Genomic DNA, 44,039 nt, shown 5'->3' on the forward strand with positions numbered 1-44,039 from the left:
TGTCGTCATCACGGCACCTCCCTCGCTGAGCATTCACTCAGCGTCTGGGGCCGAAACACCGATTAAGAAACAGTCCCTATGCGGGAGATATGGAACCTTCAGGACGGTACGCGTCGAACGTAGAGCAGCTTGTCGCCTTGCTGCACGGTGTCGATGTCAGGACCACCCACCCGGTGAAGGTGCCCACCGCGCACTACCCCGAGCACGATGTCGGACAAGTGACGTGGGGAGTCGCCGATTTCGGAGGGATGGACCTCGCGTTCGGTGATTGCCAACCCGGTTTCCGGGGTGAGGAGATCTTCGATCATCTCCACCACAGTCGGGGCTGTGGTGGACACACCGAGGAGTCGGCCCGCGGTCTCGGAGGAGACGACGACAGAGTTCGCGCCGGATTGGCGCAGCAGTTGGGTATTCTCCGATTCACGTACGGCGGCGACAATCCTGGCATCAGGGGCTATTTCCCGAGCGGTGAGCGTCACCAATACGGCGGTGTCGTCGCGGTTGGTGGCAACGACGATCGACGAGGCGCGATCGGCGCCGGCGAGTCGTAGTACATCGGATTTCGTTGCCGAACCGTGCACTGTCACCAATCCCTGCCCGATGGCTCGCTCGAGGACGACGGGGTCGGTGTCGACGACCACGATGTCGGAGGGGCGAACTCCGTCACCGAGTATCGCGGTTACCGCTGTGCGTCCTTTGGTGCCGTATCCGGCGACAATGGTGTGGTTTCGGGTGCTGCGCCTCCAGCGCTGAATCTTGAACGCTTGGCGCGAAGACTCCGTCAGTGCGGAGAGAGTAGTACCGACCAGGACGATGAGGAAGAACACCCGCAGCGGTGTGATGACGAGGACGTTGATCAGTCGTGCCTGCTCGGTGATTGGTGCGATGTCGCCGTAGCCGGTCGTCGACAGGGACACGGTGGCGTAATAGATGCAGTCGAGGAGCGACAGGTCGTCACCCTGGGTGTCGGAGTATCCGTCACGGTCGAGGTAGACCACCACGACAACCAGCGCCAGCGCGGTAAGTGCATATCCGATTCGGCGGAGGATGGCAGTGCCGGGACTGTTCTGTATTCCTGGCACGCGAAGCACACCGACCAGGGCGAAGTCGGGGCGGTCGGTGAGTGTCTCTGATCGGTTCAAACGTGACCGAAACCTGTTCCGAGAGACGCTTCCCACCTCGTTTCTATTCGGTCTGTGCGCGTAGCTTACTGGTCGCCTCAGTCTGAGCTGGGTTTTCCCACAAAGGGGGGCTTCAGCTTTCACTGACCGTGGGCAGGCCGCGGAGGGAGTAGTTCGTGCTCTCGGAGGACGCGCGCGAGGTGCGATGGATGTTCGACGGGTGCCAGGTGACCTGTCCCGCTTAGCTCGACCATCGAGACAGGGTGCTCACGGAAAACCCTGTTGACGGTCCGTCGGGGAGCGAGGGGATCATCGGTGCCCACTACGGTAGTTACCGGGGTGTGTCGGGTCCAGATGTCGATCCGGTCTCTCCCGAGTAGTGGACGTGATGGGGTGGGGTAGCAGTAGGCGCCGACGTTGCAGAACCACGTCACCAGGGCGGCGGAGGGCACGAAGTGTGGTCCGGTGATGTGTTCGAGGTAATGCTGCGCTGCATCGATGTCTGTGCTTCGGCGCCACAGGAAGCGCCGCGCCGCGCCCCAGGCGTTCCAGCCGGACCGGGAAAGCCTCTCCGGGTTCACCAGAACTGTTCCCGCAACACGTGAATGTGGTGTGGAGGAAAGGACTATGGCGGCGCCCAAGGCATGGCCTATCAGCACGATGGATCTCTCACCGAGTGCGTCGGTGACCTCGTCGAGCCAGTCGCCGTAGTGAGCCAGGTCCGCGGAGGCGGGGCGCCGAGCGGCACTCATTCCCGGTTCGCCGGGAACATCGACGACGAACACTTTGCGGGTAGAAGCGATTTCGGTGACCGCGGCTTCCATCGTTGCTGCGCTGAGCCCTGCGCCGGGGACGAGCACGACCGGTGGTAGGGGTGAGGCAGTGCCGGTTGTCAGGATCACGGTGTTACCGAGTGAGGTGTGTACTCGTCGAAGTTCCCACGGCAGTGACCATGTCAGCAGGAGTTTGCGGGCCGCTGTGTGCAGTTGCAGTTCGTCGCCGGGGCAACGAAAACCTGATTCGAGTTGCGGCGGTGTGGGTGTGCTGCTGGAGGTTTGGGGGGTGAGGTGGTTCATGGTTCTCCTGGCCGAAGGGGACAGCCTTGAGCTGTCGCCGACCAGACTTCCCGGCACACCGTGCGCCACAGTAACCGACGATCACCGAAAGTTGGGCATCCGCCACGGCAATCGAAACGCATCCGATCAACCAGCAGAACACCGAACGCAAAACGGAGGTCGCCTTCCGCCTCGATTCTAGACGGTGTGGCGTCCGAGATGCCCTCGGAGGCGTTATCTCGTGACGTCGGTGCTGTGCGTCGACCAGCGCCATCTCCGGTTTCCTTGTCTCCGCGTCCGACCCAGGCCGCGGCAGCGAGTGCAGCGACTTCGGTCGCGCCTACGTTTCGATCATCAAAGGTTTGTCCTTCGCATCGTCGGGGTTCGGTGTTGCTGCGGGGCTGTCACGGGTGGTGGTAGATGTCGGGGATCCCGTCGTTGTCGTCGTCGCGGGTCTCTCGTTCTTCGATGACCCGGTAGGTGCGGTTGCGCAGTCGGAGCACGATCGAAGCCAACACTGATGCGATGATGGTGCCGGTGAGGACCCCGATCTTCACGTGATCTCCGCGCGCGGCGTCGCTTGCGAACGCGAGTTCACCGATCAGCAACGAGACCGTGAATCCGATACCGCCGAGCATCGCGACTCCGAGTACGTCCCACCACGTCAGATCAGTGTCGAGTTCGGCTTTCGTGAACTTCGCGGTCAGGTAACTCATTCCTACGATGCCGATCACCTTCCCGATCACCAGACCGGCGACAATGCCGAGGGCGACGTGGTCGGCGAGAGTGTCGACGAATCCGGTGAGACCGCCGATGGTCACGCCTGCGGCGAAGAACGCGAACACCGGGACAGCCAGCCCGGCGGAAAGTGGCCGGATGCGGTGCTCGAAGTACTCCGCGAGCCCCGGCCCGGCATCCGGCCCGCCCGCTGCCTGGCTACGCAGTACCGGAACGGTGAATCCCAGGAGCACACCGGCGACAGTTGCATGCACTCCGGACTCGTGCACCAACCACCATGTCGCCAACGCGAGGGGAATGAGAAGCCACGGGCTGCGCACCCGCCGCTGTACTGCAAAAGCGAACGCCGCCAACGGAATCAACGCAAGTCCGAGGTAGGCGAAGCTGAGATCATCGGTGTAGAAGATCGCGATCACCGTCACTGCCAACAGATCGTCCACGACGGCCAGCGTTAGCAGGAACGTACGTAGCGCTGTCGGAAGGTGAGATCCGACGACGGCGAGGACCGCGACAGCGAACGCGATATCGGTTGCTGTCGGGATCGCCCATCCGTTCAACGCGCCGCCGCCGGCATTGATGTTGATCGCCACGAAGATGAGGGCAGGAACGATCATGCCGCCGATTGCGGCCATCACCGGAAGCGCCGCACGCCTCGGGTCGCGTAGATCACCGGCGACGAATTCGCGTTTGAGTTCGAGGCCGACGACGAAGAAGAAGATCGCCAACAATCCGTCCGCTGCCCACGCCCCTAGCGAAAGGTTCAGGTGCAGACTTGATGGGCCGACGGTGAAGTCACGCAACGAATCGTATGCATCCGACCAAGGAGTATTCGCCCAGATCAGAGCGGTGGCCGCAGCGATGAGCAGGAGGACACCACCCACGGTTTCCTTGCGGAGCACCGCGGTGACGCGTTGAGTTTCGGGCCAAGACCCGCGGGAGAACAACGGTAAACGGGAGAAAGGGGAGGTCATCACTGACTTTCCGGCCTTGCGCACCTCCCAACACATGAGGAGAGGAGATGCGCTTGGTGAACCACCCACGCAGGAGCAATTCCGGTCACAGAAGGCAAAGCGACAGCACCACGATGGACACTTCCCGCCCGAATTGCTGTGAAATCAGGTCAGGAAGGCGGGAGCTGTCAATGATGAGAAGGCGGGCAGCCGGCGAGTTTGCCGTGAGCATTCGTACCCCACCAGGTGGTGTAGCCGTTCGTCCCACCCGGGCGCAGATTTTCTTCGAAGAACATCATCGACGGCTCGTGAAACCGAGTAGATGCACCCGCTTCCTCCGTCGGGTCGCTACTCGTGATCATGGCACCGGACTCGCCACGAGGAGTCGCATACCGGATCTGCACAATGCCATTCTACCTGGCAATGGGGTGTCCACGCCCCACTGCCGCAGCTGGGCGAACGGAGGGTTCTCTGCCGACGAAGGCGAGCACTGACTTCAGACTTACGCCACCAATCGTTCGGCGGCGCCACGGCGAAAGCATCTTTTCGCATCGTCTTGGATGAACGAGCTGTTGCTACTCCTGACCCGAAACCTGTTGCTACTCCTGCCCCGAAACCCTGCGTGAACAGCGATCGGCAGCTCCTTGCGACTAGGTCATCTCTGCGAATCGTTCGACCTGAGATGTCCGGCCGGCAACGATGAGTTGATCACCTTCACGGACGATGGTGTCTTGCGTTGTGTGGGTGAATTCTCCCCCCTGATGTTTGATGGCGACGACGGTGATTCCGAACTTTGCCCGCAGGCGGCTGTCGGAGAGAGGTTGATTGATGGTCGAGGCTGGAGCGAGTGTCTTGACCATCGCGTAGTCCTCTTCGAATTCGACATAGTCGAGCATGCGGCCGGTGACAAGGTGAGCGACTCGCTCACCCATGTCGTGCTCGGGCAGCACTACATGGTGGGCTCCTACGCGTTCGAGGATCCGTCCGTGTTGTCGACTTGTCGCTTTCGCCCAGATCCTCGGAATTTCGAAGTCTGCGAGTAGCGAGGTGGTGAGAATGCTCGACTCCAGGTCGGTTCCGATGCTTACGACCGCGTGGCGGAAATCAGGTACACCGAGCTGTTCGAGCGCTTCCCGGTCGGTGGTGTCCGCGACGGCGGTGTGGGTGAGGCTTTCGGAGTAGCGCTGGACCCGACGCGGATCGGAGTCGATACCGAGTACTTCGGATCCGTGCAATACGAGTTCTCGCGCGAGCGAGCTGCCGAAGCGGCCAAGCCCGATCACGGTCACGCGCGTGCCGTGTCGTTTGTTTGTCCTAGCCGACAATGGGTCGCTCCTCCGGTAGTTCGTAACGTCGTTCGCGCTCGCGTAGGGCAAGTGCCGACGCCAGGGTTATCGGGCCGAGTCGCCCGAGGAACATCAGGGCAATCAGTACTACCTGTCCCGATGGTGGGAGATCGGCTGTGATTCCGGTGGACAGGCCGACCGTGCCGAAAGCCGAGACGACCTCGAACAAGACGGCGTCGAGATCGAAATCCGTCATGAGCAAAATGGTGAGAGTGCCGGACATTACCGCTCCGACTCCGAGCAGTGCCACCGTGATCGCCTGGCGTTGCACTGTCGCGGCGATACGGCGGCCCATGACGTGGACCGTCGGTTCGCCGCGGACCTCGGCGAAAATCACGAACGCCAACAGAGCGAATGTCGTGACCTTGATTCCGCCGGCGGTCCCTGCACTCCCACCTCCGACGAACATCAATACGTCGGTGACCAGTAGTGAAGACGGATGCATTGCTGCGACATCGACGGAGTTGAAACCGGCGGTACGCGGCGTGACCCCGTGAAAGACACCGGTCAATACCCGTCCTCCCACGCTCAGCGAACCCAGCGTGGCGGGGTTGCTCCATTCGATGGCCGTGACTGCAACGATTCCAGCGCCAGCGAGCGCCCCGTACGTGAGCAGAGTGATCTTCGTGTGAAGGGACCACCCCGGTCGTGCTCCGTTGGCGGCAATGGACCGCCGTATCGACCGAGTCACTTCGAAGATCACCGGGAAACCCAAACCGCCAAGGACGACAGCACCCATGATCGGCACCATGATCCACAGATCGGTGGCGAACCCGACAAGGCTGTCGGTGTACAGAGCGAACCCGGCATTGTTGTATGCCGAGATCGAATGGAACACACCCAAATATGTGGCTCGGGCTAACGGCTCGTCGTATCCGAACCTGAAGCGAGCGGTCAAGGCGATCGCCGTCACGAGCTCGACGAACAGGCTCAACCTGATCACCCCGATGACCACACGTCTGCTCTCGCCCAGCCGTAAGCTCTTTGTTTCTGTTTGTGCCACCAATTGCATCCGAAGGCCCATCCGGCGCGCAACGAGGAGCCCCAGCATCGACGCCAGCGTCATGATGCCCAGACCACCGACTTGGATCAGGCACAGCAGCACTACCTCACCGAAGGACGACCAGTGTGTGCCTGTGTCCACCACAATCAGTCCGGTCACACATACTGCGGACGTCGCAGTGAACAAAGCTGTAAGGGAATCGGTTCTTTCACCACTCTCGGATGCGACGGGCAGCATCAGCAGTAGAGCGCCGATCACGGTTGCGGTTCCGAATCCCGTCGCCACCAAACGCGTCGGATGGCGAGCACTGGGTATCAGACGCGAAACCCACGAAGCTGCGGCGGGCCGCATCACACTCGGCAGTCTCGTTGCGGCTGCGCTGTTCGATAAGGCGGTCGAGTAATCGGGCAGCTCGATGTCCGGATCGCGGTTTTCTCGAGGGGCTTTCGCACGCCGCTGACGATACAACAGCGACAGGACCAAGCCTCGACCTCGATTCGGCGCTGCCAGTTTTGACCACCATCGCCCCCACCGTGACCGTGCTGGGAAATCGACACGAGCCCCCCGCGTCATTCGACACAGCACTGCTCGGCGTGTTCTGGACCACGCTCGCAGCGTGGGCCCATGGCACCGCACTGGCAAGAGCTCACGGAATCGATGGCAAATCGATCGATGCCCAGCTGACAGCAATGGTGCAGCTCGCCGCAGACATCGGCCCTGGCTTCGCACGCGACGCCGACAACCGGACATATCCAGCCGATACCTCGACCATCATTTCCGCCCGTAACGACGATGCAGCACGTGACCACCGCATCGAAAGACGCCGGCGTGGACTCGTCTCTCCCCGCGGCCGTGACGGCGCTCTACGAACACGCGGCGAGCGGGCATGACACCGACTCGCCTTCTCGCGTGACCGAGGCAATGTCACCACATCATCGTTGAGCCCATCCACCAGTACCGATGGCATGTCCTTCGATACGGGGCGAGGACGTCCGCCAAGTCGGGCTCAGATATGTTGTAACGCGGCATACTGCCGGTTAAAATTCTTCGCCGATAACTTATATTGTGTCGTGCTGGAGTCCGCATATACTGCGCTGCAATGCATCTGGACTTCATGGGCGAATGCTGTCATAGGTCGGACCGCTATCATCTAAAGATTCCTCGGATCGCATTCTTGGACAGGACTATTCGTCTCCGAGTGCGGCTTGTCCAAACCTCCGGAGCCGCCGCTGTCCCGCTCCGCCTTCGATCGAGCCGAAGATGGTGAGCGTACGAACATGGCGGGTAATCGAACCAGTCGACGACCCAATGCTTCACGACATCCTCGCAGGTTGAATCCACGAGTGCGTGGCGCACAATGCCTGAGGGAAATCGTTAGGTGAGGTCGCCAGTTCTCTCGAGACTGTCGGGGTGAGTCTGGCAGGATAGGCGTTTGACCGCAGACAGGGTATGCGTCGATGCCCCGCTGACAGAAGTCGGCAGCCCTAGTGCGTCTGCGGTGATGGCTTCGTAGTCCGACTCCCGTGCTGGACCTGACAGACTGGCATCTGTGGCAGCGATACACGTGACGGTGAGCCGGTGGACGTGCAGAGGACAATGGTGGCGTGGATGGCGCCGACAGAATGGGCTCGAGCTCCACATTGAAGGTTACGGGTACACGCAGACATACGGAACGCGAGATCTCGACCGCGCTCGCATGATGGTCCTCGACTATCTCGTCACGATCGATGAACCAGCCCCGAGAGACGTGGCGATTTGTTGGACCGACAGCGGTCAGTAGTGCACCACCGGTAGTTCAGGGGATATGAGGCGCACCGCGACCGGGTGCCGGTCGTGAGTCGATGTCGGGGTCGGGCGGGTACCCGCCGGTGAAACGTGCAAGCGCCAGATCCAGAAGACCGAATTCGGCGTTACCCAACTCGCACCGGCTTTGACCTGTAGGGCACAGATCAGAGCCAGGTCGGTCTTGGGACGTCCTCATCATTGAGTCTCCCTTGCGGGCCGGGTGCAATGGGATGCGAAGACGGCCGAACTGTTTGTGATGTGTTGTTGATCGGTTGCGCTGAATCTGATCAACCCGCGTTCTGCGTTGTGAGGGCGATCGCCAACGCGGTGGGGCGGGGGATGCACGGTGATGAGAGCAGTCGCGGCGGTGGGGGAACGACTGCGTCGACGACGTTTGCCGCGATCGGCATGGTCAGGGTAGTGCTGCGAGTGCTTCGTGAAGTCCTGGGTAGGCGTTGGTGGCAGTTGGGAGACCGGCGTCGCTGTGGTGGTGGGAGTTCGGCGGCGGGGAGCGGATGTGCTAGCTGATATGCGGCCGAACGGATCACCATGCGATGCATCACTGTAGGGATCGCCGGCGCATGGTGATCCGTTCGGCGAGTTCGTTCACCGGCTCCTAGATCGGTGATTGGGGCACGTCCGGGGAGCTCTGCCACCGCATCCCACCGGAGATCCACTGATCGCGCTACTCTGCGCGCTTTGACGCTGCTGGTCGGCGCCGGAGACCGCGTCGAAAGTGAACGCGCACTGGACATCTCTCGCCGGAACCCGAACCATCTCGGGCATAAGGCCGCTCGCGTAATCCAGGGTAGCCGCCGACTTGGCACCGAAAAGTCCTGGTGGCGGAGGGGACAATGTCGACGACGACGCAGCGTTGCCCTGAGGGTTCTCCATTCCTCTTCTGAAGGATCGCGAGATATCGCCCCTCGTTCCTGCTCAGCCTTCGAATCGAGTATCCCTGGATACCAATGTATTTCGAAGGATACCAAGCTTTTCGACTTCGACTTCGACCTGATCGCCTGGTTGTAGTAGCCATTGGGGTGTGCGTGCGTAGCCGACTCCGGACGGTGTGCCCGTAGCGAGGAGGTCGCCGGGGTGCAGTGTGAAGGTTTGTGAGATGTGAGAGAGCGTGTCGCCGACTGTGTAGACCATTTCGTCGGTTCGGGCGTCCTGAACGATTTCGCCGTTGACGCGGGTTTGTATTCGCAGGCCGTCGCGCAGGTCGCCGACTTCGCTCGCAGGAACCATCGGTCCTAGTGGGCCGGATCGGTCACCGTTCTTTCCGAGTATCCACTGCGAGGTGAGTTTCTGTGCTCGCCTGCAGGTGAGATCGTTGAACGTCGAGTATCCGACGACAGCTGCAAGGGCCTGGTCGGGAGTGGCGTCGGCAAGCTTCTGCCCAACCCAGGCGACAACCTCTCCTTCCCAGTCGAGACCCTGCTCGTTGGCGGGAACGGGGACACCGGTGTCGCCGACAGTGAGGGAGTTGGGCCACCGGGCGAACAGAGTCGGATGGGCGGGTAGGGGCTCTGCGCGGTAGCTCCCCTCTGCGACGTGGGCAAGATAGTTCAGTCCGATGCAGACCACCCTCGCGCCCGGCAGGACCGGTGGAACGAACTCGATGTCGGCTACCGGCATGCACGGGCCGGTCGGAGGCGTTGCGAGCTTGCCAGCGGGATCCGACCAGAACTCTTCGAGAGTGCACACGACACTCACTTGGGCGCCGTCCTCGGACAGTTGAGCCACCTGAACTCCACGATCGGGTTGCTGAATCCCAACGATTTTCATCAGTAGCCTTTCAGGTTCGAATTAAATCTATAAACCTTCGAAGGTTTATGGTTTCATAGGACTATGCCCCACGAGACCCCAGATGGACAAGACGGACGCATGCTCCGGAGTTCTGTTGCGCCGACTGACCCGATTTCTGTGCTGTCCAAAGCAGTGGGGAGGGGGACCCGTGCCGAGCAGTTGGCGGCGGCGATCGACAGCCGGATTCGGGAGCAGAACCTGGAGCCCGGTGCACCGATCGGCACGCTGGCATCGTTTCGCGGCGAGACCGGATTTGCGTATTCGACTGTCAGCGAAGCGGTTCGACTGCTTCGTGATCGGGGAGTGCTGGAGATCCGCCAGGGGCGAGGTGGCGGCTTATTTGTCGCAGAGAGAAGCCCGGCGGTTCGCTTGCGCCATACGTTGCTGAGTGTCGCCGAGGAGGCCCCGGTCGTCGCGGATGCCATCGAGTTGCGTGATCACCTCGAAATCTTGATCGACACTGCTGCGGCTCGGCATCGAAGCAGGGCCGACATCGCCGACTTGGGGGCACACCTGAAGCGGATGGAATCCGCCCCCGACTGGGACACCTTCCTCCGAGCGAACTGGGCCTTGCACGAGCGAATCGCGACGATCGTTCCCAATGGCCTGGCGCGATCGGTCTATATCGGCACTCTGGGCCCGCTGCACGGCACGGCCACCGAGTTCGACAACGAGCGTGACGCAGCGGGCTACCGCACCGAGAGGTTTCACATTCACGTCGAACTTGTCGACGCAATCTCTGCCGGCGATGTGGCTGCAGTACATGCGGCCGTCGTGCGGCACAACACTCCAGCCTGAAAGGACGATTCATGTCCGGTGAGTTCCGCTCACATCTGTTCCCTCACGACCATCGCCGACTATCGAGTGTTCGAGGTTTGGATCCCTACGCCTATCGCGATGCGTCAAGGCGGCCTGGGACCTTTACCGGGGATCTCGTCGAGGGATGGAAGCCGCTATACCTCAACGACTTTCGAGGAGTCACCGAAAACGGCACGATCACGGACGGGCTTTACCCACTGACAGCCGTCACGCACGGTGAAGAGGCTCCGGTAGATGAAATGGTGGATGCTGCGAAAGATCTACTTGCGGAGTTGAGTGACGCCGATCGCTCCAGGATCAGTTATCCGATCGACGCTGTCGAGTGGCAGACGTGGGCGAACCCTGAGTTCATGCAGTTCGACACCGGAGTACGACTCGAGTTCCAACCGCAACGCGTTCGAGAGTTGGCCTTGCGATTGGTCGAGGCCTCGCTGAGCCCCGAAGGTTTTCGAATCGTCCGAAACATGATGCTGATTAATGGTTTTCTCGGCGAGGTTGTCGGATTGGAGACCATTCTCAACGAATTCAGTTACAACGTCGCCCTATACGGTGAACCCAGTGTCGTCTCGCCGTGGGGATGGCAATTGTACGGTCACCACTGCGCGGTCAACTGTCTGATCATCGGCGGGCGGATGGTTGTGAGTCCGGTCTTTCTCGGCGCGGAACCCAACGAGATAGACGACGGTCCCCACGCCGGCATCGAATCATTCACCGGTCGAATCGAACTCGGTATAGAACTGATGGCCGCACTCACTGACGACCAGCGGCGTGAGGCCACTGTATACGGGCTGATGAACGATCCGGCCATGCCTCCCGGGCGAGTACACCCCGGGGATGAGCGGCACCTCGCCGGAGCGTTTCAGGACAACCGAGTGATTCCCTTCGAAGGCATTCCCGTCGATCAGATGGACACGCGTGCCAGACAACTAGTGCTCGCGATCGCCGAACAGTTCGTGGCATTGTTGCCCGCGGGGCCTCGGACTGCTCGTCTGCGCGAGATCGAAGAGCACCTGGACCGGACATGGTTCTGCTGGATCGGCGGGCACCGCCCTGGGGACGTCTTCTACTACCGCATCCAATCCCCGGTCTTGATAGCCGAACTGGATCACCACTGCGGTGTCTTCCTCGACTACGACACTCCTCAGCCCTTCCATATTCACACGGTGATGCGCACTCCGCACGGCAACGATTACGGACGTTCCTACGTTCGACAGTGGCAAGAGCAGACAGAATCGTGACCTGCAGTCAGCTCCACGGAGTCGTCTCGGCCAGACACTGGATTTCGAACCTACTTCACACGTACGTCGACTTTGCCGACCGCAAAGACGTCGACGGTGCTGTGGGGCTCCTGGCTTCTACCCGGGTGAGCTTCCCCGGGATGGGTTTCGATCATCCGGACGATGCGGAGAAGTTCTTCGCAGAATTATGGAAATCATCTGTCGCACATCGCCATGACGTCAGCAACCTCGTGGTGCTCGCCGGGGCTGGCCCCCGAGTGTGGAAAGCTCACGCGCACTACACTCGGTGGGTGTTCGAACCCGACCCTCGCGTGCATACCCTCGGTGAATACACGATGGTTGTCGACGAACGAGACTGGAGCATCATCGAACTGACGGTGACCAGGACCTGGACGAGGAGTTAGTCGTGGCGAACATAGGCAGGGCCACGGTGATTCTGGATTCGATCGCCGAGAGTCGCTGGCCGATGACGCTGACAGACCTCGCCGCCCGCACCGGACTTCCACGTTCGACGGTGCACCGAGTTATTCAAGCCCTCGAACACGAGTTGTACGTCGTCCGAGTTCCGGACAGATCCGGATACATCTTGGGCCCAGGCTTACTCAAGTTCGGGATGAATGCTCACTTACGGCTACTCTCGGCCAATCGATCTCAGCTGGCAACGTTGGCTCGTACCGTCAACGAGAACGTGGAGTTGGCGATCTTCAGTGGTCGCGAGGTTGTCGTCGTCGATCAGATTGCTTCACCGGAGAGGCTCAGAGGCGTCACCAAGGTCGGCAAGAGCTTTTCGCTGCATGCGAGTTGTATCGGGAAGGCCATGCTTGCTCAGTTGCCGGAGGAGCAGGCAGTTGCGTTGTTGTCACCGGTTCTTCCGCGATTTACGGATAACACGATCACCGAACGGGCGGCGCTGCTGGCGGAACTGGCGGAGGTGCGTCGCTCCCACGTCTCCGTCGACATCGAGGAGCACGACGTAGGGATCTGCGCCGTGGCTACTGCAATGATCGGACCGACGGGCGCGCTTCAAGCGATCGCCATCGTCATTCCGTCCGGGCGGTTCAAAGCGAAGAAGGAACTCGCGGTCGAAGGTCTCAAAGTGGTGAACAGTCAGGTGGATCTGGGATTGTCGCGAGAGCAATTCTGAATGCGACTGCCTGAGAGCTTCTTCTGTGTGCTCCCGTGACTTCTGCAGATCGCGCGAATCAGTTCCCGGCTCCTACTGGGAGGTCGGGAACTGATTCGTGATCAGTGGTATCCCTACCGTCCGGTGCGTCTGTCTGCACAACAGAGTGCACAGACCGCGACCAAGCACACTGCCGCGGCACCCGCGAACGTACTGAACAATCCGACGGCTCCACCCGACGCAATGGAGGTACCGCCGATTACCGGGCCTAAGAACGCCCCGACGAATGATGTCCCGTTCGACCAACCGAGGGCAGTTGCTCGTGCCGGCAACGGGTAGATATCGGCTGTGGTTGTGTGCACCAGATTCATCGTGGAATGGCCGCCGATGCCCATCAGCGCCACACAAATCATGGTCCCCGTCAACGATGTCGGCAGATAGACCATTCCGAGAAGTCCGACGAGCGTGCACGCGCTGGTGGCTACCGCTACAACTGAGGCCCCGCGGCGGTCGGCCGCCCACGCACTGGCAAAGGAACCGACCACTGCGGCACCGGTCAGAGCAAAGGTGATCACAAGAGCAGTGTTCAGCGTGTACCCCAAGTCAATCATCGACTGCGCTGCCCACACGTTGAGTCCTTGCCACGCAACCATGTTGGCGATTGCGCATACCGCGACAACCAGTGCGATTGTGGACCCGCGGCCGGTGAACAGTGCGGCAATCTTTTGCCGACCAGACCATAAACGCCCCGCCACCTCCTGGGGAGTGTCGGTCGGGATGTCGATTATCGCGACGGCGGCGAGGATCACCAGAGCAGTGCATGCACCGATGAAGAACATCGGGCGCCATCCGAGCGCAGGAAGCACCGGAATCGCGAGCAGTGACGCGACGACGCCGCCGAGCGGGATACCTGCCATGGTGATCGTGACGACCAACGACGCCCGTGACGATGCCGCACTGTTGCGGGAGACTGTCATCGCGGTGGTGAGCGCGCCGCCCACGCCGAATCCAGTGACAAATCGACCCACGGCGAGCATGACGATGCTGATCGACGCTCCGGTGATCACGGCTCCGATCGCGAACAGTGCGATGGCAACAATGAGAACCCACTTTCGGCCGGAGCGCTCGGCAGCGAGAGGGGCCAGTACAGATCCGGCGATGGCTCCGATATAGACGAGCCCGCCGACCAGCCCGGCTTGTTGATCGGTTATGCGCAGGTACGAGTCTTCCAACAGCAACGGAATAACAGATCCGTAGACGATCAGGTTGAATCCCTCGATCACGGTGATAACCATGCACAACCCGATGACTGCGGGGTGGGATCGAGTCTCCCCACGTTCATCAGTTCGCGCGGGTGCATTGAGATGCATGTGTTGTCTCTCCAGACGGTGAGCCCGATTCGGGCGGTCGATGTGATGCGTGCCATCGTCCGATGTCGACTTCTCGGGCGTAACCGTTTAGTCCCGGAAACCGGGACAAATGGGGTGACGCGCAGCACACCTTGCCCATACCTTCAGCTCGTTGGAAAAACTCGATCCGAGGAGCTGAATCAATGGACCTGTCAGAAGTCGCCGCCCTACTAGATCCGAAGCCTTTGCAATTGGAGATGGGATACGAGCGACTGCCATCTGGAGGGCTGCACGTCGCAGTCCGTACGGATATGCACGGTTGCACCGGCGAGATGCTCGAATGGTGGGTCCGCTGGCGTTGCGACACACAGAAATACGTCTGGTGGCATCCCATCGACCACACGTACAGCAGTTGGCAGGGTAATCTCTCGGACGACACTCATATCGGCAGCGAGCACGTCGTCACCGAATACTTCTCGGGGCAGCCGGCCGATGATCTGGTCATCCAATTTCGGGATCCGTCCGAGTTCTTCGACGAAGACACCTATTCCAGAGCAAGAGAATCCGGCGCTGTGTCCGGAGTGGTTGTCGGACGATTGGGGGTCACCCACAATCCACCTCGTCTCCCGGATGGGCGCGTGCTCGGCGGCAGGCTACTGCACATCGCGCGCGATACCGAGTGGGGGATGGCCCTGCGAAGTCACTTCTTCATCGGACACGATCTCGAGGCACTTGGGCAAACCGCGGAACAGATTGCGGCGCAAGCAACTGTGGAGTTCGGTCAGGGACTCCTGCAGCACGCGTACGACGAGTTCACATTTTTGTCTCGTTTCCTGCCATCGCTCTACGTAGCCGAAAACAGGGACGTATCTCCGCCGCGAGCGCCGTGGTGACGGCAGTTGTCTCGGTGCCCGCCAGGGTCGTGCAGCCGTTTCCGGCGGCATCGAGGGTTTCGGCTCGTCCCGATTTCCGGGACCTGATCCGTGACAAAAGGAATTGACGAACCGATCCTTGTTCTCAACATCAAAGCTATTTCACCAGAACGGAATTCGCTGTGCAGAGTGTCAACGCCGAATCAACGAGGATAGCTGCTGACGTGATGATCGTCGGTTTCGGGCCGGTGGGGAAGCTTCTCGCCGTCAAACTCGCTCGGAAGGGCCACGAGGTCGTCGTCGTGGATCGAAATGAGGTCGGATACCCTCTGCCGCGTGCGGTCACCCATTGCGCCGATTTCGCGCGAATCCTGCAGTCGGTCGGGCTGGCGCCGGACACCATTCCCGAGATAACCGAGCCTTATGACGACATGTATGTGTGGCGAAACGGTGACGGGCGGACACTGGTGGAGGTCGACTGGAGTGGTAGAGGTGAATCCGGTTGGTACAACACCTATTTCTTCAGTCAGCCCGCATTGGAAGAGGCCTTGGATGCCATTGTCGCCGGGTTGTCCAACGTTCGGGTGATGAGGGGGTGGGAAGCGGTGGCATTGACGCAGAATTCGGAACTGGCAACAGTAGTCGTCCAATCCGTGGACAGCGGTAGGTGCGTCGCCGTCGATGCGCAATGGATCGTCGGTGCAGACGGGGCGAACAGTCGCGTTCGTCAATGGGCCGACATCGACTGGCACGACGAGGGGTACTTCCACGATTGGTTGGTTGTCGACGTCAAACCTGTGGGTGGAAGCAGTTTTCCGAACGTTGCCGCGCAAAATTGCGACTACCGGCGCCCTTCCACGATGGTTCCAGGTGGTCCGGGGCGCCGTCGCTGGGAATTCATGCGACTGCCGGAAGAGAGTCGAGAATCCCTTCAGCGCGAAGCCACGGCATGGGAACTGCTCGAGCCGTATGGGCTGACCCACGACAATGCAGTCCTTGAACGACACTCCGTGTACACGTTCCAGGCTTGCTGGGCGACGCGATGGCGGCAAGGACGCGTGTTGCTCGCCGGCGATTCTGCGCATCTCATGCCACCGTTCGCCGGACAGGGTCTGGGCGCTGGTGTTCGCGACGTGATGGATTTGTCGTGGAAGCTCGACGCGGTGTTGCGTTCGGCGGCGGACGACCACCTGCTCGACACATATGGAACGGAACGACTTCGGCACGCACGTGCTTTTGTGGAGTTCTCGACGGAACTAGGCCAGGTCATCTGTATGTCCGACCCGCAGCAAGCGGCTGAACGTGATGCCCGCATGATCGCGGACTGGACTGCAGGAATGAAGGCTCCTGCTCCGCCACGACCAGGGCTTGGCCCAGGGATTCATGTCGGGGCTGCCGGCGGCAGTCTGGCGCTACAAGGTCAGGTTCGAATCGGAGATGGCGAAGTGGCAAGGTTCGACGACGCGTTCGATGGGCCGGGAGCATTGATTTCACGCACATCGGCCGCGCTGAGAGATGTGCCGGAGACGACGCGAACAGCTCTGGCGGAGTTAGGGATCGACCTCGTTGCGCTCGGTGGAGACGGAGCGGCGGGCGTGACCGTTGTCGACGACGTGGACCTCACCTATATGCGCTGGCTCGATGATCAGGACGCAGATGTCGTTCTGGTCAGACCGGATTTTCACGTCTACGGCGTTGCTGAAATGCACCAGGCAACCGAGTTGGCAGCAGGTTTCCTGCACCGGTTGCGTGTACCGGAACCTGCTCGGACGCTTGCCTGACAGCGCGACCGCTACACCGACTATCGACAGGAAGTTACATGTTCAACTCAGCGACCGACGACATCGATTCGGTCGAATCATCGTCGGAACAATCCGAATCCGATCTTCGAAGAGGGCCCTTGGCAGGCATAGTTGTCGCAGACCTCACGCGCGCACTCGCGGGACCTCACGCTGCAATGATGTTCGGCGATCTGGGCGCGACGGTCATCAAGATCGAGACACCCGGTACCGGCGACGATACGCGGGGCTGGGGGCCACCTTTCATGGAACCTGCAGGTGCACAGCGAGAATCGACATACTTCTTGTCCGCGAATCGAAACAAGAAGTCAGTCGTACTCGATCTGAAATCTGAAGAGGGTCTTGCACTACTGGAATCCCTTGTCTCACGCGCCGACGTTCTGATGGAGAACTTTCGGACCGGCGTCCTCGATCGGTTGGGGCTTACAGCCGAACGACTTTCGCAGCTGAATCCGCGACTCGTCGTACTGTCCATCAGCGGATTCGGTCACGACGGACCGGAAGGCGGACGTGCGGGGTACGACCAAATCGCACAAGGCGAGGCGGGTCTGATGTCGCTGACAGGTTCGGGTCCGAACGACTTCCAAAAGGTCGGAACTCCGATAGCCGACCTACTGGCAGGGATGTACGGCGCATTCGGTGTACTCGCGGCACTGCAGGAGCGAGCGCGAACCGGCGTTGGGCAGACGGTACGAACCTCTTTGCTGGCCGGCATAGTAGGTATCCACGCCTTCCAGGGAACTCGATTCACCGTCGCCGGTGAAACTGGTAAGGCACAGGGGAATCACCATCCGTCGATCTGCCCCTACGGGCTCTTTCCGACAGCTGACGGCGTAGTTCAGATTGCGGTTGGTAGTGAAGGACTTTGGAGGCGGTTCTGCTCGGGCTTCGGGTTGGACCCAGATGCCCCCGGGATGGCAGTCAACTCCGAACGAGTTCGAAACAGTAAGGCGGTCCGCCAGCTGATCGAAGAGATTTTTTCGAAGTATGGCACGGACGAGCTGCTGCTCGAGCTGGACCGTATGGGTATTCCGGCGGGACGTGTTCGTGGAATCGACGAGGTGTACCGCTGGGAACAGACTCGTTCGCAGGGGTTGATGGTCGAAGTCGAACACGAAAGCCTAGGTCGGATAACGCTTCCAGGGCCCCCACTCCGGTTCTTCTCTGTGGACGGCATAGAGGTCACGAAGAACTGTCACTCGGCCCCACCGCTTCTCGGTGCGGACAACGCTGTTATCGCCGGTTGGCTCAGCGAAGCACGCCGATGAGACAGGCATCGATGGTTTCTGCTCTGGGGCCGAGTCGGCGCGACGCCGGCATGGTCGATGTGACGTTCGACGGCCCAATCGCGACGGTGACGATCGGCACAGGCCGTCGTCGAAACGCTTTGAACGATGATGCTTGGAAAGATCTCGCGCGTCAGATCATTGGCATCTCGACCCACGCATCGCTCGGTGTTGTCGTGCTTCGCGGCGTCAGCGACACCTTCTGCGCCGGGTCCGATGTCACCGAGTGGGTCGGTGCCCGTGCTGAGGACGTCGAGGAGTCGTTCGCGCAAATGGAGGCAGCCTTCCGCGCTATCGAGGCTTGTCCCGTTCCTGTTATCGCTCAGATTTCCGGCGTGGCAGCCGGAGCAGGCTGTCAGTTAGCACTCGCCTGCGACATTCGAGTCATGGCGACTTCCGCCAGAATCGGCATGCCTATTGCGCGTCTCGGGATTCGGCCGAGCCCGGCATTCGCGGCGCGCCTTGTCCGTGTTGTGGGACCCGCCGTGGCCGCTGAACTGCACTACACCGGACGACTTCTGCAGGGATCGGACGCAGTGACAACAGGTTTGGCGAATCGGTGTGTGACCGACGAACTGCTCGCGTCGAATGTTCGGGATTTGGTAGAGGAGATTGGTCGGCAGCCGACATCAGCCGTGCGCGCGGCGAAGGAGGCATTGATCGCTGCTACAGGTCCAGCGCCACGCCACACCCTCGGTCCTGCCGTGAATTTGCGCGACCTCCAACTTGGCATCGCGAAAATTCTGCACACTTGAGCGCTCGATTCTGCTGTCTAGGTGTATTACACCGCACTTTCCTGTTGCTCAATTCTGCGATGACTTCGCCGTGTCTGCAGATGAGGTTGGCTAGGCTTCGCCGCCTCCTCACTGACGCCATACACCGCCGACGCCTGGCGCCGAACCATCGGCAGCGCGAACGAGATTGCAAGAGCGCGACTATTGGGCGTTGCAGTCGGCGGAGCTGATCACCTCGCACCGGTCCATCGACAGCCGAATCGGTAACGCGTCGCGCGGGGTTCGTATCGCAACCTATTTAGTTTTCGATCGAGATTCGGATAATGTCGAAACTTGTCGCGCCGGAGCGGGGGATCATAGATGGGTGTCATCGAGGTGTCGTGAAACTCCATGAAGTGAAACTGATCAAGCTTCCATGGAGTTAGTCCGGCACATGATCCGTATGCCACTGCACACCAGTGTATTACAGTTCTTTGAACCTTAGATGAGTAGATCTTGGCTGCCGCGGTCTGTTGATGTTCGGTAGGCGCCTGTTTGCAGAGTTGAAGCATTCGCGATCGGTGCCGTAGTGCGGATCATGAATTCAATGTCTGGCTGTGCGGTGCATTCGACACCAACGGTGCACCGTTGGTGGTGGAGCACCCTGGGCGACTTGTTTCAGGTTCTTTCTTGTGGCTATGCCGGACGCGCCTGACGGTTAGTACTCGAGTCGTAGATCGTGATCCTGACGGCTGTTGGGCGGCTTCATCTTCTGCGTGACATCACATGAGACGTGCGCTGAGCCGCGGCGCAGCGCGTATAGGCTCTCCTGATGGACATCGTTGGCACACATTTTGGGACCACCGACTGGTCACTGGTCCCCGCTTCGGAGCATGCGGGTGACTCCGGGAGCGCGACCTGGCGCACGTGTGAATTCGGTTCTGTGCGAGTTCGGATGGTGGAGTACAGCCCCGGCTACGTAGCCGATCACTGGTGCAGTCGGGGCCATATCCTGCTGGTCCTGGAAGGGACGCTCACCACTGAGCTGGCGAACGGCGAGGTCGTCACGATCAAAGCGGGCAGCAGCTACCAGGTCGGAGACAAGATGGAGCCGCACCGCTCAAGCACTCAGGATGGCGCCCGTCTATTCGTTGTCGACTGATGGTCCTATAGCGGGGTCGCGCAGGGCGTCTCGTGCGAGCGCTGCCAGGGGTGGTCCCGCGCTGCCGAAAGGTTGGGGCGCAGTTCCATCCTGTCGATCCGCCGGGCAGATGGCTCCGTTGCTGGGCGACAGCCAGACTCCGACGCAACAGCGACGGGCGTCGTCCGGAGCGGTGATCGGCAAGGATCATGGCAGGAGGTCGAGGTAGCGGGAACGGGCTTTCATGGCGTGGATGAGCAGTTCGTTTCCGCTGTCGAAGCGCAGGACGACTAGTTCGAGGAGGCGGCCGTCGGGGTCGAAGCCCAGCCGTAATTGGCGCGCGGGGTTGTCGTCGTCCAGATCTGCGATATACACGTGGTGCTCTGCCGCGTAGATCCCGGCCACTTCGGTGATTCCGTGGTTGCGTGCGGATTTATGTGCCTTCACGCGACCTGGGTCCAGGCGCGCACTGCTTCCCGGATCGCTTCGGATCGGGAGACGTGTTCCTGTTCTGCGCGCGCGTTCAACGCTTCGAGCAGTGCGGCGTCCATACGGACGGGCACTACTGCCCCAGGGCCGGCGCCGACGGTGGGCCGGCCGCGTTTGCGTAACTTTTCGACGTCGTAGCCGGTCTCGGCTTCGTTTGCCCATTCTTCGATCATGTTGTCGGTGACAGGCTGTCCGTTGATCGTTTCGTCAGTCATGGATATTAGTGTAATACGAAATTCTCTCGATCAGTGACGTTTCTGGATTCCGCTGCAGGTCGTCACACGCCCGCGCTCTACATGTCCGGATACCTCGGCGGGATCCAAGATTTCTGGGCGAAAATGCACGATAGCCAATGGCTGGCTTGTAGACAGACTTTGCGGTTGACCATAGACCATATCTGCAAATGTGAGTGGGTGAAGCTTTGAGGAGACGGGCCTTTCGGCGAACCATGCCACGACGTCGGTTTCAGGCTCCGAGAGTCCGGACGACATGGTGTGCATCGTGGCCCACCCCACGTAGGGACGCGGACGAGAGGCTTCGCTGCCATTCCAGCCCCACGTACCCGAGCCCTGGGTGTGTGGTGGACAGCCCTTTCTTGTGTCTGGGGCGACCGGTGTCGGTGAGGGCCCCGAGTTCTGTGAGGTAGTCCAGGTTGGGGGTGTATCCCGTGGCGAGGATGACCGCGTCGACGGTTGTTGTGGTGCCGTCGGGCCAGAAGGCTTGGTTTCCTTCGAGTTTGGTGAACATGGCACGGCGTTCCGGTGTGCCGGCGGTGAGCGCTGCGCGGTAGCGGCCGGTATCGAACACCGGCGACGTCGGTGGGCGCGAGAGAAGATGCCCGATCGGGAGGGTATCGATTCCGGTGTACTTGAACCAGAAGTGCATGTCGCGACGTAGAGGGCGTTGCGGGGCGAATGTCACGGGGTTCCGGCTGGCCAGGATCACATCGGCGGATTCGGCGAGCTCGGCAGCGATCTGTACTGCGGAGTTCCCGGCTCCGACGACGATGACGTTCCGCCCCGTGTAGGTGGTGGGTTCGCGGTAGTCGGCGGCGTGCACAACAGTCCCGGTGAAGGCATCGAGCCCCTTCAGTGCGGGAATGTGTGGAGTGCCGAATCCTCCTGTGGCGGCGATGATTCGAGGGGCAGTGAAGACGGATCCGCTGTCAGTCCGGACGGTGAACTGGCCCTCGCTGGTGGTGACCGTGTCGGCTCGCTCGTTGACGTGGAAATCCACATCGAGAGTCTTCGCGTAACGCCGGAGATAGTCGACGACTTCGTCGCGGCCGGGATAGCGGTCACCGTCGCCGCCGAACGGTAGACCGGGGAGGGAGCTGTACTTCGCTGGGGAGAACAGGGTGAGGCTGTCGTAGTACTGCGGCCAGGATCCGACGGGCTCGCTACCAGCTTCGATGATCGCGGTGTCGAGCCGCTGGCGGCGCAGATGATGGGCTACGGCCAGACCGGACTGACCGCCCCCGACGACGATCGCGTCGTAGTACGTCATGAGAGTTTCTCTTTCGGTCAGGAAGTGATCGGAATCGTTGTGGTGGCGCGGAGGGCGGGGACGGTTGCTGCGCTGATCACAGCGCCGACCAGTGCGATCGCTCCAAGGACGAGATACGCGCGGGCGTAGCTCCCGGTCCAGGTGGAAAGCACGGTACCGGCCCACGGAGCCAACGCCATGACGATGACGATCGGTGCGGACATCAGCCCGTTGAGGCGCCCGTAGTGTTCGCCGCCCCAGCGGTCGGTGATGGCGGTGGCCTGGATCAGGGTGAAGATGCCGCGGACCAGTCCGGCGCCGACGGCGATGCCGATCAACGTCGCCGCCGAGCTCGCCAGACCTAACCACGCGGTGCTCAGACCGGCAACGACGATGACCGATACCGTGCGCACGCGGACACTGGTCTTCGCTGCGAGCGGTAGGTAGAAGATGCGGCCGATGACCTGGCCGGCGCCGCCCAGCCCGAGCGTGAGTGCGGCGAGGCTGGGACTGAAACCGCGTTCGATCAGTAGCGGTACGAGGTTGAAGACGCCGGCGGATGCGGCGAAAGCGGCTGCAGCGAGGGCGACGAGCAGAGCAAGGAATGGGATGCTGCGGGAGGTGCGGTGGTAGTCGCCGGGCTGCGCGTGGGGCAGGCGGATGGGGTCGGGCCACCCGCCACGCAAACCCCAGATGTGTCCGGGGATGGTGATCACAGCCAGTATGACGGCGAGGACCAGGTAGGTTGTGCGCCAATCGAATCGATCGGCCAGAGCGACAGACAGTGGCGCGAAAACGGTACTGGCCAGACCCGCGGCGAGGGTGAGAATCATCAGTGCTTTGACGTAGTTGTCGCCGTACCAGCGGGTCAGGGCGGCGAAGGCCGGTGGATACAGCACCGCGCCCATCGCGATTCCGGCGAACACCCACCCTGCGAAAAACAGAGGGAGGGTGTGAGCTGTCGCGATGAGCACCAGTGCGGGTACAGCGAGGACGGATCCGGCGGTCATGATCCAGCGGGGCCCGTGGCGATCGAGGATCCGTCCGACAGGGATGCCGACGACGGCGGCGACGAGTTGGCTGACTGAGAACGCCGCCACAATCACCGAGGTCGACCACCCGGTATCGCGGGAAATGGCTACCGACAGAACAGGAAACGCGTAGTACAGGATTCCCCAGCTGGTGATTTCGGTCAGACACAGCGCCACCAGGACCCGCCGCAGCCCCGACGGGTCGAGGCTGACGGGGCGCTGCGGCGGATCCTCGATGGTCGTCATCGGCTGTGCCTTATCCGCAGGAGTTGGAACTACCGGAGGGGCTGGACAGCGAGATCAGCTCCGGAGCGGGTGCTGCGCAGCAACCACCCTCGGATTCCGCGGTGTCGGGTTCATCGAAAACACCTGCGCCGCCGCAGACTCCGGTTTCCGGGAGGATCAACTCCACCCGAGCAGCAGCCTCGTGGTCACCGGCAAGTTCTGCGGCGATGCTGCGAACCTGCTCGTACCCGGTCATCGCTAGGAACGTCGGCGCACGGCCGTAGCTCTTCATTCCCGCCAGGTACACGCCGGGTTCGGGGTGGCGAAGTTCTTTCGCGCCGTGCGGATACACGGTGCCGCAGGAGTGGACGTTCGGGTCGATCAGCGGTGCCAGCTGCGTCGGTGCCTGCAGGACGGGGTCGAGGCCCAGTCGGATTTCCGAGAGCCAGGACAGGTCGGGGCGGAATCCGGTCAAGGTGACGACGTTGTCGACGTTCTCGATCCGGGTGCCGGCATCGGACACCAGTGCGAGCTGACCCTTGTCGGCGGATTCGACGGCTGCGGTGCGGAAACCGGTGATCACGGTGAGAAGTCCGTCGTCGACGGCCTTCTTCGCGCGTAGTCCGAGGGCGCCGCGGGCGGGCAGCTCGTCCGATTCGCCGCCGCCGAACGCGGAACCGATAGCGCCGCGGCGAACCGCCCACGTGATGCGGGTTCCCGGGGCTTCTGCCTCGAGGCCGGCTAGCGCGACGATCGCGGTCAATGCGGAATGGCCGCTACCTGCGATGACAGTGTGCTTGCCAGCGAACCGAGCACGGACCGCCTCGTCGTCGAGATCAGGCACACGGTAGGTGATCGCGGATCCGGCAGCCCTCTCGCCGAGGGCGGGCAGTCCTTCCCCACCGAGCGGGTTCGGGGTGCCCCAAGTGCCGGACGCATCGACGACTGCCTGAGCGAAGACGCGGTCCTCACTGCCATCGGCGCGGCGCAGGTGAATGGAGAGAGGTTCGGTATCGCGGCCGGCGTCGACGACCAGGTCGCGGCCACGTCGGGCGACACCGATCACCTCGGTACCAAACTGCACGGCATCACCGAGGGCAGCGGCGAGGGGTTCGAGGTAGAGCTGCCGCCACTGCTGTCCGGTCGGATACGCATCCCCGTCGGGGGCGCTCCACCCGTTCTGCTCGAGGAGGAGACGGGCAGCCGGGTCGACCAGCTCTGACCAGCGGGAGAAGAGCCGGACATGATTCCATTCGGCGATCGCCGCACCGGCGACGGCGCCTCGCTCGAACACCAGCGGCGTGAGTCCTCGTTCGCACAGTTGCGCGGCGGCGGCGAGGCCGATCGGTCCGGCTCCGATCACGACAACGGGTAGTTCGCTCATCACAAATTCCTTTCATCGACAACAATCGATCTTTAATTCGAACTGTATCGACATCGGTCGATGAATGCAACCATCGATGAAGGTCGATATAGTGTGTGCATGACATCGCTGCAGACCCCGACGGTGCGCGTCGGCGATTCGGACCCAGGTGCGGTCGACTCGAATGTGCTCGAGCAAGCTGACGCCGTGACCTACGCGCAGTGGTTCGCGTGCCTGGCCGAACCGATGCGGGTGCGGCTGCTGCATCGCGTCGCGAGCGCAGCTGGCGGGATCACGATCGGGGCTCTCGCCGAGGCGTTGGGGATCGGGCAGCCCACGGTCTCCCACCATGTGCGCAAGCTCGCCGACGTGGGATTCGTCAGCCTGCGCAAAGAGGGGACCAGCACCGTTGTCGCGATGAATCCGACGTGCTGCGTCGCGTTGCCGCAGGCCGCCGACATCGTGATGGGAGTGCTCGCCCCGCGGCCGTGCTGCCCGAGCGACCTTCCCGACGACGTCACCGTCCGGACCATGTCCGATGACGACTGGGACGCCGTTCTGCGGATCTACGGCGAAGGCATCGCCACGCGCAACGCCACTTTCACCACCGAAGTCCCCAGCCGGGAGTACCTCGATGCGCAGTGGCTACCGAATCACCGCTGGGTCGCCACCATCGACGATGTCGTCGTCGGCTGGGCTGCCCTGAGTTCGGTGTCCGGGCGGGACTGCTACCGCGGAGTCGCCGAGAACTCCGTCTATGTCGCCGACGGGATGCGCGGACGGGGTGTCGGAAAAGCGTTGCTACGCAAGCAAGTCATGGCAGCCGACGCAGACGGACTCTGGACCCTGCAGACGTCGATCTTCCCCGAAAACCGCGCCTCCGTCTCCCTGCATCACTCGGCAGGTTTTCGCACCATCGGGATCCGGGAAAAGATCGCTCAACTCGACGGTATCTGGCGCGACACAGTCCTGCTCGAACGGCGATCAGTGGCTGATCCAACCTGAGTTCCCTGGCGGCTGTGCTCATTTCTGGGTTGGTGTATCGGTGCTGTGGTCGACCCCGAACATCGATTCGGCGGGTTCTCCGGGTGCGGGAATTGTCAGGCGCCGCCACTCGGGACCGAGGTCACCATTCAGCGATTCCGGAACTTTCGTTCCAACAGGAGCCATGTGTACTTGCCCTTGTTCCCGAAACTCGGAATCCGTGACGACGACTTCCCGTTCGAAAAGCTCATCAGGCAGCGTCAGTAAGCCCAGGCCGATGAGCCGCTCGATGACATGGAGTGTGGCGGTGGTTTGCATGATCAGTCTGCAGACGAGGGGTGCTGCTGCGCGGTAGCGCTCGCGTACGCCGTGCTGCTCCGTCTCGGCGAGGCGTCCGGAGTCGCCGTGTACGACATCGCCGTAGATCCAGGCGAATGCGAGGACATTGTCCGAGATCATCGGCGAGACCTCTTCTTCATCCACGCGTCCGGTCTGCACCGCGTAGGCAAGGGTTCCGCGGCCCCTCGGATCGAATTCCGCCCACCCCTGTGTGAGCCCGGCAAGAACCTGTGCGACATCGGCGCGATCGTTGCCACGCAGCATCCATCCCAGCGCGGTCAAAGTGTGCTGGAAATGCGCGTCTTCTTCCTTGAGGAGCAGGGGCCGTACCCGAGCTGCAGCTGATTCCACGACTTCCTCCGGTGGCAGGCGCTGTGTCATCCACACGCCATCTGCGCTGATGTCGAACTCGAAGGGCACGGTGCCGATCCGCTCGAATCCCAGGGATGGACAGCCACGAGCATGGCATCGCTGGGATCGACACCGCACGTGTCGAGTGCGTATTCGTATGAGTGGTGGGAAGGTTTCCATGCACCGGCCGCGTCGACGGACAGCAGCGTCTCGAAGTGGCTGCGCACCCCGGCCGAGGTGAGCAGTGTTTCGGCTACGCCGGTGGAGCCGTTGCTGAGGGTGATCAACCGAATCCCGAGGGTCGACAGCGTCTCGACACCGACGTTCACATCGGGGTGCACGTCGAGACCTGCGAACCCGTTCATGATGTGCTCGATCGCATTGTCGAGAGGTCGATCGAGTGCGACCTCGTCGAGCATGACCCGCAGTAGCCCGGATCCGATGTCCGAAAACGTGGCCGCCGTGCCCGCCGCACCCAGGGCGAAGCCGTCACGAAGAAGGCCTGCGAACCACAGCGAGGACATCTGTGTGGGTGCTCCGACGTCGGCGAACCCAGCCGACATCGAGGTCATGTCGGACAGAGTTTCGTTGACGTCGAACACGATGATCTGCGGGCGGCGGAATGGGGGCGCGCCTATGTCCTCGGCCCCCAAGTCGGGTGGCACGACAGTCACGTTCCTTACCTCCACAAGTCAGGTCCGGGCCGGCCGGACGAGCGGCGCGCGTGCAACTGCCGCGTCGCCTCGACCGTACCGACGGCTAAGCCCTCGGTGCTTACGAACGAAGTTGCGGTGCGGCGAGGACGTCGAGTTCGGTGCCGACGTAGTGGTTGAAGTAGTTGGTGAACAAGTTCGCCGCGAGGTGAGCGAACGCTTCGGTGAGTTCGGTGGCGGTCCATCCGGCGTCGAGTGCGGCCGTCCACGTCGTGTCCTCGACCGAACCTGCGTTGGCGGCGGCGTCGCGGACTACGGCGAGCATCGTGTCGAGTGCGGGGTCGTCGATTACTGAACCGCTGCGGATCGCGAGGGTCTGCTCTTGTGTCAGTCCGGCACGCGTGGCCGAGATGGTGTGTGCGGACTGGCAGTAGTCGCACGAGTTCACTGCCCCTACCGCGAGCGCGATCGCTTCCCGGGTCCGAGCATCGAAGCTTCCGTGTTGCGCGATCGCATCACCGATTCCGGCGTACGCGGCCATCACCACCGGTGAGTGGGCCATCTCGGCGTGAATGTTGAGTACTTTGCCTGTCTGCTTCGCGATCTTCTGCAGCGCAGCGACGCTGTCGGCGGGAGCATCATCGATCGTGTGGACGGGAATGCGGGGCATAACAAAATCTCCTGGAGCTGATAGAGAAACAGTGGTCGATCGTGAATGGGAACCCGCTGGCTGCATCGGGGTATTCCCGTGAGCGTCCGGCTGTTTCCGTGGTCCGAATCGGCTCCTGAACTCCCGTTCGGCGAGCACTTCAGTGGTTGAACGAAGTGTGCATACTCGAGTACATGGAATTTTCAGCTGTCAGGAAACGGTCCGGACGTGTGTGGTCGACAGCTCGCTCGATTGCCGGCCGAATAGAATTCGGCACTCGTCCGGTGGACCCTCGAACGCGGGCAGCGCTGCGCGAGAGATGGAATGCTCTGCCCGCGGGTGTGCGAACGCCATCGCAGACCCTCGGTCGCCATGCCGTCGGATGCGAAGGCACCCATGGGGTTTTCCCGAAGTGTAACTTCACGTGCACTCCGTGCTATCACAGCGCGGATGCGAACAAGGTTCGCATCGACGGCGAGCACACGCTGCGCGAAGTCGCCGCCCAGATGCAGTATTTCGCCGCCCGTCGTGGACCGAGGGCACACGCCCAGCTGATCGGCGGAGAGGTCAGTTTGCTCGCCTCCGACGATCACGCGGCCGCACTGACGGTCATGCGGGAGCACGGACGCGAGCCGATGTCGTTCACACACGGCGACTTCGACTACGACTACCTCCAGGCGGTCGTCGTCGGAGGGAACGGCCGTCGCCGATTCGACCGTGTCTCGTACGCAGTGCATTTCGACAAGCTCATGCGCGGTCGACGCGGAATTCCGCGGGCCCGGTCGGAGGCAGAGCTGCATCCGTATCGTCGCCGGTTCGCCGAGATGTTCGCGCGTCTCGAGCGTGAGCACGGGGTGAGCTCGTATCTCGCGCACAACATGACAGTCACCCCGGACAACATCGATGACGTGGCCGAGGTCGCCGCCACCGTGGTCGCCATGGACGGCTACTCGATGCTCTCGTTCCAGCCGGCGGCCTTCGTAGGCGACGACAGGCGCTGGCGTGGAGATTACCGAGAGATCGACATCGACACCGTGTGGGTGAACATCGAAAACGGTATGGGACAGGCGATTTCGCACGATGCGATTCAGTTCGGTGATCCGCGCTGTAACAGGACGGCACTGGGGTTCATGGTCGGTCGTACGTGGTACCCGTTCGTCGATGTCTCGAAGTCGGCGGAGCTCGAAGCGAGAGACCGGTTCTTCACCCATCTGGGTGGGATGAATTTCGGCGGAACCCGTCCGGCGGTGCTGGTCCTCAAACTGCTGCGCGTATTTGTCGGCTATCCGCGGGGTGCCGGCGTAGCGGTTCGGTGGGCCCACAGCGCCGTACGACGATGCGGCGGCCTCGGTCGGCTTTCGGTCGCGTTTGCTCGCCGGCAGGTGCGCCCGATGACCTTCGTCGTCCACCGATTCATGGACGCCGAGAATGTTGCACCCGCGTGGGAGATGATGGTCTCCGGTCATACTGCGTCGGACCCTGTCCTGCTGGAAACGCAGGAGAGACTGGCGGCGTGCACGTACTCGATGGCGCATCCGGAGACCGGCGAACTCGTCCCCGCGTGTGTGCAGCATTCGGTCCTCGATCCGGACGAGAACAAGCAACTGCGGACGCTTCTGCCTTTGACGCCGGCAGGGTCGCGCTCACCGAGATGTTGTCAGCCAGGCCCGGTCATCTCCTGACCACATATCTCGACTGGAGTGGAATATTCAATCCTGCGGTATCTCCTATTCGCACCGACGACCCCGCCGCGAGTTCCACCTTCACCACAGTCGATCCGAAGCTGACGTCGGCGATGCTGCGAAATCCCGTGGGTCGCAGCGCAGTGATCACCCCGCGAACACCGTCCTCGCCCAGCTGGATCAGTTCGTGCCGGAGCAGCAGCACTGCGGTTCCGGCTGGCACGCCGGACACACCGTCTACCTCCAACTCACCCAGCTCGGAGCGATGCACCCTCGCCCCGTCCCACTGCCCCTCGACCTCGTTGACCCCGCCCATCAAACGCGATACCGCCAGCGTGCTCGGACGCGTGTAGGCAGTTGCGATGTCGGAGTGATGCTCCAATCGCCCGTCGATGAGCACGGCCACCGAATCGGCCAGCGCGGCCGCTTCCTGCTGATCGTGGGTGACGAGCAACAGCGTCTGATCCAGAGACGCGCGCAGCTCGCGAACCAGGTCATGCATCTCGGCTCGCAGCACGGGATCCAAAGCACTGAACGGCTCGTCCAACAACAACACCCGCGGCGAACGAGCGAGCGAACGCGCCAGCGCCACCCGCTGAGCCTGCCCACCGGACACCTCGGATACGGCCCGGTCACTCATATCGCCGAGATGAACCAGCTCGAGGTATTCGCGGGCCCGCTCACGTGAACGCTTGCGACTGTCTCCCGCCGCCCGATAGGAGAAGCCGATGTTGTCGAGAACGGACATGTGCGGGAACAACATCGGACGCTGGAAGACCATCCCGACTCCGCGTTCCTCCGCAGCCGTGCCGGTGACGTCCACCCCATCGATCATCACCGAGCCCGCGGACGGTGAATCGAGACCCGCGATGAGGCGCAGCGCGGTGCTCTTACCCGAGCCCGAGGGCCCGAGAATCGCGGTGCACGAGCCCGGCGGCACCGTGAGATCCAACGAGTCCAGGGCCGCAACCGATTGACCGGCATGGCTCTTGCTGAGTCTGCTGACGGACAGCTCGACACTCATCGCCCGACCCTGCCCCTCAGCCGGGCGAGCATGATCACCAACAGAAGCGGGGGCACGATGGCCGCGACCGACAGCACGGCCACCACCGCATCGTTTCCGGTGCCCGAGGCGAACGAGGCAACGAGGATCGGCACGGTGACCAGTCTGCCTCCTCCGATCAACAGAGTGATCACGTAGTCGCTCCACGCCACCAGAAAGGCCAGCAACGCCGCGCCCGCCAGCGCCGGGGCCAGCAACGGAATGCGGATACGACGCACGATCATCGCCGTCGACGCCCCGAGGGCCCGGGCCTCCTCCTCGTAGCCGATGTCGTACGCGCCGAACGCCACCCGCATCAGATAGGTGGTGTACGGGATGGCCGCGACCGTGAGCAGCGCGATCACCGCGATCGTGCTGGGAATGCGAGAACGCAGCACCAGCACGTCCAGGCCGAGCGCCACCGCGAACGGCGGCAGGGCGATCGGCGCGAACAGCAGGCCAGCGATCACCCCGGGAATGTGCACATCGCCGCGCACCAGGGAGCGAGCAGCCATCGCACCCAACGGGGTTGCGATGGCGGCGACCGCCAGAGCCAGCGAGGTCGAGCGGACGAACGCGTCGACACCACCGGCCGCGAGCGCGCTGCGGACCCCGCCCAATCCCCATTCCTGCGGCAGGGTGCCCGGGAACGACCAGCGATTGCTCATGGCCCACAGGACGATGGGAACGAGCGGCAGCAGAAACCACAGCACCAACACTGCTCTGCCGAAGACGGGAAGAACCTTGTTCACTTCCGCCTTGTTCATCTCCAGACCGCCGATCTCCGCAGGAAATGCAGTGCGACGCCTGCCACGGCAATGGTGAGAGCCACGGCGATCGTCGCAGCTGCGGCAGCCTGCGGACGCGTGGCGAGGTCGATGGAGGTGAACAGTCGAATCGCCATCACCGACAACGGCTCCGGGAACGGCCGTCCCAGAATTCGGGCCACCTCGTAGGATCCGACGGTGTACGCGAAGGCGATCGCCGACGACGCGATCAACGCGGGCCGAGCCAGCGGCAGCGTGACCAGACGCAGCCGCGCCCACCGGCCGGCACCGAGAGTCGCGGCGCTCTCGTCGTAGGCCGCGACCCGGGTGGCCAGCGTCCCGCCGACGACCACGGCAACGAATGCCGATTCCTTCCAGGCGTACTCGAGCACCACCGCGATCCACCACGGACCGCCGACGATCTGCAGCCATCCGCCGTCGGTCGCGCCGAGAACTCGCGCCAGCATCCCCGAGTCCGCGAGCAACAACGCCATCGCGGCCGCACCGATGAGGTGGGGCACCGTCACTGTCAGTCCCGCGGCGACCAATGCCGTCCGTCGACCCGACAGTGCCGTCAACGCGACCGCGAGACCGATCACCGCGGCCAGCGCAGTCGAGACCACCGCGATCGAGAGCGTCAGAGCCACCGAGCGCCAGAGGTCATCGCCCAGAGCGGAATACGCGTCGACCGACAGTCCCGGAGTCCCCACCAGCGGCATCAACCCCAGGCTCTGCAACACGACGGTCCCGAGACCGCCACCGACAACCACGGCGACCAGCAGAACAGCGGGCAGCACCCCGACCGTGGAGCGCCAACTCTTCGTCGCTGCGCTCACTGCCCGGCGAGCACGTTTCGTCGCCATCCCTCGTCGAGTGGGGTGACCCAGTCAGCGGAGAGTTCGGGGTGGGCGTTGGCGGAAAGTTTTTCGTAGGAGGGAACGACGTCGGAGGGCGTCAAGTCCTCGAAACGGGCCCGGACATCGGCGGGAACGCGGTCGAGGTCGAGGACGGTGAACTGTCCCCACACATCGGTGGTCGAGGTCGCGAGTTGTTGCTGCGGGGAGAGCGCGAGATTCGCGACCACCTGAGCTGCGGCGGACTGCCCCGACGTCGACGGGATGGCCAGGAAACTCGCGTTCCCCACGGTTCCCTCGTCGAGAGTCAGGACGCGGGTCTGCGGCGGGTAGGTGCCGTCGGCGACGAGTTGTGGGAGGGTCGCGGGCCCGTAGGTCATGGTCATGTCGACTTGGCCTCCGGCGTAGAGGTCGTTGAGTTCGGAGGAGGACTGTGGGTACGTTGCGCCCTCACGCCACAGTGAGGGCTCGAGCTCGTTGAGCCGTTCGAATAAGGCGGGGGCGAGTTCGTCGTAGGACTCCTGATCGAACGTGGCCGGGACCTCGTCAACGCCGCCGGCAGTGCTGAGGAGGGCTTCGCGGAGGAACACCGAGCCGGTGAAGTCCGGGGGTGCGGGGTAGGTGAAGCGGCCGGGGTTGTCTCGGGCCCAGTCGAGGACGCCTTCGAAGGTGGTCGGCGGGTTCGGGATCGCGTCCGCATTGTAGACCAGGGTGAATTGGGCTTTGAACCACGGGGCTTCGCAGTTGTCGACGGGGGTGCCGAAGTCGTCGAGGAGCAGCGGGTCCTCGGGGTCGGTCAAGTCCATGTTCGGTAGGTTCTGCGTCCAGCCGCAGAGCCAGGCTCCGGCTTGTTTTCCGGTGCCGAAGTTGGCCCCGTTGACCCAGACGAGGTCGACCTCGCCGTCGGTGACCCCGGCTTGGCGTTCGGAGAGGATGCGGTTGACGGCGTCGGTGGTGTCTTCCACCGGTACTCGGCGCAGGGTGACGCCTTCTTCGGCGGCGGCAGGGGTGAGGACGTCGTCGACGTAGGCGTTGCCTTGTTCGTCGCCGCCGTACATCCACAGCGAGACGGTCTGACCCTTGGCTTGTTCTTCGATCTCGCTCCAGGGCAGCGCCTCGGCGACGGGGCCTCGCGAGTCCGGGGCGGCGCAGGCGGTGAGCAACAGCCCCGCACTCGCGGCGATGGCCACCGCGGAACGTACAGACAACGAAGTCAACGTAAAGCCTCCTGGCAAGGTGTGAGTGCATCAACGGCACATTCGATGCACCGCACTAGGGCGAATCCGGCAATACGGGAACACACCGAGGGGTTCGAGGCCTTCCCGTTCCGAGAGAAAAACTCGTTTCGAAGCTCGAGAGGGACCGATGGCTCAGCAGGACCAGGATCTCACCGGTGAAGTAGGCACAGGCCCCGACACCCCCGTTCCACCCAGCGGTGCCGGGCGCACAGGCCGACCCAGCGTCCGGACGGTGGTCAAGGGGTCGGCTATCGCCGCGGTCGTTGTCGCGGTGGTGATCGTGGCAAATACCGTCGATCTACCCGACCCGGAATCGATCCGGTCGCAGGTCTCCGACGCCGGGTGGTGGGGCATCACAGGATTCATCGTCCTCTACGCAGTGCTGTCCTCGACCCCGTTTCCCGCCAGCACACTGACCATCGCCTCCGGGCTGCTGTTCGGGCTCCCGGTGGGCGCCTCCGTGGTGGTGGTCGCCGCCACGGTCGGTGCCTATCTGGCGTACTGGATGGCCCGCAAGCTGGGCCGCGGTCAGGTCGCCCGATCCGAATGGGGCAAACTCCGCCGACTCGACGCCCTACTCGGCCGACGCGGACTCATATCGGTGCTGCTCGTGCGGTTGGTGCCGCTCCCGTTCTCCCTGGTCAACTACGCCGCCGGCGTCAGCGCGGTAGGTCAGCGCGACTATGTGCTGGGCACTATGGTGGGGATCGTGCCCGGAACCGTCGCCTACACCGCACTCGGGGCCTACGGGACCTCGCCGCTGTCGTGGCCGTTCGCCATCGCACTCCTCGCGGTCCTGGCGATCGCGGCCGGGTCGGCTCTAGTGGCCAAAAAGCTGGGCCTCACCACAGAGAAAGCACCTGATTCAGAACCGGTACCGGGCGAGGCTCGATGATCGACGCCTACCTGCGTCGACGATTGGACGGCCCGCTGGACCGCTGCGCCCGTGCGATCGATCACCCCGTCATCACTCCGGACCGCATCACCGCCGCCGGGCTGGTCCTCGGACTCGGCAGTGCCCTGGCGGCCGGTCTGCAGCTGTGGTGGCTCGCGTTGGTGTTGTGGATTCTCTCGCGCGTCGCCGACGGTCTCGACGGACCGCTCGCGCGACGACGAGCCACGGCGGGCGACGCGGGAGCCGGCGGATTCTTCGACATCACCGCTGATTTCGTGGTCTACGGCACGACCGTGGTGGGCGTCGCGGTCGGTGCCTCGGCTCAGTTCGACGCGCCCTGGTGGCCGTTCCTGCTGGTCCTGCTCGCCTACTACATCAACGGCACCGCGTTCCTCGCGTTCTCCTCCATCGCCGAACGCAGTGGCCGCCGCATCGACGACGGCCGCTCACTATCGTTTCTCGGCGGCCTGGCCGAGGGCGCAGAAACCATTGCAGTACACAGTCTCTGGCTACTCTTACCGGGCATCTCCTCGCAGGTCGCCGTAGCGTGGGCGGCCGTGGTGGCGATCAGTTCCGGTCAACGAATCATCGCCGGCTACCGAGCGCTGTCCTGACAGGCCTGAAGCGCACCTTGTCCTGATACGCGAGAAGCGCACCAGGACAAAGAGACTCAGCGTTCCGTTCTGAATCAGTGGCGCGCCGCGGCGCGTGAACCCGCCCCGACGAGAACAGCTGCCGCCACCAGTCCGAACAGCAGGTGCTCGGCAGCGAAGGTGCTGTATCCGACCATCGTTGCCATGTCGGCAATCTGGTCGCCACTGGAAAAGATAGATGCGGCGATCGGCAGCCCCACCCATGCACTCACCACGAAGACGATGGCCCCGTAGATCACGCCTGCCAGCAGGAGCATCGGTCCACGCACCTTGATGGCCTTGACAATGAATGCGAAGACGATTCCGTACATCACGCCGACCATCATGTGCACGACTACGCCGACCAGCGCGGATCCGAACGAGAAGGAAAACGACCCACCGCCCATGGCCTGCTGCATCGAGGTCATCATGGTCGAGGGATCGATGAACACCGATGCGATGTGGTAGAGCGGAGTGAAGAATCCGGTTCCCTGGTACGTCAAGGCCGCGATCATCGCGAACATGGCCATGGCGAGCGAACCGATCAACCCTGCGACAGCACCCATCACAATCGTCCGGGACAATGCCGTCTTGGCACTCGTGGTGCCTGAAGTTGTGGACATGAGGTCTACTTCCGTTGCGGTGGCGGGGGGCCGTGCGACCCTCTGGACAGGAAACCCGCCGACCTCGTCCCTTTCTTCCGCAATATCCGGGTGAAACCCCGTGCCACCGGGTAGTTCAGGCTTTCGCCTGTCGCCGTCGCACCCAGGCCGTCCGGACCTGTGCGAGGGTGCCGAACGCGCGGGCAGCCAGGGGTGAGTCGAGTTGCGTGCGAACGTCCGCGATCGCTGCGTTCCACGGCCCGTCGTTGTACGTCGGGTACGGGTGTGAGGCGCCCGCGACGTCCCGTGTGCGCACACCGAGTTTGACGGCGAGTACCAGTTCGCCGATGGTTTCGCCCGCTCTCGGTCCCACCACGCACGCACCGACGATGCGGTGCTTGCGGTCGAGCACCAGTGTGGTGGAACCGCCGGTCTCGCCTTCGGTGACGGCGCGGTCGACATACTCGTGCTGCAGTGTCTGCAACCGCAAGCCCGCAATACGTCTGGCGGCCTTGATATCGATTCCGACACTGGCGATCTCGGGATCGGTGAACGTCACCCGCGGGGCACCCGTCTTGTCGATGCTACGAGGCAACCCGAGGACGGCGTTGCTCGCCGCGAGAGATCCGTGCATCCCGGCGGTGTGAGTGAATTGCGGGTGACCGGTCAGATCACCCGCGGCCCGAATGTGCGGATTGCTGGTCGCGAGATGATCGTCGACGACGACGTATCCACGTTCGTCGACGTCCACGTCCGCGGCATCGAGGCCCAGTGAATCAGTGCGCGGCGTGCGACCTACAGCGATGAGTACCTGATCGAATTCAACCCTGAGTCCGGAATCGGTGCGTGCTGAATCGGCACCGATCTCGACGATCGAGGTCGACGTCAGAACGGTCACCCCGTCCTCGCGAAGAGCCGCATCGACCACTGACGACGCAGTGTCGTCCTCCTTCGGAAGGATCGTGGCGGCCCGTCCCACGAGAGTGACGTTCGAGCCGAGACGGGCGAATGCCTGGGCCATCTCGCAGCCGATCGTGCCGGCACCGATGACGAGGAGGCGCTCTGGCAGCGATTTCAGATTCCACAGGGTGTCGCTGGTGAGGTAGTCGACGGAACCCAGACCGTCGATCGGCGGCACGGAGGGGCGGGCGCCGGTCGCGAGAATCGCCTGCCCGAAATGCAGGGGACGCGAATTCACGGTGAGGCTGTTCGGTCCGGTGAACACCGCGTCACCGTGTACGACGATGACTCCGTCTGCGGTCAGGGCTTCCGGGGAATCGATCGGCGCGATGTGCGCGATCGAGCCGTGCACGTGCTCCATTACCCGCGGGAAATCGACCCGGGGCGTACCCGAGTCGACACCGAATCGGTGCGAGTACCGGGCGGAAGCAGCGGCCGACGCAGCCGCGATCAGCGCCTTCGACGGAACACACCCCGTCCACAGGCAGTCGCCGCCGGTTCGTTCACGTTCGATCAGTACGACATCGACGCCGAACCGGGCCGCGGTCTTGGCCGCGACGATGCCTGCGGTACCGCCTCCGACTACGACGACATCGACTCGCTGGGGCCACTCGTCGTACAAAGGATCAGGTTCCGTCATGGGTAGTTCCGCCTGTCAGTCGATCGAGAAATTCTTGGACGTGCTCGACGCTGTTTGGGTCGGGCATGGTGCGCACCGTCCACCTGGACAGTGCGGCGTTGATCTGCCGCAGTTCCTGCTCGGCACCGCGGCACTTCTCGCACACGGCCAGGTGCGCTTCGAGGCGTCGAATGTCCTGGGGTTCGAGTGGTGCGGAGGGATCGGCATCGAGGTAGCGCTGTATGCGGCGCGCCGACCAGTGGCACGTCAGCATCATCCGTGCAGCCTTGATCATGAGCGTCCTTTCCTGGTGGCGGCGACGAACGAGGGGCGAAGGTGGCGTCGGATCCGCGCTCGCGCGCGACTCAACCTGGACATGACGGTTCCGACGGGAATGCCGAGGACCTGCGAGGCTTCGCTGTAGGTGAGCTGGTCGACGTCGATCAACAGCAGGACGGTACGAAATTTCGGATCCAACGCCTGCACGGCCCGCTCCAGATCGTCCGACAGGAACGAGGACATCACCTCCTCCTCCGTTCCTGGCAGATCGGCCCCGAAAGCAGGCCGGACCACGCCCAAGTCGGCGATGTCGGCGACGGTGCCCGGCCGACGACGGCGATGCATGTTCATGTTCGTGTTGCGCAGAATGGTCAGCAGCCACGCCCTCGGGTGTCGCCCGTCGAACCTGTCGACGCTGCGCCAGGCGCGAACCAGGGTCTCTTGGACCAGGTCCTCGGCATCGGAGGGGCCGGTCAGGGTGGACGCCACCCGTAAGAGCACCTCGATCTCCGGCTCGACGTACCGACGGAAGCCACGCGCCTGCGCCTCGGTCACATCGACTGGTTCGGGTTGGTGCACGCTGATGGGAACCCTTCGACTCACCCGCCGTGTTCCCACGATGGGAATCAATTTTTTCTCAATTGCACTCGCGTGCCCGATCAGACGCTAGCGGCACCGCAACCCCGACCGTCGAATGGACATCACAGATGAAGAAGCCGACCCCGTACACCGTCTCGGCGCGCCTGTACGACCTGATCTCCTTCGAGTGGCCCGTCTACGGCGCCGGGCGATCGACGGCGATCTCATTGCTCGACCTCGCTCCGGGCAGCCACGTCCTCGACATGGGCTGCGGTACCGGACTGAACTTCCCTCTGCTGCAACGACAGATCGGACCGCGGGGCAGTATCACCGGAGTCGACGCCAGCGCCCAGATGCTCGCGCAGGCCCGGCAACGAGCCGACTCCGCAGGCTGGTCCAACGTGACATTGATCGAGGCCGACGCCACCGCTGTGAACCCTGCCGCGCTGACACCTCACCAGCGATTCGACGCCGCGATCGCCACGTACGCCCTGTCTCTGATGCCGACCTGGCAGACGGCGTTGTTGACGATGATCTCGGCGACGCGGCCCGGCGGACAGATCGCCGTCGTGGACATGCGCACACCCACCGGTGCTGCGGCGGTGTGGACCCCACTCGCTCGCCTGGCCTGCAGGCTCGGCAGATCCGACATCGAAGCACATCCATGGTCGGATATGCCGCAGCGACTGGCTCGAGTGAGATCGGCGTCCGTGCGCGGCGGCCACATTCAGATCCGCGTCGGGTCAGTCGGCCGAGACGGTGACTCCGTTCCAGAACGCGACGCGGCCCTTGATCCGCCGCGCCAGCGGTGACGGACGCCGGTACTCGAAGGCCGCATTCTTCAGCGTTGCGCCATCGACCGTCACATCGAAATAGCTGGCCATCCCTTTCCACCAGCACAGAGATTTCGACGCCGTCGATGTCAGAACGCCCTCGCGTACCGCGGACAACGGAAAGTAGGCGTTTCCCTCGACCGTCACGATGTCATTGGATTCGGCGATTTTGTGTTCCCCCACCCACGCCGACATGCTGCTCACGACCACACCCGCTTCCACAGCCCTGACAGCGTGCTCCGCGTCCCCATGTTCTGCGTGTCCGGGATCAGATCCGCCACACGCTCCGGAAGTTCGCTCTCGACCGCGGCGACGACCTGCTTCACACTCGGATTGACGAGGGCTCGGGAGCCGATGAACACCGTCGGAACGGTTTCGTCGCCGCCCGTCGCTGCCCGAACGCGCGCCGCGCCCTCGGGTTCGGACCAGATGTCGATCTCGGTGGTGTCGATGCCGCGTCTGCGTAGTGCGCCGCGCAGCTTCATGCAGAACGGGCACCCCGGTCGCCACATGACCTCGATACCGTCGACGAACGTTGATGAACTCATACAGACTCCTGATCTTGTTGCTGTGTTCCCGCAAACCCGCCGAGCCGGCGCGTCCATTCCACTGCGTGCCAGCCATTACCGGTCACTGGCCGCCTCTGCCGGGTCGCCGGGTCAGGCGCTGCACTTCGATCAACACATCTGCCGGCTGCGGGTAGTCGCCGAGGGTGCGGCCTCGGTACAGCATCTGCACTGTGCGGTCGGTATCGATGATCACCAGTCCCGGTGCCTGCAGTGGGTGGTCTGTGATGCGGCCCTGCCGCGCATGGCGGATCGCCGACAAGTATTTCCACCAGGTACGGGGGTCGAGCATCATCGCCCAGTGAATTCGATGGATGTCCACTGCCTGGTAGAGGACATGCTGCGGATCGAGGAGCAGCGAAAACCCGACTCCGTTGTCCATCAGGTCTCGGGCCTGATAGTCCGCGGCACCGCCCACACCGACGACGTGGGCACCGGCGGCCTCGATGTCTCCTCTCATACCCTCGAGTTCGTGTAGGAATGCTCGGCACGGCATACATCCGTAGTACCGGACCAGGGGTACGACGATCGGCGTGGCGAGTAGCGCGTCGAGATCGACCCGCTCTCCGTCGACGTTCTGCAGGGCAATCGAGGCGATGCGATCACCGACTGCGGTGAGCTGCTTCATGCCATCCTCGTTTCGATGTGTTGGGTATCCAGGGTTCGTCGACCGCAGTCTCGCTCGAAGCGGGTGCGGTGAAGGCGACCATCACCGCAACCACCTCGGTATGTGCTCATCGGTATTCCGGGTTGGCCACCCCGAATCGGGAACCGGCGTCCCATTTCGACCTCTGGTTGCCGTAGGCGGGGAAGCCTCCGGCGCGGCGGAGCATAGCGGCGGCGTGAAGCAGGTTGTAGGTCATGAATGTGGTGTTGCGCGTGGTGAAATCGTTCTCCGGCCCGCCCGATCCTGCGTCTAGATACGACGGTCCGGGGCCCGCCGCTCCGACCCATCCGGCGTCTGCCTGCGGCGGGATCAGGTACCCGAGATGTTGCAGGCTGTAAAGGATGTTCATGGCGCAATGCTTGATACCGTCCTCGTTCCCGGTGATCAAGCAGCCACCGACGCGTCCGTAGTATGCATATTGGCCGGCGTCGTTGAGCTCCGCGGAGCCTGCGTAGAGGCGTTCGATGACCTTCTTCATGACCGAACTGTTGTCCCCGAGCCAGATGGGGCCGACGAGCACCAGTATGTCGGCCGCCATGACGCGCTCGTGGAGTGCCGGCCACTCGTCGGTAGACCAGCCATGCTCGGTCATGTCCGGGTACACCCCGGTGGCGATGTCGTGATCGACCGCTCTGATGTGATCGACCTCCACCCCGTGGCTCTTCATCAGCGCGCTACTGATGTCCGCGAGCCCTTGGGTGTGGCTCTGCTCCGGTGAGCGTTTGAGGGTGCAGTTCACGAACACGGCATGCAGCCCGGTGAATTCGAGCGCGGACGGCGGCTCTGTCGGATCGAAAGAAGGGGTCGACGGCATGTGCAGCTCCTGTGGGTTCGCGGACTCGGCTCGACGATTCATCGTGCTACTACCCCTGGGAACCCGCCGGCCACGACGATTGCTTCCCGAAGATCGACATGGTCGAGGGGCACAGGCAGTGAACGATGACCGACCCCACGAGGTGGTCGCCGCTGTCCTGACTACCGGCAGATCGCATACACGTAGGGCCAACCGAAGCCGAGAATCTTCGCACAGTCGATTCTCCCGCGAAACCGCAAGTATCAGGACATCATGTCGCCCCTCGCCGAATTTCGTATACCCCCAATGAGTATCTTCTGTTGTGTGTCGGACCCGACCCCTCTCCCGCGTATCTGAAAAAGAGCGGGCTATGAGTACCGCGCGGGAATCGATACCCGGTTCAATCGACGGTCGGCTCGGTCCCTACGAGCCCCAGGAGATCAGCCAGGAGTCGGTCGGCTCGATCCTCGACGTCATCGAGGATCGAGAGGGCTTCGGTCAGGGTGGTGTGGGCGTTCTTGCGGGCGTCGATTCCGCGTTGGTGGTAGCTGGAATCGAGTGGCTCCCCGACCAGCGCAGCCTCTGCATACACCGACATCGCAGACTTGACCTGCTTGTCTGGGAGCTGGTGTACCGACGCGTTGCCACTCAGGTGCACCGTTGCATCCTCGACCGCGGAGGTACCGATCGCGGATCGATTCATCAGCTCGTTGAGCACTGTGAATCGTGACCGTGCCGGCTCCCACTGCTCGGCCGACGCGGTCAAGACACCAGCCTCGACGACGTCGAACTTCTCCGCATCCATTGCAGCCTCCGAACACCCGACCCAGGTGATCGATTGTGCAGTCCATCCACTTCTGCACTCAGAATGTCAGAAGACCACTGCAATCGGAGGTAAAACCCCAGGAAGGCGTGACGCCCACTTCTGAAACTGACAGCGGATGTTCATCTCCGGCCGGTTGCGCATTGATTCGATATCTGTCAATATCGAAGAATGTCGAATCAAGAGCCACCGGAGTCCGAGGCTTGCTGCACCCCGCTCGTCCGTGAACCGCTGACCGAGGATTGGGCCGGCGATTTGTCTCGGATGTTCAAAGCCCTCGGCGATCCGGTTCGTCTCCGCTTGCTGAGCTTGGTGGCAAGTCACGAGGGTGGTGAGGCCTGCGTCTGCGACATCTCCGATACGTTCGATCTGTCTCAGCCGACGATCTCGCATCATCTCAAGGTGTTGCGTCAGGCCGGGCTGCTTGACTGTGAACGACGCGGGACCTGGGTGTACTACTGGGTGATTCCGGCTGCGCTGCAACAGCTTTCCGCCGTTCTACTGGTTGAAGGTACGAGCGTGAGTGTCGCGGACGCGTGCTCAGAGGTCACCGCATGAGCAACACCGCTGCCACCACCGGACACCCCGCAGTCGTCGGAAAACTCTCCACCCTCGACCGCTATCTGGCGGTCTGGATCGGCGTGGCCATGGTCGTCGGCCTGCTGGTTGGACGCTGGATCCCCGGTGTGAACACTGCCCTGGAGAAGGTGCAGATCGACGGCATCTCCCTGCCGATCGCCCTCGGCCTGCTGATCATGATGTACCCGGTGTTGGCGAAGGTCCGCTACGACCGCCTCGACACAGTCACCGGGGACAAGAAACTCCTCGCCGGCTCCCTGTTCCTGAACTGGGTTCTCGGCCCGGCGCTGATGTTCGCCCTCGCCTGGCTGTTTCTGCCTGACCTGCCGGAATACCGAACCGGTTTGATCATCGTCGGTCTCGCTCGCTGCATCGCGATGGTAATCATCTGGAACGACCTGGCCTGCGGAGACCGCGAAGCCGCCGCGGTGCTGGTCGCCATCAACTCGGTGTTCCAGGTGATCATGTTCGCGGTGCTCGGTTGGTTCTACCTCTCGGTCCTGCCCGGGTGGCTCGGCCTCGAACAGACCACTATCGACACTTCGCCTTGGCAGATCGCGAAATCGGTCCTGATCTTCCTCGGTATCCCGTTGCTGGCAGGTTTTTTGTCCCGTTTCTTCGGTGAACGCGCCAAAGGCCGCGACTGGTACGACAACACGTTCATCCCCACGATCAGTCCCTGGGCGCTCTACGGTCTGCTGTTCACCATCGTCGTGCTCTTCTCGATGCAGGGCGAACAGATCACCTCCCAGCCATGGGATGTCGTCCGGATCGCGTTGCCTCTGCTGGTGTACTTCGCGCTCATGTGGGGCGGTGGCTACATCCTCGGTGCCGCAATCGGATTGGGCTACGAACGCACCACGACCCTCGCGTTCACCGCTGCGGGTAACAACTTCGAACTCGCGATCGCCGTAGCCATCGCTACTTATGGCGCCACCTCGGGGCAAGCCTTGGCTGGTGTTGTCGGCCCGTTGATCGAGGTGCCGGTGCTCGTTGGTCTGGTGTACGTCTCCCTTGCTCTGCGTAAACGCTTTGCCGTCAAAGAGATTTCACCCGCACCTACCGCTACGTAGGTCACCTACAACTCTTCGGGAGTCATGATGAACGAGCACCGTGCCCAGCCCGATCTCCTCGCCCCACAAGCCGTTCTCTCGCGCACCGCGCACGACCTGGCAGCAAAATACATCGGCGTCTTCTCCCCGCAAACCGTCGAACGCTACGTCTTCGAGTCCTACACGGCGCTGCGCCGCACCGCGAAGATCCACACCCATCTCACCTTGCTCGCAGCGCGGTTCGCCGCCGACCGCCTCACCGCACTGGGCCAGTCCAGCGGAGCACTCGCCAAGGGCGTGCCCGAAGTTCTGTTCGTGTGCGTCCACAACGCCGGGCGGTCGCAGATGGCGGCGGCACTGCTCGATCACCACGCCCGCGGCCGCGTTCATGTGCGCTCGGCAGGATCCGCGCCGGTCCACGAGATCAACCCCGCCGTCACCGCGGCGATGGCCGAGATCGGGATCGACCTGGCCGACGAGTTCCCGAAACCGCTCACCGATGACGTGGTCGCCGCAGCGGACTGCGTCGTCTCGATGGGCTGCGGCGACGCGCGCGTCGTCTACCCAGGGAAGCGGTACCTCGACTGGGCTCTCGACGACCCGGACGGCCAACCCCTCGAGGTGGTGCGGGCAATCCGCGACGACCTCGATGCGAGGGTGATCGCACTGCTCACCGAACTGACCACACCCGTCGCCGTCTGACCGACCTTTACTTCCGTCTTCGAAGGGAACTTTAATCTTCATGTCCGACAAGCCCAGCGTCCTGTTCGTCTGTGTCCACAACGCCGGCCGATCGCAGATGGCTGCCGGTTTCCTGAGTCATCTCGCGGGTGACACCATCGAGGTCCGTTCCGCTGGGTC

The 44,039-nt window shown here is 62.7% G+C and carries 46 protein-coding genes and 3 pseudogenes; 20 read left to right on the forward strand and 29 right to left on the reverse strand.

All coding sequences use genetic code 11. The features are described from left to right. Positions 1 to 98: 98 nt before the first annotated feature. The 5 genes from R4P65_RS30890 to R4P65_RS30910 form a co-directional block, all read right to left on the reverse strand. Positions 99 to 1,142, reverse strand: a complete 1,044-nt coding sequence (locus tag R4P65_RS30890) for a potassium channel family protein (RefSeq protein WP_411742609.1) — start codon at positions 1,140 to 1,142, stop codon at positions 99 to 101. 119 nt (positions 1,143 to 1,261) lie between these two features. After that, positions 1,262 to 2,197, reverse strand: coding sequence for an alpha/beta hydrolase (locus tag R4P65_RS30895; RefSeq protein ID WP_317829355.1), 936 nt, complete (start codon positions 2,195 to 2,197; stop codon positions 1,262 to 1,264). Positions 2,198 to 2,580: 383 nt separating this feature from the next. Next, positions 2,581 to 3,885 (reverse strand): Na+/H+ antiporter NhaA, encoded by a 1,305-nt coding sequence (gene nhaA, locus R4P65_RS30900; RefSeq protein WP_317829356.1) that lies wholly within the window; start codon positions 3,883 to 3,885, stop codon positions 2,581 to 2,583. A 629-nt stretch (positions 3,886 to 4,514) separates the two neighbouring features. Next, positions 4,515 to 5,153 (reverse strand): TrkA family potassium uptake protein, encoded by a 639-nt coding sequence (locus tag R4P65_RS30905; RefSeq protein ID WP_317829357.1) that lies wholly within the window; start codon positions 5,151 to 5,153, stop codon positions 4,515 to 4,517. 25 nt (positions 5,154 to 5,178) lie between these two features. After that, positions 5,179 to 6,501, reverse strand: coding sequence for a TrkH family potassium uptake protein (locus R4P65_RS30910; RefSeq protein WP_411742610.1), 1,323 nt, complete (start codon positions 6,499 to 6,501; stop codon positions 5,179 to 5,181). Here R4P65_RS30910 and R4P65_RS33290 point away from each other — a divergent pair. Beyond that, positions 6,435 to 6,983, forward strand: a pseudogene (locus tag R4P65_RS33290) (hypothetical protein); the annotation flags it as partial. The gene R4P65_RS30910 and the pseudogene R4P65_RS33290 sit on opposite strands and share 67 nt — an antisense overlap. A gap of 22 nt (positions 6,984 to 7,005) precedes the next feature. Beyond that, positions 7,006 to 7,155, forward strand: a complete 150-nt coding sequence (locus R4P65_RS33295; RefSeq protein ID WP_411742611.1) for a hypothetical protein — start codon at positions 7,006 to 7,008, stop codon at positions 7,153 to 7,155. A 1,130-nt stretch (positions 7,156 to 8,285) separates the two neighbouring features. On the opposite strand, the gene R4P65_RS30925 is transcribed toward R4P65_RS33295, so the two are convergent. Then, entirely contained in the window at positions 8,286 to 8,408 is a 123-nt protein-coding gene (locus R4P65_RS30925; RefSeq protein ID WP_317829359.1) for a hypothetical protein, read from the reverse strand. Positions 8,409 to 8,934: 526 nt separating this feature from the next. After that, positions 8,935 to 9,786, reverse strand: a complete 852-nt coding sequence (locus tag R4P65_RS30930; protein WP_317829360.1) for a fumarylacetoacetate hydrolase family protein — start codon at positions 9,784 to 9,786, stop codon at positions 8,935 to 8,937. A gap of 63 nt (positions 9,787 to 9,849) precedes the next feature. On the opposite strand from R4P65_RS30930, the gene R4P65_RS30935 reads away from it, so the two are divergent. The 4 genes from R4P65_RS30935 to R4P65_RS30950 are packed head-to-tail and all read left to right on the forward strand — an operon-like array spanning position 9,850 to position 13,008. Continuing rightward, a complete protein-coding gene (locus R4P65_RS30935; protein ID WP_317829361.1) occupies positions 9,850 to 10,605 on the forward strand; it encodes a FadR/GntR family transcriptional regulator in 756 nt (251 codons plus the stop codon). A gap of 11 nt (positions 10,606 to 10,616) precedes the next feature. Then, positions 10,617 to 11,864, forward strand: coding sequence for a DUF3500 domain-containing protein (locus tag R4P65_RS30940; RefSeq protein ID WP_317829362.1), 1,248 nt, complete (start codon positions 10,617 to 10,619; stop codon positions 11,862 to 11,864). Beyond that, the gene (locus R4P65_RS30945; RefSeq protein WP_317829363.1) at positions 11,861 to 12,268 is read left to right on the forward strand and encodes a hypothetical protein; all 408 of its coding nucleotides are present in this window, start codon (positions 11,861 to 11,863) and stop codon (positions 12,266 to 12,268) included. The genes R4P65_RS30940 and R4P65_RS30945 overlap by 4 nt, the downstream gene beginning before the upstream one ends. A gap of 2 nt (positions 12,269 to 12,270) precedes the next feature. Continuing rightward, the gene (locus R4P65_RS30950; protein WP_317829364.1) at positions 12,271 to 13,008 is read left to right on the forward strand and encodes an IclR family transcriptional regulator; all 738 of its coding nucleotides are present in this window, start codon (positions 12,271 to 12,273) and stop codon (positions 13,006 to 13,008) included. 113 nt (positions 13,009 to 13,121) lie between these two features. Here the strand turns inward: R4P65_RS30950 and R4P65_RS30955 are convergent, their stop codons facing one another. Continuing rightward, entirely contained in the window at positions 13,122 to 14,270 is a 1,149-nt protein-coding gene (locus R4P65_RS30955; RefSeq protein ID WP_317829365.1) for an MFS transporter, read from the reverse strand. A 269-nt stretch (positions 14,271 to 14,539) separates the two neighbouring features. Here R4P65_RS30955 and R4P65_RS30960 point away from each other — a divergent pair, with 269 nt between their 5' ends. From R4P65_RS30960 to R4P65_RS30980, 5 genes are all read left to right on the forward strand, one after another. After that, a complete protein-coding gene (locus tag R4P65_RS30960) occupies positions 14,540 to 15,229 on the forward strand; it encodes a DAPG hydrolase family protein (RefSeq protein ID WP_317829366.1) in 690 nt (229 codons plus the stop codon). 161 nt (positions 15,230 to 15,390) lie between these two features. Then, positions 15,391 to 16,989, forward strand: a complete 1,599-nt coding sequence (locus R4P65_RS30965; RefSeq protein ID WP_317829367.1) for a bifunctional 3-(3-hydroxy-phenyl)propionate/3-hydroxycinnamic acid hydroxylase — start codon at positions 15,391 to 15,393, stop codon at positions 16,987 to 16,989. Positions 16,990 to 17,027: 38 nt separating this feature from the next. Continuing rightward, a complete protein-coding gene (locus tag R4P65_RS30970) occupies positions 17,028 to 18,275 on the forward strand; it encodes a CoA transferase (RefSeq protein ID WP_317829368.1) in 1,248 nt (415 codons plus the stop codon). An 11-nt stretch (positions 18,276 to 18,286) separates the two neighbouring features. After that, on the forward strand, positions 18,287 to 19,048 hold the full coding sequence (locus tag R4P65_RS30975; RefSeq protein ID WP_317829369.1) for an enoyl-CoA hydratase/isomerase family protein: 762 nt from the start codon (positions 18,287 to 18,289) through the stop codon (positions 19,046 to 19,048). Positions 19,049 to 19,838: 790 nt separating this feature from the next. Then, complete coding sequence (locus R4P65_RS30980; protein ID WP_317829370.1) at positions 19,839 to 20,168, forward strand: DHCW motif cupin fold protein; 330 nt, start codon at positions 19,839 to 19,841, stop codon at positions 20,166 to 20,168. A 186-nt stretch (positions 20,169 to 20,354) separates the two neighbouring features. On the opposite strand, the gene R4P65_RS30985 is transcribed toward R4P65_RS30980, so the two are convergent. From R4P65_RS30985 to R4P65_RS31005, 5 genes are all read right to left on the reverse strand, one after another. Further along, complete coding sequence (locus R4P65_RS30985; protein ID WP_317829371.1) at positions 20,355 to 20,594, reverse strand: toxin; 240 nt, start codon at positions 20,592 to 20,594, stop codon at positions 20,355 to 20,357. Beyond that, positions 20,591 to 20,851, reverse strand: coding sequence for a ribbon-helix-helix domain-containing protein (locus R4P65_RS30990; RefSeq protein ID WP_317829372.1), 261 nt, complete (start codon positions 20,849 to 20,851; stop codon positions 20,591 to 20,593). Before R4P65_RS30990 ends, R4P65_RS30985 begins: the two co-directional genes overlap by 4 nt. 250 nt (positions 20,852 to 21,101) lie before the next feature. Continuing rightward, positions 21,102 to 22,142 (reverse strand): NAD(P)/FAD-dependent oxidoreductase, encoded by a 1,041-nt coding sequence (locus R4P65_RS30995; protein ID WP_317829373.1) that lies wholly within the window; start codon positions 22,140 to 22,142, stop codon positions 21,102 to 21,104. A 17-nt stretch (positions 22,143 to 22,159) separates the two neighbouring features. Then, a complete protein-coding gene (locus R4P65_RS31000) occupies positions 22,160 to 23,398 on the reverse strand; it encodes an MFS transporter (RefSeq protein ID WP_317829374.1) in 1,239 nt (412 codons plus the stop codon). A 10-nt stretch (positions 23,399 to 23,408) separates the two neighbouring features. Further along, positions 23,409 to 24,761 (reverse strand): NAD(P)-binding protein, encoded by a 1,353-nt coding sequence (locus R4P65_RS31005; protein ID WP_317829375.1) that lies wholly within the window; start codon positions 24,759 to 24,761, stop codon positions 23,409 to 23,411. A gap of 99 nt (positions 24,762 to 24,860) precedes the next feature. Here R4P65_RS31005 and R4P65_RS31010 point away from each other — a divergent pair, with 99 nt between their 5' ends. Then, complete coding sequence (locus tag R4P65_RS31010) at positions 24,861 to 25,745, forward strand: metalloregulator ArsR/SmtB family transcription factor (protein ID WP_317829376.1); 885 nt, start codon at positions 24,861 to 24,863, stop codon at positions 25,743 to 25,745. A gap of 18 nt (positions 25,746 to 25,763) precedes the next feature. Here R4P65_RS31010 and R4P65_RS31015 read toward each other — a convergent pair whose 3' ends face one another. From R4P65_RS31015 to R4P65_RS31025, 3 genes are all read right to left on the reverse strand, one after another. Then, on the reverse strand, positions 25,764 to 26,483 hold the full coding sequence (locus R4P65_RS31015) for a hypothetical protein (protein ID WP_317829377.1): 720 nt from the start codon (positions 26,481 to 26,483) through the stop codon (positions 25,764 to 25,766). Next, entirely contained in the window at positions 26,441 to 27,088 is a 648-nt protein-coding gene (locus R4P65_RS31020; protein WP_317829378.1) for a haloacid dehalogenase type II, read from the reverse strand. Before R4P65_RS31020 ends, R4P65_RS31015 begins: the two co-directional genes overlap by 43 nt. 100 nt (positions 27,089 to 27,188) lie before the next feature. Next, positions 27,189 to 27,737 (reverse strand): carboxymuconolactone decarboxylase family protein, encoded by a 549-nt coding sequence (locus tag R4P65_RS31025; protein ID WP_317829379.1) that lies wholly within the window; start codon positions 27,735 to 27,737, stop codon positions 27,189 to 27,191. A gap of 173 nt (positions 27,738 to 27,910) precedes the next feature. Between R4P65_RS31025 and R4P65_RS31030 the strand changes: the two genes are divergently transcribed. Next, a complete protein-coding gene (locus R4P65_RS31030; RefSeq protein ID WP_317829380.1) occupies positions 27,911 to 29,398 on the forward strand; it encodes a radical SAM domain-containing protein in 1,488 nt (495 codons plus the stop codon). Here the strand turns inward: R4P65_RS31030 and R4P65_RS31035 are convergent. The 4 genes from R4P65_RS31035 to R4P65_RS31050 are packed head-to-tail and all read right to left on the reverse strand — an operon-like array spanning position 29,388 to position 33,269. After that, positions 29,388 to 30,422, reverse strand: a complete 1,035-nt coding sequence (locus R4P65_RS31035; protein ID WP_317829381.1) for an ABC transporter ATP-binding protein — start codon at positions 30,420 to 30,422, stop codon at positions 29,388 to 29,390. The genes R4P65_RS31030 and R4P65_RS31035 overlap by 11 nt on opposite strands. After that, on the reverse strand, positions 30,419 to 31,207 hold the full coding sequence (locus R4P65_RS31040) for an ABC transporter permease (protein ID WP_317829382.1): 789 nt from the start codon (positions 31,205 to 31,207) through the stop codon (positions 30,419 to 30,421). Before R4P65_RS31040 ends, R4P65_RS31035 begins: the two co-directional genes overlap by 4 nt. Continuing rightward, positions 31,204 to 32,043, reverse strand: coding sequence for an ABC transporter permease (locus tag R4P65_RS31045; RefSeq protein WP_317829383.1), 840 nt, complete (start codon positions 32,041 to 32,043; stop codon positions 31,204 to 31,206). Before R4P65_RS31045 ends, R4P65_RS31040 begins: the two co-directional genes overlap by 4 nt. After that, positions 32,040 to 33,269, reverse strand: coding sequence for an ABC transporter substrate-binding protein (locus R4P65_RS31050; protein WP_317829384.1), 1,230 nt, complete (start codon positions 33,267 to 33,269; stop codon positions 32,040 to 32,042). The genes R4P65_RS31045 and R4P65_RS31050 overlap by 4 nt, the downstream gene beginning before the upstream one ends. A 157-nt stretch (positions 33,270 to 33,426) precedes the next feature. Here R4P65_RS31050 and R4P65_RS31055 point away from each other — a divergent pair, with 157 nt between their 5' ends. Together R4P65_RS31055 and R4P65_RS31060 are read left to right on the forward strand one after the other, a co-directional pair. After that, positions 33,427 to 34,194, forward strand: coding sequence for a TVP38/TMEM64 family protein (locus R4P65_RS31055; protein WP_317829385.1), 768 nt, complete (start codon positions 33,427 to 33,429; stop codon positions 34,192 to 34,194). Continuing rightward, positions 34,191 to 34,808: a CDP-alcohol phosphatidyltransferase family protein gene (locus R4P65_RS31060; protein WP_317829386.1), complete on the forward strand. Its 618-nt coding sequence runs from the start codon at positions 34,191 to 34,193 to the stop codon at positions 34,806 to 34,808. Before R4P65_RS31055 ends, R4P65_RS31060 begins: the two co-directional genes overlap by 4 nt. 74 nt (positions 34,809 to 34,882) lie before the next feature. Here the strand turns inward: R4P65_RS31060 and R4P65_RS31065 are convergent, their stop codons facing one another. The 4 genes from R4P65_RS31065 to R4P65_RS31080 all read right to left on the reverse strand — a co-directional run bounded on the left by R4P65_RS31065 (position 34,883) and on the right by R4P65_RS31080 (position 37,865). After that, positions 34,883 to 35,449 (reverse strand): hypothetical protein, encoded by a 567-nt coding sequence (locus tag R4P65_RS31065; RefSeq protein WP_317829387.1) that lies wholly within the window; start codon positions 35,447 to 35,449, stop codon positions 34,883 to 34,885. A 115-nt stretch (positions 35,450 to 35,564) separates the two neighbouring features. Further along, positions 35,565 to 37,028 (reverse strand): dihydrolipoyl dehydrogenase family protein, encoded by a 1,464-nt coding sequence (locus R4P65_RS31070; RefSeq protein WP_317829388.1) that lies wholly within the window; start codon positions 37,026 to 37,028, stop codon positions 35,565 to 35,567. Further along, a complete protein-coding gene (locus tag R4P65_RS31075; RefSeq protein ID WP_317829389.1) occupies positions 37,015 to 37,302 on the reverse strand; it encodes a zf-HC2 domain-containing protein in 288 nt (95 codons plus the stop codon). The genes R4P65_RS31070 and R4P65_RS31075 overlap by 14 nt, the downstream gene beginning before the upstream one ends. Next, positions 37,299 to 37,865: an RNA polymerase sigma factor gene (locus R4P65_RS31080; RefSeq protein ID WP_317829390.1), complete on the reverse strand. Its 567-nt coding sequence runs from the start codon at positions 37,863 to 37,865 to the stop codon at positions 37,299 to 37,301. Before R4P65_RS31080 ends, R4P65_RS31075 begins: the two co-directional genes overlap by 4 nt. 128 nt (positions 37,866 to 37,993) lie before the next feature. Between R4P65_RS31080 and R4P65_RS31085 the strand changes: the two genes are divergently transcribed. After that, positions 37,994 to 38,677, forward strand: a complete 684-nt coding sequence (locus R4P65_RS31085) for a class I SAM-dependent methyltransferase (RefSeq protein WP_317829391.1) — start codon at positions 37,994 to 37,996, stop codon at positions 38,675 to 38,677. Here the strand turns inward: R4P65_RS31085 and R4P65_RS31090 are convergent. The 5 genes from R4P65_RS31090 to R4P65_RS31110 all read right to left on the reverse strand — a co-directional run bounded on the left by R4P65_RS31090 (position 38,609) and on the right by R4P65_RS31110 (position 41,529). Beyond that, positions 38,609 to 38,893: a DUF427 domain-containing protein gene (locus tag R4P65_RS31090; RefSeq protein WP_317829399.1), complete on the reverse strand. Its 285-nt coding sequence runs from the start codon at positions 38,891 to 38,893 to the stop codon at positions 38,609 to 38,611. The two genes, R4P65_RS31085 and R4P65_RS31090, sit on opposite strands and share 69 nt — an antisense overlap. A 5-nt stretch (positions 38,894 to 38,898) precedes the next feature. After that, positions 38,899 to 39,246, reverse strand: coding sequence for a glutaredoxin family protein (locus tag R4P65_RS31095; protein WP_317829392.1), 348 nt, complete (start codon positions 39,244 to 39,246; stop codon positions 38,899 to 38,901). A gap of 82 nt (positions 39,247 to 39,328) precedes the next feature. Next, the gene (locus R4P65_RS31100; protein ID WP_317829393.1) at positions 39,329 to 39,892 is read right to left on the reverse strand and encodes a redoxin domain-containing protein; all 564 of its coding nucleotides are present in this window, start codon (positions 39,890 to 39,892) and stop codon (positions 39,329 to 39,331) included. Positions 39,893 to 39,998: 106 nt separating this feature from the next. Beyond that, the gene (locus R4P65_RS31105; protein ID WP_317829394.1) at positions 39,999 to 40,745 is read right to left on the reverse strand and encodes a flavodoxin family protein; all 747 of its coding nucleotides are present in this window, start codon (positions 40,743 to 40,745) and stop codon (positions 39,999 to 40,001) included. 379 nt (positions 40,746 to 41,124) lie between these two features. Then, positions 41,125 to 41,529 carry a hypothetical protein gene (locus R4P65_RS31110; RefSeq protein ID WP_317829395.1) on the reverse strand — a complete coding sequence of 135 codons (405 nt, stop codon included), beginning with the start codon at positions 41,527 to 41,529 and terminating at the stop codon, positions 41,125 to 41,127. Positions 41,530 to 41,718: 189 nt separating this feature from the next. Here R4P65_RS31110 and R4P65_RS31115 point away from each other — a divergent pair, with 189 nt between their 5' ends. From R4P65_RS31115 to R4P65_RS31130, 4 genes and pseudogenes are all read left to right on the forward strand, one after another. Continuing rightward, entirely contained in the window at positions 41,719 to 42,105 is a 387-nt protein-coding gene (locus R4P65_RS31115; protein ID WP_317829396.1) for a metalloregulator ArsR/SmtB family transcription factor, read from the forward strand. Further along, positions 42,102 to 43,163 (forward strand): annotated as a pseudogene (arsB, locus tag R4P65_RS31120) (ACR3 family arsenite efflux transporter); the annotation flags it as partial. The gene R4P65_RS31115 and the pseudogene arsB, both read left to right, overlap by 4 nt. Positions 43,164 to 43,223: 60 nt before the next feature. After that, on the forward strand, positions 43,224 to 43,880 hold the full coding sequence (locus R4P65_RS31125; RefSeq protein WP_411742612.1) for an arsenate reductase ArsC: 657 nt from the start codon (positions 43,224 to 43,226) through the stop codon (positions 43,878 to 43,880). 43 nt (positions 43,881 to 43,923) lie between these two features. After that, positions 43,924 to 44,039 (forward strand): annotated as a pseudogene (locus tag R4P65_RS31130) (heat-shock protein HtpX); the annotation flags it as partial.

Origin of the sequence: Rhodococcus sp. IEGM 1318 (genome assembly GCF_033142465.1) — a bacterium.
GTDB classification, from domain to species: Bacteria; Actinomycetota; Actinomycetes; order Mycobacteriales; family Mycobacteriaceae; genus Rhodococcus_F; species Rhodococcus_F qingshengii_B.

Excerpts from the sequence above, each read along its gene's own strand:
- R4P65_RS31040 (WP_317829382.1), bottom strand. The coding sequence starts at position 31,207 with ATGAACAAGGCGGAAGTGAACAAGGTTCTTCCCGTCTTCGGCAGAGCA.
- R4P65_RS30980 (WP_317829370.1), top strand. The coding sequence starts at position 19,839 with ATGGACATCGTTGGCACACATTTTGGGACCACCGACTGGTCACTGGTC.
- R4P65_RS30995 (WP_317829373.1), bottom strand. The coding sequence starts at position 22,142 with ATGACGTACTACGACGCGATCGTCGTCGGGGGCGGTCAGTCCGGTCTG.
- R4P65_RS31070 (WP_317829388.1), bottom strand. The coding sequence starts at position 37,028 with ATGACGGAACCTGATCCTTTGTACGACGAGTGGCCCCAGCGAGTCGAT.
- nhaA (WP_317829356.1), bottom strand. The coding sequence starts at position 3,885 with ATGACCTCCCCTTTCTCCCGTTTACCGTTGTTCTCCCGCGGGTCTTGG.
- R4P65_RS31105 (WP_317829394.1), bottom strand. The coding sequence starts at position 40,745 with ATGCCGTCGACCCCTTCTTTCGATCCGACAGAGCCGCCGTCCGCGCTC.
- R4P65_RS31010 (WP_317829376.1), top strand. The coding sequence starts at position 24,861 with ATGACATCGCTGCAGACCCCGACGGTGCGCGTCGGCGATTCGGACCCA.
- R4P65_RS31025 (WP_317829379.1), bottom strand. The coding sequence starts at position 27,737 with ATGCCCCGCATTCCCGTCCACACGATCGATGATGCTCCCGCCGACAGC.
- R4P65_RS30975 (WP_317829369.1), top strand. The coding sequence starts at position 18,287 with ATGGTTTCTGCTCTGGGGCCGAGTCGGCGCGACGCCGGCATGGTCGAT.
- R4P65_RS31115 (WP_317829396.1), top strand. The coding sequence starts at position 41,719 with ATGTCGAATCAAGAGCCACCGGAGTCCGAGGCTTGCTGCACCCCGCTC.
- R4P65_RS31075 (WP_317829389.1), bottom strand. The coding sequence starts at position 37,302 with ATGATCAAGGCTGCACGGATGATGCTGACGTGCCACTGGTCGGCGCGC.
- R4P65_RS30935 (WP_317829361.1), top strand. The coding sequence starts at position 9,850 with ATGCCCCACGAGACCCCAGATGGACAAGACGGACGCATGCTCCGGAGT.
- R4P65_RS31110 (WP_317829395.1), bottom strand. The coding sequence starts at position 41,529 with ATGGATGCGGAGAAGTTCGACGTCGTCGAGGCTGGTGTCTTGACCGCG.
- R4P65_RS30970 (WP_317829368.1), top strand. The coding sequence starts at position 17,028 with ATGTTCAACTCAGCGACCGACGACATCGATTCGGTCGAATCATCGTCG.
- R4P65_RS31085 (WP_317829391.1), top strand. The coding sequence starts at position 37,994 with ATGAAGAAGCCGACCCCGTACACCGTCTCGGCGCGCCTGTACGACCTG.
- R4P65_RS31035 (WP_317829381.1), bottom strand. The coding sequence starts at position 30,422 with ATGAGTGTCGAGCTGTCCGTCAGCAGACTCAGCAAGAGCCATGCCGGT.
- R4P65_RS31055 (WP_317829385.1), top strand. The coding sequence starts at position 33,427 with ATGGCTCAGCAGGACCAGGATCTCACCGGTGAAGTAGGCACAGGCCCC.
- R4P65_RS31090 (WP_317829399.1), bottom strand. The coding sequence starts at position 38,893 with ATGTCGGCGTGGGTGGGGGAACACAAAATCGCCGAATCCAATGACATC.
- R4P65_RS30930 (WP_317829360.1), bottom strand. The coding sequence starts at position 9,786 with ATGAAAATCGTTGGGATTCAGCAACCCGATCGTGGAGTTCAGGTGGCT.
- R4P65_RS31000 (WP_317829374.1), bottom strand. The coding sequence starts at position 23,398 with ATGACGACCATCGAGGATCCGCCGCAGCGCCCCGTCAGCCTCGACCCG.
- R4P65_RS33295 (WP_411742611.1), top strand. The coding sequence starts at position 7,006 with ATGCAGCACGTGACCACCGCATCGAAAGACGCCGGCGTGGACTCGTCT.
- R4P65_RS30990 (WP_317829372.1), bottom strand. The coding sequence starts at position 20,851 with ATGACTGACGAAACGATCAACGGACAGCCTGTCACCGACAACATGATC.
- R4P65_RS31125 (WP_411742612.1), top strand. The coding sequence starts at position 43,224 with ATGATGAACGAGCACCGTGCCCAGCCCGATCTCCTCGCCCCACAAGCC.
- R4P65_RS30925 (WP_317829359.1), bottom strand. The coding sequence starts at position 8,408 with ATGCCGATCGCGGCAAACGTCGTCGACGCAGTCGTTCCCCCACCGCCG.
- R4P65_RS31100 (WP_317829393.1), bottom strand. The coding sequence starts at position 39,892 with ATGAAGCAGCTCACCGCAGTCGGTGATCGCATCGCCTCGATTGCCCTG.
- R4P65_RS30960 (WP_317829366.1), top strand. The coding sequence starts at position 14,540 with ATGGACCTGTCAGAAGTCGCCGCCCTACTAGATCCGAAGCCTTTGCAA.
- R4P65_RS31005 (WP_317829375.1), bottom strand. The coding sequence starts at position 24,761 with ATGAGCGAACTACCCGTTGTCGTGATCGGAGCCGGACCGATCGGCCTC.
- R4P65_RS31095 (WP_317829392.1), bottom strand. The coding sequence starts at position 39,246 with ATGAGTTCATCAACGTTCGTCGACGGTATCGAGGTCATGTGGCGACCG.
- R4P65_RS31065 (WP_317829387.1), bottom strand. The coding sequence starts at position 35,449 with ATGTCCACAACTTCAGGCACCACGAGTGCCAAGACGGCATTGTCCCGG.
- R4P65_RS30895 (WP_317829355.1), bottom strand. The coding sequence starts at position 2,197 with ATGAACCACCTCACCCCCCAAACCTCCAGCAGCACACCCACACCGCCG.
- R4P65_RS30940 (WP_317829362.1), top strand. The coding sequence starts at position 10,617 with ATGTCCGGTGAGTTCCGCTCACATCTGTTCCCTCACGACCATCGCCGA.
- R4P65_RS31030 (WP_317829380.1), top strand. The coding sequence starts at position 27,911 with ATGGAATTTTCAGCTGTCAGGAAACGGTCCGGACGTGTGTGGTCGACA.
- R4P65_RS31060 (WP_317829386.1), top strand. The coding sequence starts at position 34,191 with ATGATCGACGCCTACCTGCGTCGACGATTGGACGGCCCGCTGGACCGC.